This is a genomic window from Streptomyces dysideae, from assembly GCF_001514305.1.
Classification (GTDB): Bacteria; Actinomycetota; Actinomycetes; order Streptomycetales; family Streptomycetaceae; genus Streptomyces; species Streptomyces dysideae.
On sequence record NZ_KQ949089.1, the window covers coordinates 1 to 56,840 of the forward strand.

49 protein-coding genes, 1 tRNA gene and 3 pseudogenes (1 of these 53 running past the window's edge) are annotated in these 56,840 nt (G+C 70.1%); 27 read left to right on the plus strand and 26 right to left on the minus strand.

The window, feature by feature from the left end:
• Nucleotides 1–133: 133 nt before the first annotated feature.
• Entirely contained in the window at nt 134–319 is a 186-nt protein-coding gene (locus AQJ91_RS22890) for a DUF397 domain-containing protein (RefSeq protein ID WP_199848003.1), read from the minus strand.
• Nucleotides 320–330: 11 nt separating this feature from the next.
• Nucleotides 331–1,182 (minus strand): helix-turn-helix domain-containing protein, encoded by an 852-nt coding sequence (locus AQJ91_RS22895; RefSeq protein WP_067024898.1) that lies wholly within the window; start codon nt 1,180–1,182, stop codon nt 331–333.
• Between the two features lie 201 nt (nt 1,183–1,383).
• Between AQJ91_RS22895 and AQJ91_RS22900 the strand changes: the two genes are divergently transcribed.
• Nucleotides 1,384–1,818: an ATP-binding protein gene (locus AQJ91_RS22900; protein WP_067024901.1), complete on the plus strand. Its 435-nt coding sequence runs from the start codon at nt 1,384–1,386 to the stop codon at nt 1,816–1,818.
• Nucleotides 1,815–2,093 (plus strand): hypothetical protein, encoded by a 279-nt coding sequence (locus AQJ91_RS22905; RefSeq protein WP_159054626.1) that lies wholly within the window; start codon nt 1,815–1,817, stop codon nt 2,091–2,093. Before AQJ91_RS22900 ends, AQJ91_RS22905 begins: the two co-directional genes overlap by 4 nt.
• Before the next feature lie 77 nt (nt 2,094–2,170).
• On the opposite strand, the gene AQJ91_RS22910 is transcribed toward AQJ91_RS22905, so the two are convergent.
• The 3 genes from AQJ91_RS22910 to AQJ91_RS22920 all read right to left on the minus strand — a co-directional run bounded on the left by AQJ91_RS22910 (nt 2,171) and on the right by AQJ91_RS22920 (nt 5,935).
• Nucleotides 2,171–2,587: a hypothetical protein gene (locus tag AQJ91_RS22910; RefSeq protein ID WP_067024907.1), complete on the minus strand. Its 417-nt coding sequence runs from the start codon at nt 2,585–2,587 to the stop codon at nt 2,171–2,173.
• Nucleotides 2,588–2,842: 255 nt separating this feature from the next.
• A complete protein-coding gene (locus AQJ91_RS55870) occupies nt 2,843–3,148 on the minus strand; it encodes a hypothetical protein (RefSeq protein ID WP_234382775.1) in 306 nt (101 codons plus the stop codon).
• A gap of 180 nt (nt 3,149–3,328) precedes the next feature.
• Nucleotides 3,329–5,935: an AMP-binding protein gene (locus AQJ91_RS22920; RefSeq protein WP_067024910.1), complete on the minus strand. Its 2,607-nt coding sequence runs from the start codon at nt 5,933–5,935 to the stop codon at nt 3,329–3,331.
• 228 nt (nt 5,936–6,163) lie between these two features.
• Between AQJ91_RS22920 and AQJ91_RS22925 the strand changes: the two genes are divergently transcribed.
• The 3 genes from AQJ91_RS22925 to AQJ91_RS22935 are packed head-to-tail and all read left to right on the plus strand — an operon-like array spanning nt 6,164 to nt 9,917.
• Nucleotides 6,164–7,219, plus strand: a complete 1,056-nt coding sequence (locus AQJ91_RS22925) for an iron ABC transporter substrate-binding protein (protein ID WP_067024913.1) — start codon at nt 6,164–6,166, stop codon at nt 7,217–7,219.
• 14 nt (nt 7,220–7,233) lie between these two features.
• Entirely contained in the window at nt 7,234–8,874 is a 1,641-nt protein-coding gene (locus tag AQJ91_RS22930) for an ABC transporter permease (RefSeq protein WP_079085134.1), read from the plus strand.
• On the plus strand, nt 8,871–9,917 hold the full coding sequence (locus AQJ91_RS22935) for an ABC transporter ATP-binding protein (protein ID WP_067024916.1): 1,047 nt from the start codon (nt 8,871–8,873) through the stop codon (nt 9,915–9,917). Before AQJ91_RS22930 ends, AQJ91_RS22935 begins: the two co-directional genes overlap by 4 nt.
• Nucleotides 9,918–9,936: 19 nt before the next feature.
• Here AQJ91_RS22935 and AQJ91_RS22940 read toward each other — a convergent pair whose 3' ends face one another.
• Both AQJ91_RS22940 and AQJ91_RS22945 read right to left on the minus strand, forming a co-directional pair.
• Nucleotides 9,937–10,332 carry a nitroreductase family deazaflavin-dependent oxidoreductase gene (locus AQJ91_RS22940; RefSeq protein ID WP_067024919.1) on the minus strand — a complete coding sequence of 132 codons (396 nt, stop codon included), beginning with the start codon at nt 10,330–10,332 and terminating at the stop codon, nt 9,937–9,939.
• A gap of 126 nt (nt 10,333–10,458) precedes the next feature.
• The gene (locus AQJ91_RS22945) at nt 10,459–11,991 is read right to left on the minus strand and encodes a CehA/McbA family metallohydrolase (protein WP_079085154.1); all 1,533 of its coding nucleotides are present in this window, start codon (nt 11,989–11,991) and stop codon (nt 10,459–10,461) included.
• Between the two features lie 76 nt (nt 11,992–12,067).
• Here AQJ91_RS22945 and AQJ91_RS22950 point away from each other — a divergent pair, with 76 nt between their 5' ends.
• The 3 genes from AQJ91_RS22950 (at nt 12,068) to AQJ91_RS22960 (ending at nt 16,244) form a co-directional block, all read left to right on the plus strand.
• Nucleotides 12,068–12,934 (plus strand): LLM class F420-dependent oxidoreductase, encoded by an 867-nt coding sequence (locus tag AQJ91_RS22950; protein WP_067024925.1) that lies wholly within the window; start codon nt 12,068–12,070, stop codon nt 12,932–12,934.
• Nucleotides 12,935–13,003: 69 nt separating this feature from the next.
• Complete coding sequence (locus tag AQJ91_RS22955; protein ID WP_067024928.1) at nt 13,004–15,589, plus strand: bifunctional FO biosynthesis protein CofGH; 2,586 nt, start codon at nt 13,004–13,006, stop codon at nt 15,587–15,589.
• A gap of 79 nt (nt 15,590–15,668) precedes the next feature.
• Nucleotides 15,669–16,244: a L,D-transpeptidase gene (locus AQJ91_RS22960; RefSeq protein WP_067024931.1), complete on the plus strand. Its 576-nt coding sequence runs from the start codon at nt 15,669–15,671 to the stop codon at nt 16,242–16,244.
• Here AQJ91_RS22960 and AQJ91_RS22965 read toward each other — a convergent pair.
• A complete protein-coding gene (locus AQJ91_RS22965; protein ID WP_067024934.1) occupies nt 16,237–16,749 on the minus strand; it encodes a DUF2165 domain-containing protein in 513 nt (170 codons plus the stop codon). The genes AQJ91_RS22960 and AQJ91_RS22965 overlap by 8 nt on opposite strands.
• 138 nt (nt 16,750–16,887) lie before the next feature.
• Between AQJ91_RS22965 and AQJ91_RS22970 the strand changes: the two genes are divergently transcribed.
• The 4 genes from AQJ91_RS22970 to AQJ91_RS54505 all read left to right on the plus strand — a co-directional run bounded on the left by AQJ91_RS22970 (nt 16,888) and on the right by AQJ91_RS54505 (nt 17,995).
• Nucleotides 16,888–17,175 carry a hypothetical protein gene (locus tag AQJ91_RS22970; protein WP_234382778.1) on the plus strand — a complete coding sequence of 96 codons (288 nt, stop codon included), beginning with the start codon at nt 16,888–16,890 and terminating at the stop codon, nt 17,173–17,175.
• Between the two features lie 140 nt (nt 17,176–17,315).
• The gene (locus tag AQJ91_RS22975; RefSeq protein ID WP_234382780.1) at nt 17,316–17,588 is read left to right on the plus strand and encodes a hypothetical protein; all 273 of its coding nucleotides are present in this window, start codon (nt 17,316–17,318) and stop codon (nt 17,586–17,588) included.
• Nucleotides 17,585–17,731 (plus strand): hypothetical protein, encoded by a 147-nt coding sequence (locus AQJ91_RS54500; protein ID WP_199848004.1) that lies wholly within the window; start codon nt 17,585–17,587, stop codon nt 17,729–17,731. Before AQJ91_RS22975 ends, AQJ91_RS54500 begins: the two co-directional genes overlap by 4 nt.
• A 33-nt stretch (nt 17,732–17,764) precedes the next feature.
• Entirely contained in the window at nt 17,765–17,995 is a 231-nt protein-coding gene (locus tag AQJ91_RS54505; protein ID WP_199848011.1) for a PIN domain-containing protein, read from the plus strand.
• Nucleotides 17,996–18,654: 659 nt separating this feature from the next.
• Here AQJ91_RS54505 and AQJ91_RS22985 read toward each other — a convergent pair.
• Nucleotides 18,655–18,843 carry a DUF397 domain-containing protein gene (locus tag AQJ91_RS22985; protein ID WP_067024939.1) on the minus strand — a complete coding sequence of 63 codons (189 nt, stop codon included), beginning with the start codon at nt 18,841–18,843 and terminating at the stop codon, nt 18,655–18,657.
• A complete protein-coding gene (locus AQJ91_RS22990) occupies nt 18,840–19,652 on the minus strand; it encodes a helix-turn-helix domain-containing protein (protein WP_067024943.1) in 813 nt (270 codons plus the stop codon). The genes AQJ91_RS22985 and AQJ91_RS22990 overlap by 4 nt, the downstream gene beginning before the upstream one ends.
• Nucleotides 19,653–19,766: 114 nt before the next feature.
• On the opposite strand from AQJ91_RS22990, the gene AQJ91_RS22995 reads away from it, so the two are divergent.
• From AQJ91_RS22995 to AQJ91_RS23005, 3 genes are all read left to right on the plus strand, one after another.
• Nucleotides 19,767–20,198, plus strand: a complete 432-nt coding sequence (locus AQJ91_RS22995; protein WP_067025344.1) for an ATP-binding protein — start codon at nt 19,767–19,769, stop codon at nt 20,196–20,198.
• Between the two features lie 242 nt (nt 20,199–20,440).
• Nucleotides 20,441–21,280: a DNA-binding protein gene (locus tag AQJ91_RS23000; RefSeq protein WP_067024946.1), complete on the plus strand. Its 840-nt coding sequence runs from the start codon at nt 20,441–20,443 to the stop codon at nt 21,278–21,280.
• Nucleotides 21,281–21,472: 192 nt separating this feature from the next.
• On the plus strand, nt 21,473–22,588 hold the full coding sequence (locus AQJ91_RS23005) for an ADP-ribosylglycohydrolase family protein (RefSeq protein WP_067024949.1): 1,116 nt from the start codon (nt 21,473–21,475) through the stop codon (nt 22,586–22,588).
• A gap of 100 nt (nt 22,589–22,688) precedes the next feature.
• Here the strand turns inward: AQJ91_RS23005 and AQJ91_RS23010 are convergent, their stop codons facing one another.
• Together AQJ91_RS23010 and AQJ91_RS23015 are read right to left on the minus strand one after the other, a co-directional pair.
• A complete protein-coding gene (locus tag AQJ91_RS23010) occupies nt 22,689–24,257 on the minus strand; it encodes a sodium:solute symporter family protein (RefSeq protein WP_067024952.1) in 1,569 nt (522 codons plus the stop codon).
• Nucleotides 24,258–24,418: 161 nt separating this feature from the next.
• A complete protein-coding gene (locus AQJ91_RS23015) occupies nt 24,419–25,207 on the minus strand; it encodes an SDR family oxidoreductase (protein ID WP_067024955.1) in 789 nt (262 codons plus the stop codon).
• Nucleotides 25,208–25,557: 350 nt separating this feature from the next.
• On the opposite strand from AQJ91_RS23015, the gene AQJ91_RS23020 reads away from it, so the two are divergent.
• Nucleotides 25,558–26,424 carry a hypothetical protein gene (locus AQJ91_RS23020; RefSeq protein ID WP_067024958.1) on the plus strand — a complete coding sequence of 289 codons (867 nt, stop codon included), beginning with the start codon at nt 25,558–25,560 and terminating at the stop codon, nt 26,422–26,424.
• Nucleotides 26,425–26,535: 111 nt separating this feature from the next.
• On the opposite strand, the gene AQJ91_RS23025 is transcribed toward AQJ91_RS23020, so the two are convergent.
• Nucleotides 26,536–28,464 carry an MFS transporter gene (locus tag AQJ91_RS23025; protein WP_067024960.1) on the minus strand — a complete coding sequence of 643 codons (1,929 nt, stop codon included), beginning with the start codon at nt 28,462–28,464 and terminating at the stop codon, nt 26,536–26,538.
• A gap of 196 nt (nt 28,465–28,660) precedes the next feature.
• On the minus strand, nt 28,661–31,777 hold the full coding sequence (locus AQJ91_RS23030) for a hypothetical protein (protein ID WP_079085135.1): 3,117 nt from the start codon (nt 31,775–31,777) through the stop codon (nt 28,661–28,663).
• Nucleotides 31,778–32,000: 223 nt separating this feature from the next.
• Here AQJ91_RS23030 and AQJ91_RS23035 point away from each other — a divergent pair, with 223 nt between their 5' ends.
• From AQJ91_RS23035 to AQJ91_RS23045, 3 genes are all read left to right on the plus strand, one after another.
• The gene (locus AQJ91_RS23035; RefSeq protein WP_067024965.1) at nt 32,001–32,756 is read left to right on the plus strand and encodes a GOLPH3/VPS74 family protein; all 756 of its coding nucleotides are present in this window, start codon (nt 32,001–32,003) and stop codon (nt 32,754–32,756) included.
• A gap of 354 nt (nt 32,757–33,110) precedes the next feature.
• Nucleotides 33,111–33,968: a helix-turn-helix domain-containing protein gene (locus AQJ91_RS23040; protein ID WP_067024968.1), complete on the plus strand. Its 858-nt coding sequence runs from the start codon at nt 33,111–33,113 to the stop codon at nt 33,966–33,968.
• 232 nt (nt 33,969–34,200) lie between these two features.
• Nucleotides 34,201–34,392, plus strand: coding sequence for a DUF397 domain-containing protein (locus tag AQJ91_RS23045; RefSeq protein WP_067024971.1), 192 nt, complete (start codon nt 34,201–34,203; stop codon nt 34,390–34,392).
• Nucleotides 34,393–34,523: 131 nt separating this feature from the next.
• Here AQJ91_RS23045 and AQJ91_RS23050 read toward each other — a convergent pair whose 3' ends face one another.
• The 6 genes and pseudogenes from AQJ91_RS23050 to AQJ91_RS23070 form a co-directional block, all read right to left on the minus strand.
• Nucleotides 34,524–35,396, minus strand: coding sequence for a MerR family transcriptional regulator (locus AQJ91_RS23050; RefSeq protein WP_067024974.1), 873 nt, complete (start codon nt 35,394–35,396; stop codon nt 34,524–34,526).
• A 90-nt stretch (nt 35,397–35,486) separates the two neighbouring features.
• On the minus strand, nt 35,487–35,996 hold the full coding sequence (locus AQJ91_RS23055; RefSeq protein WP_067024977.1) for a glutathione peroxidase: 510 nt from the start codon (nt 35,994–35,996) through the stop codon (nt 35,487–35,489).
• A 220-nt stretch (nt 35,997–36,216) separates the two neighbouring features.
• Nucleotides 36,217–36,372: pseudogene (locus tag AQJ91_RS55875) on the minus strand (helix-turn-helix domain-containing protein); the annotation flags it as partial.
• 273 nt (nt 36,373–36,645) lie between these two features.
• A complete protein-coding gene (locus AQJ91_RS58330) occupies nt 36,646–36,933 on the minus strand; it encodes a hypothetical protein (protein WP_067024980.1) in 288 nt (95 codons plus the stop codon).
• Entirely contained in the window at nt 36,930–37,355 is a 426-nt protein-coding gene (locus tag AQJ91_RS23065; RefSeq protein WP_067025347.1) for a hypothetical protein, read from the minus strand. Before AQJ91_RS23065 ends, AQJ91_RS58330 begins: the two co-directional genes overlap by 4 nt.
• A complete protein-coding gene (locus AQJ91_RS23070) occupies nt 37,345–38,673 on the minus strand; it encodes a toll/interleukin-1 receptor domain-containing protein (RefSeq protein ID WP_159054628.1) in 1,329 nt (442 codons plus the stop codon). Before AQJ91_RS23070 ends, AQJ91_RS23065 begins: the two co-directional genes overlap by 11 nt.
• A 300-nt stretch (nt 38,674–38,973) precedes the next feature.
• Between AQJ91_RS23070 and AQJ91_RS23075 the strand changes: the two genes are divergently transcribed.
• Complete coding sequence (locus AQJ91_RS23075; RefSeq protein ID WP_067025350.1) at nt 38,974–40,194, plus strand: DegT/DnrJ/EryC1/StrS family aminotransferase; 1,221 nt, start codon at nt 38,974–38,976, stop codon at nt 40,192–40,194.
• A 327-nt stretch (nt 40,195–40,521) separates the two neighbouring features.
• Here AQJ91_RS23075 and AQJ91_RS23080 read toward each other — a convergent pair whose 3' ends face one another.
• Nucleotides 40,522–40,947: an SRPBCC family protein gene (locus AQJ91_RS23080; protein WP_067024985.1), complete on the minus strand. Its 426-nt coding sequence runs from the start codon at nt 40,945–40,947 to the stop codon at nt 40,522–40,524.
• Nucleotides 40,948–41,175: 228 nt separating this feature from the next.
• Here AQJ91_RS23080 and AQJ91_RS23085 point away from each other — a divergent pair, with 228 nt between their 5' ends.
• Entirely contained in the window at nt 41,176–42,282 is a 1,107-nt protein-coding gene (locus AQJ91_RS23085; RefSeq protein WP_067024988.1) for an NAD(P)/FAD-dependent oxidoreductase, read from the plus strand.
• 466 nt (nt 42,283–42,748) lie between these two features.
• On the opposite strand, the gene AQJ91_RS23090 is transcribed toward AQJ91_RS23085, so the two are convergent.
• Complete coding sequence (locus AQJ91_RS23090; RefSeq protein ID WP_067024991.1) at nt 42,749–45,703, minus strand: M36 family metallopeptidase; 2,955 nt, start codon at nt 45,701–45,703, stop codon at nt 42,749–42,751.
• Nucleotides 45,704–45,896: 193 nt separating this feature from the next.
• On the opposite strand from AQJ91_RS23090, the gene AQJ91_RS23095 reads away from it, so the two are divergent.
• The 3 genes and pseudogenes from AQJ91_RS23095 (at nt 45,897) to chvE (ending at nt 48,727) form a co-directional block, all read left to right on the plus strand.
• A complete protein-coding gene (locus AQJ91_RS23095) occupies nt 45,897–46,463 on the plus strand; it encodes a hypothetical protein (protein ID WP_067024994.1) in 567 nt (188 codons plus the stop codon).
• Between the two features lie 906 nt (nt 46,464–47,369).
• A pseudogene (locus AQJ91_RS55890) lies at nt 47,370–47,565 on the plus strand (hypothetical protein); the annotation flags it as partial.
• A gap of 79 nt (nt 47,566–47,644) precedes the next feature.
• Nucleotides 47,645–48,727: a multiple monosaccharide ABC transporter substrate-binding protein gene (chvE, locus tag AQJ91_RS23100; protein WP_067024998.1), complete on the plus strand. Its 1,083-nt coding sequence runs from the start codon at nt 47,645–47,647 to the stop codon at nt 48,725–48,727.
• A 70-nt stretch (nt 48,728–48,797) separates the two neighbouring features.
• On the opposite strand, the pseudogene AQJ91_RS55895 reads toward chvE, so the two are convergent.
• The 4 genes and pseudogenes from AQJ91_RS55895 to pepN all read right to left on the minus strand — a co-directional run.
• Nucleotides 48,798–49,004 (minus strand): annotated as a pseudogene (locus tag AQJ91_RS55895) (IS256 family transposase); the annotation flags it as partial.
• Between the two features lie 172 nt (nt 49,005–49,176).
• A tRNA-Cys gene (locus tag AQJ91_RS53705) sits at nt 49,177–49,258 on the minus strand.
• 70 nt (nt 49,259–49,328) lie between these two features.
• On the minus strand, nt 49,329–50,564 hold the full coding sequence (locus tag AQJ91_RS23105; protein WP_067025001.1) for an MFS transporter: 1,236 nt from the start codon (nt 50,562–50,564) through the stop codon (nt 49,329–49,331).
• Between the two features lie 502 nt (nt 50,565–51,066).
• A complete protein-coding gene (gene pepN, locus AQJ91_RS23110) occupies nt 51,067–53,601 on the minus strand; it encodes an aminopeptidase N (protein ID WP_067025004.1) in 2,535 nt (844 codons plus the stop codon).
• A 534-nt stretch (nt 53,602–54,135) separates the two neighbouring features.
• On the opposite strand from pepN, the gene AQJ91_RS23115 reads away from it, so the two are divergent.
• From AQJ91_RS23115 to AQJ91_RS23125, 3 genes are all read left to right on the plus strand, one after another.
• Nucleotides 54,136–55,329, plus strand: a complete 1,194-nt coding sequence (locus AQJ91_RS23115; protein ID WP_234382786.1) for an ATP-grasp domain-containing protein — start codon at nt 54,136–54,138, stop codon at nt 55,327–55,329.
• Nucleotides 55,330–55,582: 253 nt separating this feature from the next.
• Nucleotides 55,583–56,497, plus strand: a complete 915-nt coding sequence (locus tag AQJ91_RS23120) for a hypothetical protein (protein WP_067025009.1) — start codon at nt 55,583–55,585, stop codon at nt 56,495–56,497.
• A gap of 32 nt (nt 56,498–56,529) precedes the next feature.
• Nucleotides 56,530–56,840, plus strand: the 5' portion of a protein-coding gene (locus AQJ91_RS23125) for a VOC family protein (RefSeq protein WP_067025012.1). It continues 115 nt past the right edge of the window; 311 of the gene's 426 nt are visible here — the first part of the coding sequence; the start codon lies at nt 56,530–56,532; its stop codon lies off the right edge, out of view.

A 56,840-nucleotide genomic window follows, 5' to 3' on the forward strand; every position in this document is an offset into this window, starting at 1 on the left:
CCATGCAGCGCGTTGAGGGCCGCGTTGTCGAAGTCGCTTCGCCGCTCGTATGTGATCGGCGCGTCGTGATCGTAGGGGGTAGGGGAACCCAGAGCTCCTGAGATCGGCCTGAACGACCTTGAGGGGCGCCGGGTCAAGGCGTGTTGGGCGACTTCAGCGTGTCGAGCAGGGCGCCGAAGGCGGTGGGGCTGGTGGTGAGGACGGCTTGGGTCGGGTCGGCGCTCTCGGTGAGGTGGATGGCTTGGGAGGCGGCGGATATATGGACGCAGGCTTCGCCTTGGGCGCAGTAGGACGACTTCTGCCAGGTGATGTGGGGCATCTCGGGTTCCTTCACAGATTCTGCGTGAGGCTGTGGATGAGGTTCCGGGATTCGACAGGACTGAGGGCCGTGGCTTCCAGACGGTCCAGAAGCAGCCTGTACTGCGCCAGTTGAGCTTCGGAGTCGATGAAGACCGGGCCGTGGGACTGATCCAACTGTGCCGTGTCGAGTGCTGGGACTGAGCCTCTCACGAAGTAAACCGACTGGCCGGACCCTGGATAGGAGCCCGCGTCGAATGGAATCACGCGGACCGTCACGTGGTCGTGGTCGTTCACCTTGAGCAGGTGCTGCAGTTGGGCGCGAGTCACGTCCGGACCGCCGAACCTCATGAGGAGGGCCGCCTCATGGATCACCGCCCGGTAGGGGATCGGGTCCGTCTGGTACAGCACGGCCTGCCGCTTGATACGGAACGAGAGGCGGTGCTCGATCTCGGGCGGTGACATTTCGGGTACGGCCTGGCGGAAGATCTCACGTGCGTAGTCGACGGTTTGGAGCAGGCCGGGGACGTGCATGCTGTGTGCGGCGTGCAGATGGGTGCCGTGGTGCTCGATCTCGGCAAGGCCGAGGAGCCTGGGCGGGAGGATCTCGCGGTACTCCGCCCACCAACCCCGGCGGCGTTCTCCGGTCATCTCGACGAGTGCCTCGACCAAGGCGGGGTCCGTGCAGGAGTAGGTGCGGGCCATCACCCGCACCCGGTCCGCGCTCACGCCGAACCGGGCCACCTCGATGTTGCTCAACTGCCCAGAGCTGGTGCCCAGCAGGCTGGCCGCCTGTGTGGTGGTCATCCCGGCGCGCTCGCGTAGCTTGCGCAGCTCGGTGCCGAGCCGCGTGCGGCGGGCGGTGGGGGCAGCTCTGCCTGCCATGTCGGATTACTCCCCGAAATGAGCTGAGTTGGGGTGTCACTCACACGAGTGGAACTCTAAAGGAATCCGGTCGACCGGTGAAAACATTCCTTGCGTAACCCTATTCTGCCTGTCAGGCGCCCCGCCCGGAAGCGCACCGTGGGACGCCACGGCAGAGACACCAGGCATCCGTCCAACTCCCCTCTGTGACCGGCGACTTCCATGGCCACCGTATCCCCGTCCTGGAACTACACCCTGCACCTTCCCCGCGATCCGAGGGCCCCAGGCGTCGCCCGCACCACCCTCCGCGCAGTCCTGGCCGCCCACGACCTCACCCAACTCACCCCCACCGCCGAGCTGTTGGCCTCCGAACTCCTCACCAACGCCCACCAGCACACCACCGGCCCGTACGCCCTGCGCGTCCTCGACCTCGCCGGACGGCTGCGTGTGGGGGTGTGGGACGGTGACGTCCGGGTGCCGCCCGGCTTCAAGGGCGGCGCTCCCGACGACGTACCGGATGCCGAGGCCGAGCATGGGTGCGGCCTGCACCTGGTGCGGGGCTGCGCGGACGCGTGGGGCGTGTCGGTGCTGCGGGAGCTCGGGGCTTCCAGGGGCGGGAAGCTGCTGTGGGCGGAGTGCGGGGCGGTGGCGCCGTGAGTGGGGCGATGCCGCTGCCGGAGATCCGGACCGTGGACGACCTGCGCGGCGCGCTCAGCCGCTACGGCTTCCCGGGCGACCGGGAGCGTTTCGAGGAGGAGCTGGCGGCCGCCATAGGAGCGTCCCCGACCGACGACTTCGAAGGGGCCGCAGCCGTGGTCCGGGCCTACCGGCACCGGGTCCTGATCAGGAACTCTCCGGAGATCATGACGGCCCTCGAAGACGCACGCGCTGAGGAAGCCGAGCCGCCGTCAGGAAGGCGTTCGGTGATCTGACGTGAGACCGTCGGCTCGGCTTGCCCGAGGTGGAGCAAGCCGAGCCGAAGAAGCGCGGCCGACGAGCGCGGACGCGATCAGACGCGGCGGATCAGTTCCGGGTCGATGCGCCGCCCGACGAGCGGCAGTGTGCCGAGGGCGGACACGGCCGCCACCCCCGCTGCCGCGAGCGCGAGGACCGGGAGGCCGGCGAGGTCCCAGTAGATCTCGCTGCCGCCGGTGATCAGATAGCTGGACTCGGCGAGCTTGCCCGTCACGAGGGCCAGGACGAGGCCGACGCTCAGCGGCAGTACGACCTGGACGCACTGCACCGCCCGCATGGTGCGCGGCCGGGCGCCGATCAGGGTGATGGCGGTGGCCTGTGCGCGCCGCTCCACCGCGCGGTCGGTTGCCGAGACGACGAAGGCCGCGGTTCCGATGACAAGACCCACGATCATGCCGACGGTGAGCAGCGTTTCGAGGACGGCGATCTGCTCGAGGCCCTCGATGTTCACGCCGACCAGTTCGATCTCGGCGATCGGGGCGACGGCGGCGATGCCGTCGAGGACCTTGCGGACCTGGTCGGGGTCTGAGCTGCTGGTGAGGACGTACTGCCCGGTCTCGGGGCGCGCGTCTGCGGGGAGTTCGGACGGCGGGACGATCGCTTACCGCTGGTAGTGCTTGGTGGGCGAGCAGTTGTCGGGGTTGAACGAACCCTTGTCACGGCAGACGCGGATGTACGCGTCGTCGGTGTAGCGCTGCGCCGGCGCTCAGTTACGGTAGTTCAGGGGGACGCTCTTCTTCTGCTTGCCGTTGTAACGGCTCCAGTCGTAGCCCTCGACTCTCACCTGCATGTACACGATGTGACCGTCACCGGAGATCGTGTCCTTGAGGTTGCCCTTCCACTCGAAGGCACCGTCCGTGGTGCCCGCGGGCCACCACGTGCACTTGCCGCTGTTGAACTCGGCACCCGAGGTCGACATCTTCGGAATGGTGTGCCACGTAGCGGCGACTGCCGTGCCGGCCCCCATGGCGAAGAGGCCCACAGCCAGGGCACCCGCTGCCAGCTTGCGCATGTTTTCTCCCGTTTGTTTTCTGTTGTGAGGCTCTGGTGGTCATGTCAAAGCCGCCGTGGAATCAGCACCATGGCAAAGGGCGGGATGGGGATGATTAGTTCGATCTTGGCGCATCTGACCGGCCTGGTGGCGGGACCATCTTTGCGATGACCTTGCCTTAGCTGTGCCAGGCCATGACCTTTACAGCGCTGCGGACACCCGCCGCGTCAAACGGCTCGCAACCACGCCGTACGCCACCCCCACCACCAGCGACACCACCAGCGCCAGCACCGGCGAGTCGTCCCGCAGATACGGATAGACGTGGAAGTGCGTCAGGTAGATGTACAGCGAGCTGCCCGCCAGGACGCCAGCCAGGCGGTTGAGCGGGTCGATGCTCGGCAGGGTCGGGATCCACAGGAGCAGGATCAGGCCGCCGACGACGATCGAGGTGCGCAGGGGCTGGCCGCCGGGGAACAGGCCGGGCACGGTGGCCAGCAGAACTGCCGTCAGTAGCAGGCGCTGGGACGTCGTACGCGCCCGTGCCGCCGCCCAGCCCAGCGCGAACAGGAAGAAGACCACCGTCGGGCTCAGGTGGTAGCGGATGTGGGCGATGCCCCACGGGTCGTAGCGGCCGACCAGGCCCAGCCCCACCAGCGCCAGCGCGAAGCCGAACGGACTGCGGCGTTCCGCGCGGTCCAGCAGGGGGACGGCCAGCAGCAGCGCCAGCCCGGTCAGGAAGTAGACCAGCGCCTCGACGAACCAGTACCGCCACTCGGGATGGGAGTTGTCCTGCTCGAAGAGGCTGTTGGCGAGCACGAGGTTGGCGAGGTCGTACTCGCGGGTGAGGAGCAGCACGAAGGCCATCCACACCATGCTCGGTACGGCGATGCGCGCGATGCTGCGCCACAGCCGCCGCAGGCGCTCCCGGCGTTCGTGCGCGGAGAGGTGGAAGCGGGCGAAGTTGAAGCCGGCGACTCCGAGCAGGACATGGGCGCCGCCCTGGACGAACACGACGGGTATGTGCGAGGACACGATCAGGACGATCCCGACCGCCCGCAGGGCGATACCGGTCTCCAGCGTGCGCCGGAGTCCGCGGCCGCGGCGCGGGGGGTGTGCCGTGTCCTTGCCCTTGCCCTTGCCCTTGTCCTGGTTCGCAGCGCCTGCGCTCAGCTCCCTGATGGGCGTCGTGTGCCAGTCGGCGGGCAGTTCGCCCAGGGTCTGCTCCAGTTGCAGCGACATCTCCACGTACGAGAGTGAGTCGCCGCCCAGGCTCACGAAGCTGCTGTCCTCGGTGACATCGGCATCGGTCGGGTCGAGGATGCGGGCGTAGAGGTCGATCAGGGCGTCGGTGGTGGTGCCCCGGCGGGGCGTCGGGGCCGCCGGCTCAGAGGGAGGCTCGGAGGACTCGCAGTGCGACTCGTGCACCAGTCGGCGTACCGCCTCATAGTCCGGCTTGCCCGACGCGAGCCGGGGCAGCTCGGGCGCGATCCCTACCCGTATCGCGCGCGGCGGCAGGCCACAACCCTCCGCCACCTCACGCCGGATCCGTGCCGCGTCGGCCCCCTCCGCCGCCCCCAGCGCCAGCACCGCCAGCGCCTCGTCATCCCCCGTGCAGAAGGCCGTGACCCCCCGCTCCTCCAACAGCGCCTCCACCCGCTGTGGATCGATACGCAGCCCGAAGACCTTGGTGAACCGGCTGCTGCGACCCACGATCTCGTACAGCCCGTCGGGGGCCCGCCGGGCGATGTCCCCGGTGTGCAGCTCCGCGACGGTGCGGCCGAGGGAGAGGTCCGCGGGGCTTTCGGCGTAGCCCAGCATGACGTTCGGGCCGGAGTAGACCAGCTCGCCCGTGTCCGGTTCGTCGAGTCCTTCGAGTCCTTCCAGGGGGCGGAGGCGGAAGGAGCCGCCGGGGATCGGTACGCCTACGGCCTGTGGGCGTTCGGCGGCGAGGGCCGGGGAGAGGTACGCCATCCTGGCCGTCGCCTCGGTCTGCCCGTACATCACGAACAGGTCCCAGCCCGCGCGGCGGCCCAGCTCGGCGTACCGGGCGACCCGCTCGGGTGCCAGTCGGCCGCCGGCCTGCGTCACCACGCGTAGGTGCGGCAGCCGCATCCGGTCGAAGCCCACCCGGTCCAGCAGGTCGAAGGTGTACGGGACGCCGGCCAGGGCCGTGCCGCGGGCGGTGCGGAACAGGTCCCAGAAGGTGGTGTCGGAGACCGACAGGTCCGTGAGGATCAGGCCGGCGCCGCGCGTCAGATGGCTGTTGATGACGGACAGGCCGTAGCAGTAGTGCATCGGCAGGGTTGTGGCCGCGCGGTCGCCGTCCCGGATGTCCAGGTACGTGGCGATGGACTCGGCGTTGGACTGGAGGTTGGCGTGTGAGAGCCGCACCAGCTTGGGGGAGCCCGTCGAGCCGGACGTGGACAGCAGCAGGGCCAGGTCGGGGTGCAGGGTGTGGGTCGAGCCGGGGCGTCGCTCGTCGAGCAGCCAGGTCGTGGCATCCCCCTCGGTCTCGGTACGGGGGCGGACCACGACGTCCGGGTCGTACGCGGCGACCAGCGAGCGCAGCGTGGTGTCGTTGTCGCCGGGGACCAGGAGGAGGGGGTGGCCGGCGGCCAGGGCGGCGAGGTAGACGACGAGGGCGTCGAGCCGGTTGGCGCCGGCCAGGAGTACCAGGCGGCGGGTCGTGCCCAGGCGGGCGGCGGTCGCGGTCACGCGGGCGGCGAGGTCGCGGTAGGACAGCTCGCCGTCGGCGGTGCGTACGGCCACCCGGTCGCCGTACGCCGCGAGGTCGCGGGCGAACGGCACGGTGTGGCGGGCCGTCGTGGTGGACCGGCTGACCGGATGCGGGGCCCGTCTCCGACGGCCGCGGGGGGATGGAGACGTTCTTCTGGCGTCCGGAAGGGCGCCGGAGGGGGTTGTCACGGAGGTGCGCCCTTTCCGTGGCGGCTACGCCGGTAACACAGACATCTTGACGATAAGGTTAGCTTTACCTTATTCATAACATGCTCACAGGATCCGCAGGAAGGCACCACCATGCGACGCCCCATGGCCCGCCGTAGCACCGCGCTCGTCGCGGCCGCTCTGCTCCTCCCCGTCCTGGCCGCGTGCGGCTCCGACGACGACAGTGCCGCGTCGGATGACGGCGACGGCAACGGCAGATCCTCGTCCCTGGTCATCTACTCCGGCCGTAACGAGAAGCTCGTCAAGCCGATCCTGGACAAGCTGGAGAAGGCCGTCGGGGCGAAGGTCGACGTCCGCTACGGCGACAGCGCGGAGCTCGCCGCCCAGATCCTGGAGGAGGGCGACCGCACCAAGGCGGGGCTGTTCTTCTCCCAGGACGCCGGGGCGCTCGGGGCCCTGTCCAAGGAGGGCATGCTCGAGAAGCTGCCCCAGGGCACCCTCGACAAGGTCGACGCCGCCTACCGCGGTTCCGACGGCGACTGGACCGGCGTCTCCGGGCGCGTCCGCGTCATCGCGTACAACCCGGACAAGGTCAGCAAGGCCCCCGACAGCGTCCACGACGTGGTGAAGCCGGAGTGGAAGGACAAGGTCGGCTTCGCCCCGACCAACGCCTCCTTCCAGGCCTTCGTCACCGGCATGCGCGTCCTGGAGGGTGACGACGCCACCCGCGACTGGCTCAAGGCACTGAAGGACAACGGCGCCAAGACCTACGCCAACAACCTCGCCACGCTGGACGCCGTCGAGTCCGGGGAGGTCTCCCTCGGCCTGGTCAACCACTACTACTGGTACGAGCGGGTCGCCGAGAAGGGTGAGGACAAGGTCGGCGCCAAGCTGCACTTCCTGCCCGGCGGCGACCCCGGCGCGCTGATCAACACCGCCGGTGTCGGAGTGCTCGCGGACAGCGGGCAGAGCGCGACCGCCCGCAAGGCCGTCGACTACCTGCTCTCCAAGGAGGCCCAGACCTACTTCGCCGAGCAGACCAAGGAGTACCCGCTGGCCGCCGGCGTCACCAGCCCGGTCGAGGACCTGCCGCCGCTGGACTCCCTGGAAGCCCCCGACATCGACCTCGGCAAGCTCGAATCCCTCCAGGAGACGCTGGCCATGCTCCAGGACGTCGGACTGGTCTGAGGACCGTAAGCCGAATGACCGCACTCGATCCCGCGCCGCCGCCCCCGCCGCGCGGGTCCCACCAGGCCACGGACCCCGGGCAGCGCCCGGCCCCCGACGGCCGCCCGGCCGGGCACACCGCCCCGGCCGGGCGCCGGCGTGCCCGCGCCGGCCGCCGCGCCCCCTTGCTGCTCGTCGTCCCGGCCTGCGTCGCCGCCGCCTTCGCTCTGCTCCCGCTCGGCTACCTCGCCGTCCGCGCCCTCGAACGCGGCCCCGGCTACGCCTGGGACGTCGTCGCCGACGAACGCACCCTGCTCCTGCTCGGCCGCAGCCTCGGCCTCACCGCGGTCGTCGTGGCGGCCTGTCTGGTGCTGGGCGTCTCGCTGGCCTGGCTGACCGTGCGCACCGCCCTGCCCGGCGCCCGCGCCTGGGGCGTACTGGCCACGCTGCCGCTGGCCGTGCCCAGCTATGTCGCCGCCTTCACCTGGCTGGCCGCCGTCCCCGAGATCGCCGGGTTCACGGGGGCCGCGCTCGCGCTCACCCTCGTCAGCTTCCCCTACGTCCATCTGCCGGTGGCGGCCGCCCTGCGCGGCATCGACCCGGCCCAGGAAGAGGCCGCCCGCTCCCTCGGACACGGTCCGCTGCGCACCTTCCTCCGCGTCACCCTGCCGCAGCTGCGCCCGGCCGCCGCGGGCGGTGCGCTGCTCGTCGCGCTGTACGTGCTCTCCGACTTCGGCGCGGTCTCACTGATGCGGTACGACACCTTCACCCGGGCCATCCACACCTCGTACCGGGCGTCCTTCGACCGCACCCCGGCCGCCGCCCTCAGCGTCGTGCTGGTGGTGATGACGGTGGCGCTGGTCGCCGCCGAGGCCCGTACCCGCGGGCGCGCGGGCCACGCCAGGACGGGCGGCGGCACCGCACGCCCGGCCGTCCCGCTCCCGCTGGGCCGCTGGCGGATCCCCGCGCTGGCCTGGTGTGCGGGGGTGACGGCCGTCGCCGTGGTCTTCCCGCTCGGCTCCCTCGGCTACTGGCTGGCCGCCGGCACCTCCGCGACCTGGGACCTCGACGGCCTCGCCGGAGCCGCCTGGGCCACCCTCGGCGTCGCCGCCGCCGGAGCCGGCCTCACCACCCTGCTCGCCCTGCCCGTCGGTGTGATCGCCGCCCGCCACCGGGGCCGCGGCGCACGGCTCCTGGAACAGGCCGCCTACGCCGGACACGCGCTGCCCGGCATCACCGTCGCGCTCGCCCTCGTCTTCTTCGCGGTCCGCTACGCCTACCCGCTCTACCAGCAACTCCCCCTGCTGGTCTGCGCCTACGCCGTCCTCTTCCTGCCCGTCGCGGTCGCCGCCACCCGGGCCGCCGTACTCCAGGCGCCACCCGTACTGGAGGACGTCGCCCGCTCGCTGGGGCGGCGCCCGCTGCGGGTGCTGCGCGAGGTGACGGTGCCGCTGGCAGCCCCCGGCGTGGCGGCCGGGGCGGCACTCACCTTCGTCGTCTGCATGAAGGAACTCCCCGCCACCCTCCTGCTCCGCCCCACCGGTATGGACACCCTCGCCACCCGGCTGTGGACCGAGACCGGAGCCGGCTCCTTCGCGGCCGCCGCCCCCTACGCCGCCGCGCTCATCCTGCTCGCCGCCGTCCCCTCCTACCTCCTGGGCAGGCACCGCACATGAACGACCTCCGCATCGAGCGACTGACCAAGTCCTACGGCCCCGGGGCCCCCGTCCTCCAGGGCCTCGACCTCACGGTGCCGGGCGGCGCCCTGGCCGCCGTACTGGGCCCCTCCGGCTGCGGCAAGACCACCCTGCTGCGCATCGTCGCGGGCTTCCTGCGCGCCGACACCGGCACGGTCACGGTCGGCGGCCGCACCCTCGTCGGGCCCGGCGTCCAACTGCCCCCGGAGCGGCGCCGTGTCGGCATCGTGCCGCAGGAGGGCGCCCTCTTCCCGCACCTGAGCGTGGCCCGCAACGTCGCGTTCGGACTGACCGGCCTCGACCGGGCCGAACGGCGCCGCCGCACCGAGGAGATGCTCGAACTCGTCGGCCTCGCCGGCTACGGCGACCGCATGCCGCACGAGCTGTCCGGCGGCCAGCAGCAGCGCATCGCCCTGGCCCGGGCACTCGCCCCGCGCCCCGAACTCGTCCTGCTCGACGAGCCGTTCAACGCCCTCGACAGCGCCCTGCGCGCCGGGGTGCGGGCCGACGTACGGACCGCGCTGCGGGCGACCGGGGCCACGGCGGTGCTGGTCACCCACGACCAGCAGGAGGCCCTGTCCAGCGCCGACGTCGTGGCCGTCGTACGCGAAGGCCGGGTCGCTCAGTGCGCCACCCCGCAGGACCTCTACCGGCTCCCCGCCGACCCCTGGATCGCCGGCTTCGTCGGCGACGCCGTCCTGCTCCCCGGCACCGTCGGCAACGGCGGCGCCACGGCCACCACACCCCTCGGCCCCGTCACCCTCGCCGCCCCGCCCGGCGGACGGCGCACCGGCACGGTGGTGATACGCCCCGAGCAGCTGCGGCTCGCCGACACGGACACGGCGGACGCGGTACGGGGCACGGTGACCGATGTCTGCTTCTACGGCCACGACGCCATGGTCAGCGTCGCCGTGGACGGGATGGACGCGCCGGTGGACGTCCGGGTCGCGGGCCCGTTGCCCATCGGCCCGGGGGAGGAGACCGGCGTACGCGTGACCGGCGAGGCGACGCTGCACGCGTGAGGGTGGGGGGCGGGCCGCCTCACTCCACCAGATCCACCCGTATGGTGAGCAGATCCGTCCCCAACGCCCGCACCGCCAGGCTGTTGGCCCGGGGCAGACTCCGCAGCCGCGCCACCGGATCGTCGTCCGGCATCAGATGAGCCGTCCCCGTGTGCCACCGCCCCCGGATCCGCACCCGCACCCGCGGATCGGCCTTGATGTTGCGCACGTACTGCGACCGCTCCCCGAACTCCGAGACCAGCCAGAAGGAATCCCCGACCCGACGCCCGCCCACCGGCGTCTGCCGGGCCTGCCCGGAGACCCGGCCCGTGGTCTCCAGGACCGTCTGGAGGGGGAGACGACGGAGGAGCGGATTACCGACGCGCCGCTGGAATGTGGTGGCGGCACGGAACCTGAGGTCGGTGAGGCGGGACATCGGCGGTGGCGCTCCTTGTCATGACGTTCGGTGAGAGGTCTCAGCAATGCTCTTCGAGCTGTAGCACGTAACGCGAGCACGCCACACGGGAACTGCACGACCAGCCCCCACCGCCCCGCAGACGAATCACCGCCCCCCAGATCCCTCAGCCGGCCGCCCGAGAAACACCGGATTGGTGAACGCCGCCATGACTCCCGGCAAAGGCCCAGCGGCAGCGTCATGCCGCAACTCCGCCCGCACATACGCCGCATACGAGGCCGACGTACGCCACTCCACCACCCCCACCCCCGACACCGGCAACGGCGCACTGCTGAACAGCACCCCCTGATCGGTCACGAAGCGCACCACACACCGCGGCGCCCCCGCCGCCTCCAGCCGGACCGTCACCGGCGTATCGCGATCCGTCTCCAACCGCTCCCCGATACCCGCCCGTTCACCCGGACCCCCCGTCACCGTGAACCCCAGCGTGATCTTCGCGGACTCGGCGACATACGACCGCCCGGCCCGGATCCCCTCCAGAACGGCCTCCCGCCTCAGGCCGTCGGCGAGGACGACGGTCTGCGGGCGCCCGACGACGTCCGGGGCGCGATGGGCGTCGCTGTTCCCCATGGCCGGAATCCACTCACGCCCCGACTGCCCTGTCTGCCCCGCCCGCACCGACGCGACGAGCATGCTGTCCCAGTCGGCCAGCGTCATCTCGTCGTCGGGCGTGTAGGGCCCGTTCCACACCTCGACCGCGTCCGCTTCGCCGAACCCGAACTTCCAGTTGCAGCCGACGCAGGTGGCGTGCGGGTGGGCCGGTACGACCAGGCCGCCCGCCCGCCGGATCTGCCGGGCGAACCGGCCGAAGCGGTTGTCGCGGGCCCGGTACCGCCAGTCCACGAACGTCCCCGGCTCGGTGCCGAGTGCCACCACGTGCCCGTTCCGCGTCGTGACCTCCTCGCCCAGCATGATCAGCAGGTCGTCACCCGCCACGTCCGCCCAGTGCGCGTGCGCCGACGACGTGTTGTGCTCGGAGCTGTTGATGAAGTCCAGGCCGGCCGCCCGCGCCAGCGCCGCGATCCCGGCGGGCGTACGGCGGCCGTCCGAGTACCAGGAGTGGATGTGGCAGTCACCCCGGTACCAGTCCCGCCCCCGCCCCTTCGCCCGCTCCGGCGGATACACGGGGGGCACGACGGGCGCCGGTTCGCCGTAGGTCAGCGCGATCGTGATCTCGTACGCCAGGCCCTGCGGCGCCACCGTGTACGGCCCGAGCGCGATGTGCCACGTGCCCTCCCGCACCGGCCCGGGGAGGTACCCCGGCGTCGCGTCGTCCGCGCGGAGGAAGAACTCCGTGCGGGCCCCTCCCGACCAGCCCCGGAAGCCCGTCCCGCCGAGCTCGGTGCCCCGCTCGTCGAAGATGCCGACGTCCAGGGCGTTGCCCGGGGTGCCCGCCGGGACGGACGGCTTCTCGTAGGTGTACGAGACGCGCAACTCCCTTACACCGCTGGGGACTTCTACGGGCACGTACACGAAGTCGGGCGAGCCGGCGGGCAGCGTCCCGCGCACCGTCCTCGTCTCCTGGTCGTCCCGGCCCTCGGCGGCCGACGCGAAGCTCACGCTTCCCAACGTAGGCGCGACGGCGGCACCCGTCACGAGCAGAACGCGCCCGATGCCGATGCCGACTGGTCGGTATGGACAGGAGAGGCGCGGCCGGGTACAAGAAGAGGACCCGCCGCGTACCGAGAGGCACTCCATGCGTATCGCCGTCACGATCTTCCTCACCGACGAGACGATCACCCCGACCCGACTCGCCCGTGAGCTGGAGCAGCGCGGTTTCGCCGGGCTGTACCTCCCGGAGCACACCCACATCCCCGTCGAGCGGACCACCCCGTACCCGGCCGGCGGCGACCTGCCGCCCGAGTACGGCCGTACCCTCGACCCCTTCGTCGCCCTCGGCCAGGCCGCGGCCGTCACCGACCGCCTCGGCCTCGGCACCGGCATCACGCTGGTCGCCCAGCACGACCCGATCGACCTCGCCAAGCAGATCGCGACCGTGGACCACCTGTCCGGCGGACGGTTCACCCTCGGGCTGGGCTTCGGCTGGAACGTGGAGGAGGCCGCCGACCACGGCGTGCAGTGGCGTACCCGGCGCGAGCTCGTCCGCGACCGGATGGCCCTCATGCGCGCCCTCTGGGCCGACGAACCCACCGCCTACGACGGGGAGTTCGGCAGCGTGCGCGCCAGCTCCGCCCACCCCAAGCCCGTACAGAAGCCGCGCGGCCCGGTCGTCGGCCCCCGCACGCTCATCGGCGGAGCGGCTGGACCCAAGCTGTTCTCCCACATCTGCGAGTACGCCGACGGCTGGCTCCCGATCGGCGGGCGGGGACTCGGCGAGACCCTGCCGCTCCTCCGCGCCGCCTGGGTCGACGCGGGCCGCGACCCGGGCGCCCTCCAGGTCGTCCCGTACGCCGTCCACCCGACCCCGGGCAAGCTCGCGCACTACGCGGAGCTCGGCATCGAGGAGGTCGTCGTCCAGCTGCCGCCGGCGGGGGAGGCCGAGGTGCTGAGCGCCCTGGACGGATACGCGGCGTTTCTCCCCAACTCCGATGACACCGTGTAACGCCCGCCGCCCGGGGGCGATCCGAGCGGTGCCTGTCTGCTCTGATCACCCCGCTCGTATGCTCGAAGGATGACGACCTCCGCGACCTCCGGAACCGGCCCGACCGAGAACTCCATGCGTCGCGCCCTCAAACGCGCCAGGGACGGCGTCACCCTCGACGCCGGCGAGGCGGCCGTCCTTCTCCAGGCCCGCGGTGAGGCCCTCGACGACCTCACCGCGTCCGCCGCCCGGGTGCGCGACGCGGGCCTCGAGGCGGCGGGCCGTCCCGGCGTCATCACGTACTCCAAGAGCGTCTTCATCCCCCTCACCCGGCTGTGCCGGGACAAGTGCCACTACTGCACCTTCGTCACCGTCCCCGGCAAGCTGCGCCGGGCCGGCCACGGGATGTTCATGTCCCCCGACGAGGTCCTCGACATCGCCCGCAAGGGCGCCGCCCTCGGCTGCAAGGAAGCCCTGATCACCCTCGGCGACAAGCCCGAGGACCGCTGGCCGGAGGCGCGCGAGTGGCTCGACGCGCACGGCTACGACGACACCATCGCCTACGTCCGCGCCATCTCCATCCGCATCCTGGAGGAGACGGGGCTGCTGCCGCACCTCAACCCGGGGGTCATGTCCTGGACGGACTTCCAGCGCCTGAAGCCGGTCGCGCCGAGCATGGGCATGATGCTGGAGACGACGGCTGAGCGGCTGTGGTCGGAGCCGGGCGGCCCGCACCACGGCTCCCCGGACAAGGAACCGGCGGTGCGGCTGCGGGTGTTGGAGGACGCGGGGCGCTCGTCCGTCCCCTTCACCAGCGGTCTGCTGATCGGCATCGGCGAGACCTTCGAGGAGCGCGCCGAGTCCCTCTTCGCGCTGCGCCGGGTGTCCCGCTCGTACCACGGCATCCAGGAACTGATCATCCAGAACTTCCGCGCCAAGCCGGACACCGCGATGCGCGGCATGCCGGATGCGGAACTCGACGAGCTGGTCGCCACGGTGGCGGTGGCCCGCCACATCATGGGCCCGAGCGCCTGCCTCCAGGCCCCTCCCAACCTGGTCGACTCCGAGTACGAGCGCCTGATCGGCGCCGGTATCGACGACTGGGGCGGAGTGTCCCCGCTCACCATCGACCACGTGAACCCGGAACGCCCCTGGCCGCAGATCGAGGAGCTCACCGACAGGTCCGCCGCGGCCGGCTTCGAACTGCGGGAACGTCTCTGCGTGTACCCGGAGTTCGTACGGCGGGGCGAGCCCTGGCTGGACCCGCGGCTGCTGCCGCACGTACGGGCACTCGCCGACCCGGAGACGGGCCTGGCCCGCCCGGACGCGGTGGTCGAGGGCCACCCGTGGCAGGAGCCGGAGGAGGTGTTCGTCCCGTCCGGCCGTACGGATCTGCACGCGTCGATCGACACCGAGGGCCGTACGTCCGACCGCCGCGACGACTTCGACGAGGTGTACGGCGACTGGGGCGCCCTGCGCGAGGCAGCCGCCCCCGGCATGGTGCCGGAGCGCATCGACACGGACGTACGAGAGGCACTGCGGACCGCGGCCGACGACCCGACCCGGCTGACCGACGCCGAGGCGCTGGCCCTGCTGCACGCGGACGGCCCGGCGCTGGACGCCCTGACCCGGATCGCGGACGACGTCCGCAAGTCGGCGGTCGGCGACGACGTGACATACATCGTCACGCGGAACATCAACTTCACCAACGTCTGCTACACGGGCTGCCGCTTCTGCGCCTTCGCACAGCGCCGCACGGACGCCGACGCGTACACGCTCTCCCTGGACCAGGTCGCCGACCGGGCCCAACAGGCCTGGGACGTGGGCGCGGTGGAGGTCTGCATGCAGGGCGGCATCCATCCGGACCTGCCGGGGACGGCGTACTTCGACATCGCGCGCGCGGTGAAGTCCCGCGTCCCCGGCATGCACGTCCACGCGTTCTCGCCCATGGAGGTCGTGAACGGCGCGACCAGGACGGGTCTTTCGATCCGCGAGTGGCTCACGGCGGCGAAGGAGGCCGGGCTGGACTCCATCCCCGGCACGGCCGCCGAGATCCTCGACGACGAGGTCCGCTGGGTGCTGACCAAGGGCAAGCTGCCGACGGCGACCTGGATCGAGGTCGTCACGACGGCACACGAGCTGGGCATCCGGTCGAGCTCGACGATGATGTACGGCCACGTGGACCAGCCGCGCCACTGGCTGGGCCACCTGCGCACGCTCGCCGGCATCCAGCAACGCACCGGCGGCTTCACCGAGTTCGTCACGCTCCCCTTCATCCACACGAACGCGCCGGTGTACTTGGCGGGCATTTCGAGGCCGGGTCCGACGATGCGGGACAACCGCGCGGTGACGGCGATGGCGAGGTTGCTGCTGCACCCGCACATCCCCAACATCCAGACCAGCTGGGTGAAGCTCGGCACCGAGGGCGCGGCGGAGATGCTGCGCTCGGGCGCCAACGACCTCGGCGGCACGCTGATGGAGGAGACGATCTCGAGGATGGCGGGCTCGTCGTACGGCTCGTACAAGTCGGTCAGGGACCTGATCGCGGTGGCGGACGCGGCGGGCCGCCCGGCGAAGCCGCGCATGACGCTGTACGGCGAGGTGCCGGAGGAACGGCAGCGCGCGGCGTCCGCCTCGGACGGGCACCTGCCGGAGCTGCTGCCGGTGCTGGACTGAGGGCAGGGCTGGAGGCGGCTCGCAGTACGATGATCGGACCCCTGCTGGAGGGGTCCTGTCACTGAGGAGATGCGTGCCCGTGCCTGCCCGTCGGGTTCCCTCGTGGGCCTGGGTGACCGGCCTGACAGTGGGAGCGGTAGCGGTGGTCGCCTTCCTGACCGTGAAGGCGGACCAGGGCCCGCACCCCACCGCCACCACGGAGAGCCGCCCGAGCGCGTCGGCGACGCCGGGTACGAAGCCGTCCCCGGCGCCGGAGAAGACCGAGTCCACCGTGGTCCCGGACGACTCCGGCACCGGCCGCCGGATCGTCTACTCCGTCGGCGAGAAGCGGGTGTGGCTGGTGGACGCGAGTGACACACCGCGCCGCACCTTCGCCGTCTGGCCGGGCACGGTGAGCCCCGACCCCGGCACCTACACGGTCTCGACCCGCACCCGCGGTGCCATCACCGGCTCCGACGGGGTGCGGATCGAGCGCATCGTGTACTTCGCCGCGAAGTCCGGCGTCAACGTCGCCTTCTCCAACGCGGTGGACGGCTCCTCGCCTCCGCCGGCCGCGTCCGGCACCCAGACCGGCGGGGTGCGCATGCGCACGGCGGACGGGGCGGCCCTGTGGACGTTCGGTGAGGCGGGGACGACGGTAGTGGTGCTCAGCTAGCGGAGTCGGCCCTCTTGCCGCCGGTCGACTGGACGACGAGCAGCACGACCCCGCTGAGCAGGAACACCCGCAGGGCGGCGTCGAGCCCGTTCCAGGTGTCGGACTGCCACATGGCGAACCACTCCCCGCCGATCGCGATGAACCCGGCACCGAAGAGCAGCATGAGCATGAGCAGCCCGTACGTGGAGACACTCCGCGCCCGGCCGTGATCCCGCCGGATCCACAGCCAGGTCCCGTAGAGAAGCACGAGCGCGGCGAGCGTCTCCCAGCCGATGATCGCGATGTAGGCGGCGTCCTGCAGCCCCTCACTGGTGATGGCCCGCCACATCAGGTCGTCGTCCTTGAACGTGGTGTCCATGGCGAGGACATGTCTGACGAACTGCTGATTGGTCCCGAAGTCGGTGATGTTCCCGAAGGCCACGAGGGCGGTGTAGAGGGCGACGGTGCCGGTCAGGAGGGCGGCGGCAAGCGTTAAGGCGCGTGGGTTTGTGGACATGACAGCCATCTTCCCTGTGAAAGGGGATGCGGCTGGGCACTTTTGAGCCAGAACAGGTGCCGGTGGAGCAACGTCATCGCCACGCTTCGGGCTCACGGCGCGGTCACAGAGGTGGTCGACTCCACTACCCGGCTCTTCGTTGCGTTGATGAAGAGCGACCCGAAGGCTGTGACCATGCTGACGGGTGTGTTCCCCGAGGCGTTTCCGTGGGTGCGCTTCCTGCCGGAGGATGCGGTGAGGGAGTTCCTGGTGGAGTTCATGGACACTGCCAGGGCAGCCACCGATCTCGGCACGCTCGGACCGCTGGTCCCGTTGATCGCGGCCTGGAAGCCGACGGCAGAGATCTACGCCGACAAGGAGCTGTACGCCACCCTGATGAAGCCTGAGGGTGGCGACTACGGCCCTGTCGAGCCGCCGGAGGTTCCCGGCGAATGAGTCCGAAGAAGGGGGACCCGCTGGCGCCACCGGACCCCCGACCCAAGGTCCCCCCCAACCCCGCGAGCAAACGAGGCGGGCCCGGAATTGGAGGTCAAAGCGCCAGGGCAGTCAGAGCCAGACCGTGCCAGACTTGCCCCATGACGGCAGCACGCGACTTTGAAGATCTGCGGTACGCACTGGAGCACTTCAGTCCGCAGCAGGCGCGGCGACTGCGGCTGATCATCAGCCAGGACGAGGAGCTCGCCGAAGCCCTCCCCGACCGAGAGGCGGCGGGGGACGAGGAGGGCGATCTCCTCCCCGAGAGCTTCCTCGCGCTGTGTGGCAGCATCGAAGCGCCGACTGACTACGCCGAGAACCACGACGAGTACATCCGCGAGCGTACAGAGCGCAAGCGGAGTGCCGCCGAGTGATCACTACGGTCCTCGACACCGGTCCGCTGGTGGCGTTCTTCAACGTCATGGACAAGCACCACGCGCAGTGTGCCGCGTTCTTCTCCCAGCTCCGGGGCCGCAAGCTCCTGCCCGCGACGGTCTTGGCCGAAGTGAGCTGGTAGCTGGGGCACTGGCCGCACATCGAAGCCGTCTTCATTGAGCACGTAGCCAAAGGCTTCTTCGAGCTCGTCAACCTCACCCCGGACGACTTGTTGCGGGTCAGTGAGCTGATCACTCGGTACGCAGACTTCCCGCTCGGCGCGGTCGACGCATCGGTGATCGCCGTCGCGGAACGCTACGAGGTGGACCGGATCGCCACTCTCGACCGCCGCCACTTCACAGTCGTCAAGCCCGAGCACATCCCCACGCTCACCCTGCTGCCGTAGAACCCGGCTGACGGCAACGCTGACGGCAACACCCGCGAATTCCAGCGGACAAGCACGAACATTGATTTGCCGTCAACTCGCAGGCTGACCAGCGTAATTGCAGGTGACGGACCCCGGCGTCCACACGTACTGAGAATGTGGGGTGATATTGGGGACCATCTAGCGGTGCTGCGGCTTCGCATCCTTGCCTGTGCTTGACGTCGGCTCTGCCGGCCTCTGTCACCGCGTGGAGTAGATCGAACAGGTCTCTGGCTCGGACGCCCCCATGGTCCAGCAAGATCGGGTCTTCGAATTTGAGCGGTGCGCCCCTGTTGGTCGGCGTCCGCCCCCAGGGCCCTCGTAAGCCGGGGATGTGACACTCCCGCGGAAACTGTCACATCCTCGCGGCTTACCAGTCGGCGCCCGGCGTCCGCGCACCGCTCAACTTCGAAGACCCGCAAGATCGCGGTGCCCAGCATCCACGGCCGCGACCGAATGCGCTCGGCCCTCACAAGGGCACCCCGCGCTCTGGGCCTCTTCAGGCAGGGGTCCTCGTCCTTCGGTGGATCGTCGACGGGCGCGGCTGTCTCAAGTCGCCCGCGATATCGAGGTCTCCGTCCCCACGGTCTACCGTTATCCGCATGAGGGGCTCTACGAGTTAGAGATCTGCACGCCCTGAGTCAACGTCCCGCAGAGAACCCCACGAACTGACCCCACGCGCCTCCCGCGAAGGCGAGCCGCGCGCCGTCCCTGTCCTTGGAATCCCGTACGTGGACGGTGGCGTTGACCGTGGCTATCGCGACTTCGACGCAGTCGGAGTCGTCGTTGCCGCTGTAGCTGCTCTTGAACCAGTCCAGCGCGGAGGTCATGTCTCTTCTCCCAGTACTTTCTCGATGAAGGCCCGCGACTCCCGGGGCGAGAGCGCCTGCGCCCGGATCATTCCATAGCGCATTTCCAGGATCTGGACCTCCCGGGGGTCACTGATCACTCTCTCGTGCAGCTGGCTTGCTGAGTGCCCAAGTGCCTTGCCGTCCCGGAGCTTCAGCACGCGGAACGGCCCCATCAGGCCTGCGTGGTCCTCCCGGTCCGTTGGCATCACCTGGATCTCGACGTGCCGCAACTCGCTGATCTCCAGCAGGTGTTCGAGCTGCCGTCGCAGCACCATTCTGCCCCCGATGGGCCGCCGCAGCGTCGTCTCCTCCTGGACGAAGGTCACCAGTGTCCGGGGCACGCGGTCGAAGACGGCCTTCCGCGCCATGCGCGCTGCGACGTACCGGTCGATTTCCTCCTCCGTGTAAGCGGGCCGCCGCATCGCGTACAACGCCTGTGCGTACTCCGGCGTCTGCAGCAGCCCATGGATCTGGAGACTGGCGTAGGCGCCCAGTTCGACGGCCTCCTCCTCCAGCTTGGTCAGATCCCGCACCTTCTTCGGATACCGAGCCTCCTCCACGTCCTTCTTCATCGCGGCGATCTTCCCGCCCGCGCCGAGCACCTCATCGGCCTTGTCCAGGAAGTCCGGCTTGGGAATCCTGCGGCCCCGCTCCACCGACGAGACCATCTCCTCGCCGTACCCGATCGCGGCTCCGAACTCCGCCTGCCGCATCCCGGCGTCCTCCCGCCACGCCTTGATCTGACGGCCGACCGTTCTGACTACGGCCGCAGCCTCCTCGTCCTCCACCAGCCCACTCCTCCCGCGTACGAGCCGTACGACCCCGGACCGTACCCGGACAGTCGCGCTCCGTACCGACGCCAGCGCTGTTCAGGGTAGGCAGAAGTGACCACGCTGAGTGACGTGAACCAGGAAACCACTCAAGCCGCCACCGCAGTACGGCACTTCACCTTGCTGTTGTCCGCAACCCGCAGGGGCGCCCGACTCGCCCGGCTGCTCACGGAACGTCAACTCGCGGACTGGGGCGAGCCGTCCGATGTCGCCCAGCAGGTCGTGGCCGAACTCGCGGCGAACGCCGTCCTCCACGGCCGCGTACCGGGCCGGGACTTCAGGCTTTCGCTGAGGCTCGACGCGGCCCACACCCTCCGCGTCGAGGTGACCGACGCCAGGGGCGACCGGATGCCGCGCATCAAGGACTCGGCTCCGGAGTGCGCGGAATCGGGGCGAGGGCTGCGCCTCGTGGCGGCGTACGCCGACCGTTGGGGCGTGGACGAGGCGCCGGCCAACTGCAAGACGGTATGGGCTGAGTTGGCACCGGATCGCACGGACCAGTGACTCGGCCGCGCCCGACGCCAAAGACAAAGAACCGGGGAAAGAACCAAACCCACCCCACCCAGCCCGTCACGCACCGAACCCCTGTTCACTCGGTCGGGTGATCGCGTCCAATTCGGCTGGCGCGTCGGTGGATTGATCGGGCAGCGTCGGCTCCGACAGACAACCGCACACAGCAAACGGCCCCCGCCGGGACTGGCATCCCGAACGAGGGCCTCATCACCCAGGAAGACAGGACCTTCCCGATGACTGAGCAGCACTTTAGCGCGCACACGCGCTCCCGTTCCGGCCGTTCCTCCCTCGGAGTTGCCCACGTGGACCAACGCCACAACGAAGAGTTCACCGTGGTCGGAAACCATCTGGCCCAGCATCCCGATCTCTCGCTCACGGCCATCGGTCTGGCCGCGCACATCCAGTCGCTCCCGACCGGAACCCCCGTCGGCATCAAGGTCCTCGCGGCCAAGTTCCCCGAGGGCGAGACGCGGATCGCCGCCCTGCGCGAGCTGGAGAAGCACGGCTATCTGTCCCGCACCAAGGAGCGCCTGCCGTCGGGGCAGATCGTGACGCGCACGATCTCCTACAACAAGCCCCGGACGCGGAGGGGCCCCGCAGCCCCCGCGCCCCGCCGCGAACCGGCCCCGGACCCCAAGGAGCCGGAACAACCGGCGCACACAGCGCCCAATGCCGCGCTGCCCGTCCCGGACGCACCCGACCTGCCCGCCCACCGCACCGCCCGCAACGTACTGGCAGGTCTCCGCACCCTCGACCCCCGCCTCCACCTCGCCGAGCGCGACGTACGCCGCCTCGCGCCCGCCGTGGCCGCCTGGCTGGAACGGGGCGTCGCCCCCGAGGCCGTACAGCGAACGCTCGCGGCGGATCTCCCGTCGGAAGGCGTACGTCACCCGGCGGGCTTCCTGGCCCACCGCCTCACCGCCCTCCTCCCGCCACCCTTCGAGCCCTTCGGCCCCGACCCGGAGGCCGCCCGCCCCGACCCCCTCCAGAACTGCGACGGCTGCGACCGAGCCTTCCGGTCACCGCGCTCAGGCCGCTGCCGAGACTGCCGTACGGCCCGGTCGGCGGCGTAGAAGGCCCGGAAGTGATCCCCAAGACAAGCACCGCGCAGCGACGGCGATGTCGCTTTCGACGGGCGATAACTGACCACTCACGACCACATCGGTCACACCACGCATACCGTTCCGCACCCTGAGTCGACCATTCCCTGTCGATTACAGTGCTGGGCAGTCGTGCGTACGGGCGGTGCCGATGGGGAGGTCTTGGTGGGTGCGACAGCCGGGGCCGTCTGGGGCCGTGTCGAGCAGCAGGACTTTCGGAGCCGGGTGCGGGGGACGTTGCTCGGGGCCGCCGTGGGGGACGCCCTGGGGGCGCCCGTCGACGGGCTCGGGCTGGAGGAGATCCGGGAGCAGTACGGGGCCGAGGGGCTCGTCGATCTCGGGTTCGGGTACGGGCGGCGCGGTGCCGTCACGCATCTCACCCAGCTCACCCTCTTCTCCGTCGACGGGCTGATACGGGCCCAGGTGCGCCGGGACACGGGCGCCTGGCATCCGCCCACCGATCTGCATCGGGCGTATCTGCGCTGGGCCGCCACCCAGCGGGACTGGGGGCCCGACGAGCGGCGGAAGGATGACGGGTGGCTCGCCCGCGAGGAGTGGCTGTACGCCCGGCGTGACCCCGCCCGCTCCCTCCTCCTCGGCTTCGGCGACGAGACCATGGGGACGCTCGACTCACCCAAGAACCCGGCCGAGCTGGGCCCCGAGGCGACGGCCCGTTCCGCGCCCTTCGGGCTGCTCGTGGGGTGGGAGCCGCAGCTCGTCGTGCAGCTGGCTGTCGAATGCGCGGCGCAGACTCACGGGCATCCGATCGCCTATCTGTCGGCGGGGGCGTACGCCGTCATCGTGCACGGGCTCGCCCGCGGCGAGAGCCTCGACGCGGCCGTGCAGCACGCGCTCGCCCTGCTCGCCGCCCGGCCGGGGCATCAGCCCGTGTCGGACGCCCTGCAGCACGCGCTGGGGGCCGTACGGCAGGGCATGCCCACCCCGGCACGGGTCGAGGAGCTCGCCGCGGACGGGTCGGCGGACGGGTTGCTCGCGGCCGCCGTGTACTGCGCCCTGGTGGGGGAGGACGTCCGGCATGGGCTCTGCCTCGCCGTCAACCACGACGGCCCCTCCGCCGCGGCCGGCGCCCTGACCGGCGGTCTGCTCGGTGCCCTGCACGGCGAGACCGCCCTCCCGCCGGCCTGGCTGACCGAGCTCGAAGGCCGCCCCACGATGCTCGAACTCTCCGACGACTTCGCCATGGAGATGACCCAGGGCCCGGCGCTGCACGGACCCGCCGGGTCGGCGCCGGGGTGGCTGGCCCGGTATCCGCGGGGCTGAGCCCCCAACGGCGTACGAAGGCCGCCCTCGTCACGTACGAAGGGCGACCGCCGTCCCGCGGCGGTCGCCCTTCCCCCCGTACGCCCTCAGCCCGCTGTCCTCAGTCCTTCGCGCGCACCACCTCGTCCACGGGCCCGGCCGGCACCGGCACCGCCGCGGCCGCCGCCCCGTCCCCGTCGGTGTTGATCCGCTCGATGATCGCGAGCCGCTCCGGAGTGTCCTCGGGCTTCAGGAAGCCGATGAGGATGTACAGCACCAGCGACACCGCCAGCGGGATGGACACCTGGTACTGGAGCGGGACACCGCCCTCGACGTTCCAGTTGATCGGATAGTTGACCAGCCAGAAGGCGAACAGGCCCAGGGACCAGCTGGCGAGCGCCGCGGTCGGGCCCGAGCGGCGGAACGGGCGCAGCAGGCCCAGCATCATCGGGATGGCCATCGGGCCCATCAGACCGGCCACCCACTTGATCACGACCGTGATGATGTCGCCGAACGTGGGTGAGTTGACCTGGGTGGCCGCCGCCATCGACAGGCCGAGGAAGACGACGGTCGCGATCCGGGCGACGCGCAGCCCCTGCCCCTCGCTCCACGTCCGTGCCCTGCGCCACACCACCGGCGCGCAGTCCCGGGTGAAGACGGCGGCGATCGCGTTGGCGTCGGAGGAGCACATGGCCATCGTGTGCGAGAAGAAACCGACGATGACGAGGCCCAACAGCCCGTGCGGCAGGAGTTGTTCGGTCATCAGGCCGTACGAGTCCGAGCCGTCCGGCTTCTGCGACTCCACCAGCAGCGGCGACATCCACATCGGGAAGAAGAGGACGAGCGGCCACACCAGCCACAGGATCGCCGACAGCCGTGCCGACCGCTCGGCCTGGCGCGCGTTGGCCGTGGCCATGTAGCGCTGGGCCTGGTTGAGCATGCCGCCGTTGTACTCGAAGAGCTTGATGAAGACGAAGGCGAGCAGGAAGACCGTGCCGTACGGCCCGACCAGCGGTTTCTCGTGGCCCTGCAGCGCCGGCTCGTCCCAGGCGCCGAAGAAGCCGATGCCCATGTCGTTGAGTTCGAGGATCACGGCGACGAACATCGCGACGCCGGCGAGGAGTTGGATGACGAACTGGCCGAGCTCCGTCAGCGCGTCCGCCCACAGGCCGCCGATCGTGCAGTAGACCGCGGTGATGGTGCCGGTGATGAGGATGCCCTGGTTCAGGGAGATGCCGGTGAAGACGGACAGCAGCGTCGCGATCGCGGCCCACTTCGCGCCCACGTCGACGATCTTCAGCAGCATGCCGGACCAGGCCAGCGCCTGCTGGGTTTTCAGGTCGTAGCGGTTTTTCAGGTACTCCAGCGGGGAGGCCACATGGAGTCGTGAGCGAAGGCGGTTGATGCGCGGTGCGAACAGCTTCGACCCGATGGCGATACCGAGGGCGATCGGGAAGGACCAGGTCACGAAGGACGTGACGCCGTAGGTGTAGGCGATGCCCGCGTAGCCGGTGAACATCACCGCGCTGTAGCCCGACATGTGGTGGGAGATGCCGGACAGCCACCACGGCATCTTGCCGCCGGCGGTGAAGAAGTCGCTGACGTTGTCCACGCGCTTGTGCGACCACACGCCGATCGCGACCATCACGCCGAAGTAGCCGATGAGCACGGCCCAGTCGAGACTGTTCATGGGCCTCCTTCCAGGGTCCGCCGCCAGGGTCAGGCATGTGAACTCTGGGTTGGCGGGCATGCTCACGGCAAGCGAGTGGAAGGTCAAGAGACCGTAAAATTGTTCTGGGTGCTGGCCTGAGTTTACGTATATGAACGGCCAGTTGGCTGAAAACGATCAGGTCAGCGCATCAGCTCCCCGGCGTTCACCAGCAGCGACTGCCCGGTGATGGCCCGGGCCCGGTCCGAGGCCAGGAACACCGCCGCGTCGGCGACATCCCCGTCCGTGGCCAGTTCGGGCAGCGCCGTCCGCCCGGTCAGCCGCTCCAGTACGTCCTCCTCCGGCACCCCCTCGGTGCGCGCGGTGAACCGGACGTACGCCCGCACCGGCGGACCCCACATCCAGCCCGGCAGCACGGAGTTGACCCGGATCCGGTGCGGCCCGAGCTCCCGGGCCAGCGAGTACATGGCGCTGGTCAGCGCACCCTTGGAGGCCGCGTACGCCGCCTGCCGCACCTGCGAGGGGGCGGCCACGGCGGACTGCGTCCCGATGAACACCACGGAACCGCCGCCGCTCACCTTCAGTCCGGGCAGACAGGCCCGGGTCATCCGCAGCGACCCCAGCAGATTCACGTCGAGCACCGACTTCCAGCTCTCGAAGTCGGCGTCCTCCAGCCCGCCGAAGTAACCGTCCAGAGCGGCCACATGCACCACGGCATCGATCCGTCCGAACCGCTCCGCGGCCACCCCCGCCAGCTCCGCGCACCGCGCCTCGTCGGTGATGTCGGTGGCCAGATATGCGGTATGCGCCCCGTCGGGATCGATCTCGGCGGCAGCCTTGGCGAGGTTGGCCTCGGTGCGGGCCCCCAGTACGGCGTTCCCCCCGTCCCGTACGACGGCGGCCGCGACCTGATGCCCGAGCCCGGCGCCGACTCCCGACACGACAACGGTCTTCCCCGCGAGCAGTGACATTGGCGGCCTCCCGGCTCTGACCCATTCCCTGACGGGGCGTCAGGGTAGGGCCGCCCGAGGGAGAAGGCCAGCGGCTTGCGCGCGTGGCTCAGTTTGCGTGGACGGCACAGATGTGGGCCGGGTTGAACGGGGCCCGCCCTTTACCGGACGGCATGACATGAATGGCCGTGAAGATCTCGCCGATCGGTGCACGGCGCTGCTCGAAGCCACTGTCTCGCCAGTCGGCCGCGTAGCCACGCTGTCGACCATTTGTTCGGGCGAATCGTCGCACACTCATTCCCGTCGTTCGTTATCTGACGTATCGTCAGAATTGTTTTGGAGAAGGCTTTCGGGAGAGGCGGGGAGCGCGTATGCGGGACGCCGGACGCGAGACGAACCATCCGGACCTGTACGGCGAATTGGCCTCGGTCGGGCCCTACGGGGTGGAGGTCGGGCATGCGCTGATCACGATGGTCGAACCTCATCGGGGGTACGAGCGCGCCTACCACAGATGGTACGAGGACGATCACTTCATCGCGGGAGCGATGGCCATGCCATGGATGTACGCGGGGCGCCGCTGGGTGGCCACGCGCGACCTCCAGCTCCTGCGATACCCGAGTGATTCGGCCGTTGCCCAGCCGGTTACGGCCGGCTGTTACATCACGGTCTACTGGCTGACCTCCGGTCGCTACGAAGAGCACATGAGGTGGACCGTCGGGATCAACAAGCGACTCAACCGCGACGGACGTGTTTTCCAGCAGCGGACCCATGTCTTCACGGCCTTTCAGAGCCACCTGGCGACGGTCTACCGGGACGGAGCCGCGGGCCCCCGTGACTTCCACGCCCTCGACCACCCGTACGCGGGCCTCGTCGTGGAGGTCGTCGACGCGGAATCCGCCGAGCAGCGCGCCGAGTTGCTTGAATGGCTGCGCTCCCGCCACCTCCCGAAGCGCCTCGCGCCCAAGGGTAATGTCACAGCTCCGGCCGCCATGGTCACGATCTTCCGCCCGACTCCTCTCCCCGGCGACCGCATGTCGTACGTCAAGCAGGTCGAGGGCGTGGACACGCGGCTGACGTTGCTGTGGTTCCTGGAGACGGACCCGCGGGAGTGCTGGGAGAACTACTTCACCGGGCTGGACGAGGCGGTCGCCGAGTCGGGTCTGGGCAGGGTCGAGCTGGTGGCGCCGTTCATTCCGACGGTGCCGGGCACGGACAGGTACGTCGATCGATTGCGCTGACGGTCACTTCAAGGCGAGGGTCACTCTCCTCCCGACCGAGACGGGTGGTGGGTGGGTGTAGGCCGGGGGCCTGGGGGCGGAGCCCCCAGCGAGGCCGGCACCGACGCACGGTCACCGCAACTCCTCCGGGCACGGAGTGCCCCTCGGCACCGTGTAAGGCGCCGCCAGCCGATACGTGCCCGCCTCCGGGGCGATCAGCATCGTCCACTTGTCGCCGTCCGCGTCCTCCTCCGTCTCCATCAGGCAGCCGTTGACGTTGTCGTACGTCTTCGGCTCGTCGTCGGGGCGGTTCTTGGAGGCTTCCGTCTCCTGGGGTGGGTCGAGCTTCTTGCCCTCGGCGTCGACGATGCTCAGCCAGGGGGAGTAGGGGATGCGGATCAGGATGCGGCCCGGCTCGCTCACGCGCATCGTCATCTCGCCCTGCGCGGCACGCTCGACGACCGTGTTCGGTTCGGCGAGCGAGGCCGGGTCCATGACCTGGAACAGCTGCCAGTTGGCGTCGCCCCAGACCTGCTTCAGATACGGCATGCCGCGCCGCACCAGCTCCCGCTCACGCTCGGCGCCGTCACCGTCCGGCTTGTCCTTCGGTACGACCACGTAGTGCACGGCCCAGCGCTTGAGCCACTCGTGGTAGTTCGCCGAGTTGAGGGTGTCGTCGTAGAAGAGCGGGTTGCGCTCCATGTCGGCCTGGCGGTTCCAGCCGCGCGCGAGGTTCACGTACGGGGCGAGGGCGGAGGCCTCCCGGTGGGAGCGGGCGGGAACCACCTCGACGCGGCCCTTCTCGGCGCCGACCTCCTGGAGTTCGTTGACGAGGGGCGCCAGTTCGCGGGCCCAGGACGCGGCGGGCGCGGCGTGGATGGTGTCGTCGACCGTCTTGAAGCCGATCCAGCCGGCGAAGCCGAGCAGGGACAGCACCACCGTGTACCACTTGCGCGACTTCGGCACCGTGAACGGCAGCGCCGCCACCAGGGTCATCCCCGCGAACAGCATCGCCAGCCGCGTGATGTTGGAGCCGATCTGCGAGCTGACGATCCAGACGAGGAGCACCGAGAGGCCGTAGACCCCGGCCACCAGCCGGACCGTCTTCCACTCCCTGGGGACCAGCAGGAAGACGAGCACCGAGTACAGGAACGGCAGGATCACCGAGCCGACCGTCATCGGCTGCGTACCGGAGAAGGGGAACAGCCACGCCGACATGGCGACCACGGCGGTCGGCGCCAGGCCCAGCGCCCAGGCGCCCGGACGGCGCTTCTGCAGGAACAGCGCCACCGCCACGAACCCCACGAACAGGCCCGCCACCGGCGACGACATCGTCGCGAGCGCGGCCAGCGGCGCCGCGCACAGGGCCTTCGCCCAGCGTTTGTAGCGCCAGCGGTACGGCCAGCAGAAGACGACGGCGACCGCGCCGAGCGCGAACATCGTGCCGAGACCGAAGGTCACCCGCCCCGAAACCGCGTTGCACAGCAGCCCGAAGACGCCTGCTCCGGCCGCCCACAGAGGGTTCTTCACCATGGGGGTCCCCCCGCTCGAGCGAAGCCGAGAGTGGGGGAGGCTGCGGATCAGGATCATCGTCAGCAGGCCGGCCGAGATCGTGCCCGCGATCATCATCGTCGTACGGACACCGAGGACCGACATCAGATACGGCGACACCACGCTGTACGACACCGGGTGCATGCCGCCGTACCAGGCGAGGTTGTACGCCGAGTCCGGATGCCGGCCGACGAACTCCGCCCAGGCGTCCTGGGCCGCGAGGTCGCCGCCGCTGTTGGACAACGTGAAGAACCAGACGACGTGCAGGAGACCGGCGAGTGCCGTGACGGACAGCGCGGGGCGGCGCAGCAGACGCTCACGCAGGGCGAGGACGGCGGCGGCACGAGAGGTCCGTGAAGGCCTCTTCTCCGCACCACTGCCGCTCTCCGGGGTCTCCGGGCTCTCGCGGTTCTCGGGGTCCTTCGTGCGCGGCGCGGGTACGCGTATTCGCGGGCCGGCTCCCGGTCCCGGATCGGCGTCGTCGGCGCGTGTCGGCTCCGCAGTGGCCACCTTTAAGGCACTCCCCGTGGTGTCCCGTCTTCTGTTCTGGCCGCTGGTCCCGCCGCGTCCTGTTTCCCGCGTGTTGTCGGCCCTGTCTTTGTGGGTTTCCCGGCCCCGCCCGGTGAGCGGCGGCCTGCCCGTTTCGTGACGCTAGCACGCAGCCCGCCGACGGGCGCTGTCGGCGGGCTGCGGGTGGGGTCTCCGGTCAGCTGACGCGGGTCAACTTGTCCGTGAAGCCCGGCTCGGTCAGGTCGGTCTGCAGGGCGACCGGGACCTTGACCGCGCTGCTGCTCGTGCCGTCACCCACGGTGAGCGTGCCCACCTTGGTGCCGGCCTTCGCGGTGTGCGGTACGTCGTCGGCGGCGAAGGTCAGCTTCACCTTCAGGCCCGCCCAGCCGACCGCCGTGACGTCCTCGGTGGCGACGACCGGGGTGCGGCCACCGAGCCCGTCGTCGACATGGCCCACGATGTCGCCCTTCTTCAGGATCGTCGCGGACTCCAGCGCGTCCTGCGCGGCCCGCATCAGCTGGTCCCCGGCGGTCAGTGCGGCGCTGAGGATGGTGTTGTCCACGCCGCCCGCGGGCTGCCGGACCACGGCGCCGACGATAGTGCGGGTCTCGCCGCCGACCTCCTGCTTCGCGGCGAACACGAGGTTGCCGAGGGCGGAGGTGGTGGTGCCGGTCTTGATGCCGACGACGTTGTTCCTGCCGACCAGCTGGTTCCAGTTGGAGTGGTTGACGCCCTTGTAGTCGTCGTACGACATCATCGCGGCGACCTCGCGGAACGCGGGCTGCTCCATCGCGGCCTTCCCCAGCTTCACCTGGTCCACGGCCGTGCTGACGGTCGTGTTGTTCAGGCCGGAGGGGTCGGTGTACGTCGTGTTCGTCATGCCGAGGTCCTCGGCGGCGGCGTTCATCTTCTCCACGAACGCCTTCTCCGAACCGGCGTCCCAACGGGCGAGCAGGCGTGCCACGTTGTTCGCGGATGCGATGAGGATGCTTTCCAGGGCCTCGCGCTGGGAGATCTCGTCGTTCGCGGTGACGTCCACGGTCGACTCCTGGCCGGCGTCCGCCTGGTCCTCGGCCGTCTGGTCGATCTTGATGTTCGGGCCCTCGGCGCCGCTCTTCAGCGGGTGGTCGCGGAGGATGACGTACGCCGTCATGACCTTGGCGACGCTGGCGATCGGCACGGGCTTCTGGTCGCCGGACGAGCCGAACGTGCCGATGCCCTGAACGTCGAGGGCGGCCTGTCCTGCCGACGGCCACGGGATGTCGACCTTGCTGCCGTCGAAGGTGTACTCGGACTTGGCGGTGAGGTCGAGGGTGGGTTCCGGGAGCGGGCGGAGAGTCTGTACGACCGCGAAGACGATGGCGAGGAGCAGGACCAGAGGGGTCCAGATCTTGACGCGCCGGATCGCCGTCCGGACAGCGGTGTCCGGGGGCGGGGGTGTGTTGGTCAGTTCGGCGAGCAGGTCCAGCGGGGGCTTCGGGGGGAGCGGTTGCTGGGTGGTGCGCTCGGGGCCGACCTGGGGGACGGCGGCGGTGGCGTCCGGGGGGGTGGGCTTGGGCGGTTGGGTGGGGCGGGGCTCGTCGAGGGGCTTGAGCGCGACGAACTTGCTGGTGCGGTCGGGTTCGGCGGGGGGCTTGGGGGTGCCGCCCAGTTTGAGCATGGTGGTCGGCTGGTCGACCTGGGGTGGCTTGGGCGGGCGTACGGCCTTGAAGACGGTGGTCGGCTGATCGACTGCGGCCTCGGCCTTGCCTGCGGCCTTTTTGTTCCCACCCGCACCACCCGTGCGGCTCTCGTCGTCATCTGCGGGTGGCCCCTGAGGGGTGTCCTCGCCGTCGGCGGCTGCCGGGCCGTCCGTTGCCGGTTCGGTGGTTGCCTCGGGGGCGCCGTCGGAGTCCGAGGCGGTGGGGGAGTGCGGCTCGGTGGGGGCCTTCTCGGAACCGTAGGGCGCCGGGGTGTCCGCGTCGGCGCTCCGCTTGGCGTCGCTGCCCCAGGAGGTACCTGCGGCAGTGGTGCGGGTGCGTGCGGATTCCTCGGCCTTTTCGGCGACCTTGGCGTCGCTGCCCGGGGCGGTTCCTGCGGCAGGGGCGTCGGCCTCGTCGGCCCTCTCGGTGTCGTCGTCGCCCGCGGCCTTGTCCTCGTCCCCGGACGTCACCCACGCGGCCACGGCGGCCCGCAGCCGATTGTCGCCCGCCGCAGCACCCTCGGCACGATCGCCGGGCCCGTCGGTGTCGGCGGACGTGTCCTGGTTCCGTTCGCCGGACGCGCTCTCGTCGGTCGCACCGGAGCTGCCGGCATCCCGCTCGCCGGAAACGTCCGCATCCAGCCCGCCAGAGCCTTCGGCCACGCCGGAAGAGGAATCGTTCACGTCGGCGCCGTCAGAGTCCCGCGCCGCGTCGGCGGAATCGTTCCCGTCGGTGTCCCCGGAGTCGTCAGCCGCGCCGGAGGAGCTTTCCTCGGCCGGCCCTGTTTCGTCGGTGTCCCTGGAGTCGCTGGTCGTGGCGGAAGAGTCCTCCCTGGCCGACCCTGCCCCGTCGGCGTCCCCGGAGCTGTCGGTCGTGGCGGAGGAGCTTTCCTCGGCCGGTCCCGTTTCGTCGGTGTTCCCGGGGCCGCTGGTCGTGTCGGTGTCCCGGGAGTCGCTGGTCGTGCCTGCGGAGCTCTCCTCCGCCGCCTCCGCCTCGGAGTCGCCAGCTGCGCCGGCGGTGCTCTCCTCGGCCGCCTCCGTCCCGTCGGTGTCCCCGGAGTCGTCGTCCGCGTCAGCGGCGCTCTTTTCCTCCGCCTCGGACTCGCCGGTCACGTCGGCGGAGCGCTCCTCCGCCGACCCCGCCTCGGAGTCGCCGGCCGAGCCGGAAGAGTTTTCCCCGGCCGGCCCCTTCCCGCCCGACGCGCCCCCGGCCCCCTCACCGGAGTGAGCCGCTCCACGGCCGTCAGAGGCCCCAGCAGCGCCGGAAGCGCCCTCTCCGGCGGAATCCCTCACGCCGGCCTCCACAGCGCCGGAGCCGGCGTCCTCGGCGTTCTCGGTGGCTGTCTCCGGCGTCAGCTCCCGTACCGAGAACACCCGCGTCGCCGTATCCACGCCACCACGCACCGCCGAAGCGTCAGCGTCACCGCTCTCCGCGGAGCCCGCCCCCGCACCTTCGGCAGCCGTCGGCTGTGCGGCCTCTCGGGCCATCGCCAGCCTCGGGTCGCGCCGTTCGTCGGCGGAGCCGCTCCTGGCTTCGGGAACCGGACCCGCGCTCCCCGACGTCGGTTCTGCCGACGACTCGCGCTGCTTCGACCTGTCGGGGGACTCGCCCGCCACCGATGCCTCCTCCATGCGCCGCACGGCGAACCGTGCGTCTACCGAACCGTGAACCGTCGCCCGGAACGCCGCTCCCCCGCGCTGTCCGAACCATGTACCAGTGTCCTGTGTGTGGGCTTGACCCAAGCGGTAGACGAGAACGACATACCTACCGGTTCCCTCACAAACAGGTCACGCACCCTCGACAGACCAATGTGAGAGGGGTCACCCTGTCATTCATCCACGCGGGGAGGCATGGATGGGCAGGAGCCGCAGAACACTTCCGGAGGAGCTTCTGCTGCTGGCGTTGGACCCGGCCACGGGTACCACTGCACAGCCGCAGTCGCTCGACCTCGGTCTGGCCGGAGCACAGCTAGTAGAGCTGGCGCTGGCCGGACGGATAGCCCCAGACGGGGATCGTATCGCCGTGGTAGTACCACGGCCGACTGGAGATCCAACACTGGACTGCGCGTTGGAGTTGCTGCGAAGGCGTGGCGCTCCTGTGCGGGCGGTCAACTGGATTGGCGGGCCCCGCCTGGGGCTGCGTCAGACCTACCTCTCGCATCTGGAGCGGTGCGGCATGGTGCATGCCGTGGCCGGCCAGATGTGCGGGGTGTTGCCGACGACTCGCTATCAGGCGACGGACAACGAGATCAGCCGGGAGATCAGGGCCCGGCTGGACTCCGCGATCCGCACCGGCGTGCCGCCGGACCCGCGGACCGCCGCGCTCGCCGCCCTGGCGCACGCGGTCGGCCTCGGCAAGCACCTGTATCCGGGCAACGAGGGCCGTTCCTCTCGTTCCCGGCTGCGGGACCTGATCAGGCACGACCCCATGGGCGGCCTCGTGGCGCACGCCGTGATGGACGTTCAGAACGGCGTGGGCGCGCAGCCACGCCGCAGCCCGGCACCGGCCGGCCGTCAGGCCACCGCCGGAGGCAGGGCCGCACCGGAACCCGCCCGCGGCGTTCCGATGCAACCGCGCCACGGAAGCATGGCGCGCGTCGTGGCCCACTGAGCCGCAGTTCCACGACGACGGCACGACCCGAACGTGACGTTTCATCGCTTCACCGCTCGACCGTTTCAGCGCTCGACCGTTCCACCCGCTTCACCTGCACTGCCGCGCCGCAGTCCCCGAGACCCGGTACGGGAGCCGCTGGTCCCGCGCGGGGTGACGGGGCCGTACGTCCGGACGACGACCACGGTCCCGCCGCCCCGCGCGGCCGCATTTGCCGGGGGTGTCCCCGAACTGGCGCGTATGCAGCGCATATCCACCGTTTCCCAGCGGTAGTAAGCACCTTGGTGGCAGTCTGCTCAACAGCAGATACGCAAAGTGTTAATTCACAGGCACGCAGCCGGAGGTGCACGTCCCGTGGCGTCCAATGTCAATCCCACCGTCAGGCGACGCCGGCTGGGCCAGGAGTTGCGTCGGCTCCGCGAGCTCAAGGGCATGACGGCCGAGGAGGTGGCGGAACGGCTGCTCGTCTCGCAGTCGAAGATCAGCCGGCTGGAGAACGGGCGGCGCAGCATCAGCCAGCGCGATGTCCGCGATCTGTGCGGGGTGTACGAGGTCGAGGACCACCGGGTCATCGAGTCGCTCATGCAGATGGCCAAGGACTCGCGTCAGCAGGGGTGGTGGCACTCCTTCGGGGACATTCCGTACAGCGTCTACATCGGGCTCGAGACCGATGCCGCGAGTCTGCGGGTGTTCGCGCCGCAGGTGGTGCCGGGGCTGCTGCAGACACGTGCGTATGCCGAGGCCGTCATCCGGGGCGCGTTGCCCGAGACCGCCACGGCCGAGATCGAGAAGCGTGTGCAGGTGCGGCTGCGGAGGCAGGATCGTATCTCCGCCGAGGAGAGCCCGCTTCGGCTGTGGGCGGTGCTCGACGAGGCCGCCCTGCGGCGCGTCGTCGGGAACCGGCAGCTGATGCGCGAGCAGCTGGAGCATCTCGTCGAGGTGGCCTCGCTGCCCCATGTCACCGTGCAGGTCCTGCCGTTCGACGTCGGCGCGCATCCGGGTCTCAACGGCCAGTATTCGATCCTGGAGTTCCCCGACGCGGCGGACTCGAGTGTCGTCTATATCGAGGGTGTCACCAGTGATCTTTATCTGGAGAAAGCCGCCGATGTGCAGAATTACAGTGTGATGTACGAACATCTCCGGGCGCAGGCCATGAATGCGGAACAAACCCGGCAATTCATCTCGGACGTGGCGAAAGAGTACGCGCGCTGACGTCGTTCTGGTGAGCGGTGCCGGAAGGTACACCTTCGACGGGCTCCAAGGGAAGACCCACCTGGAATATGCCATCCAGTCGAGTGAATCGCTACTCCGTCCGCGGAGCTGGACGAGTAGCGTCGATCAAGCCAGCAGATGACAGCGCTGGCGCAAACCGTGTTGCGAAATCCGGCCGGGGGACTCGGTACCGGTGACGCGACTCAGCGACTGGCAAGCTACCGGAGCAAACATGGCAATTCTTCGCGGTGTCACGCAACAGTGGACAAAGTCTTCCTACTCCGTCGGGAACGGCGAATGCGTCGAGGTCAAGTCGCCGACCTCGGCCGCACTCGCCGTCCGGGACTCCAAGAATCCCCAGGGGCCCGCCCTGGCCTTCCCCGCCGACGCGTGGAACGTCTTCGTGGCATCGGTCAAGGTGTGAGGGGAGGATCTTCCTGATCCTCGCCCGACCACCAGGCAGAGCGCACAAGGGACAACTTCACAAGCACCAACGACAGAGCCCTCTCGACTAGCCCGCCGTCCTTGCCGAGGGGGCTCGGCTTGTGCGCACGGTCACTTCACCGGGAACGCCACGTCGCACACCGGGTCCTCCGGGCCCGCCGCCTCCCAGTCCGCGAAGTACACCTCACGGCACGGGCCCGCGTACTCCAGGCCCTCCGCGGCGATCCACTGCTCCACCGCCTCGAAGGCGGCCACGATCTGCGGATGCGCCACCTGCGCCTTGGTGATCCTGGTGTACGCGAACCGCTGGGCGGGCTCGACGCGCACCTTGGTGTCCCGCGCCCGCCCCTGCCGCTCCACCCACGCCCGCGCCGCCGCCTCGTCGGCCACCGGCACGCACGACTCCGCCGGGCCGTCGCTCTCCAGCGACACCTCGGAGTGGTACGCGACGAACGGCGCCGCCGTGATCCCGCCGCACTCCCGCGCCCCCGATGCCAGGCGGCCCAGCGACTCCCCGATCCAGGCGGGCAGTTCACCCGCCAGCACATGCCGCGTCTCGGTGATCACCACCTGCTCGGGCACATCCACCGTCTCGACCACGAACTTCCCGTACATCTCGGAGCTCCTCCCCGACAGCCGTCCACGGAGGTACTCGGCGAGCGTCCGCTGCCCGGCCAGCCGCGCCTCCACGTCCGTCCAGTACGCGGTGAGCCGGTCGGCGGCCGCGGCCCCGTCCGGCGCCTCGACGATCTCCGCGATCCGCGCGAGCGGCATGTCCAGTTGGCGCAGCATGGCCACCAGGCGGGCGCGTTCGGTCTGGGCGGCGCGGTAGTAGCGGTAGCCGCTGACCTCGTCGACGTACGCCGGCGCGAGCAGTCCGAGCCGGTCGTACAGGCGCAGTGCCTTGGCCGACAGGCGGGCCCGCGCGGCGAACGCGCCGATGGTGAGCAGGTCTTCCTCGTCCACCGTGTCATCCTCCGTCACCGGGCGGCATCTTTCCGCCCGGTGACAGGCACGCTCAGGCCTGACCCAGGGGCAAGGTCAACCCGTGCCGCTCCCGGATCGGTTCCCCCTTCAGGCGAGCGCGCTCTCCAGCGCCGCCACCAGCTCCGCCGCCTCCGGCTCGGTCTGCGGCGAGAAGCGGGCGACGATCTCGCCGTCGCGGCCGATCAGGAACTTCTCGAAGTTCCAGCGGATGTCCCCGGTGTGCCCCTCGGCGTCGGCGAAGCCGACCAGACGCTCGTACAGGGCGTGCCGGGCCTCCCCGTTCACGTCGACCTTCTCGGTCATCGGGAAGGTCACGCCGTACGTCGCCGAGCAGAACTCGGCGATCTCCTCGGAGCTGCCGGGCTCCTGCCCGAGGAACTGGTTGCAGGGCACGCCGAGCACGGTGAAACCCTGGTCGGCGTACTCCTCGTGCAGCCGCTCCAGGCCCGCGTACTGCGGGGTCAGACCACACTTGGAGGCCACGTTCACCACCAGCACGGCCTTGCCCGCGTACTGGGACAGGTCGGCGGAACCGCCCTGCAGCGCGGCTATCTCGACGTCGAGGGGAGAGATGCCGTTGTTCCTTGTAGTCGTCATAAGCGGATGCTAGTGCCCCAACAGGCAACATCCGCCCCGTCGCGACGCCCGGCACGCTCCCCCACTGCCTCAAGGGCGTGGGAGGTGCCCCCACTCGCCGCACCGGCCACAAACCCAGGTACGTCCAGTACGAGGGCTTGTACCCGGCACGCCGAGAGCACGCACCGGACACCGCGGGCACCGCACAGGACTTTCGAAACACCCCCTGGCTCCGGTAGCCGGCGCTCCCGGCGCCGGGCCCGGCCGCCGTCACGAGCGTCTCGCCCGCCGCCGTCCACGAGTACAGCACCGACCGCCCCGCCCGCCGCCGCTCCACCAGCCCCGCGTCCCGCAGCACCCGCAGATGCCGGCCCACCGAACCGAGGCAATCTGCTGTTCTTCCTGCACTCTGCCCTCCCGCTCGCCGCCGTCGCCGTCACGGTCGCCTCCGTGGGGTTCGGGGCGGGCCTGGTGCATCAGGAGCGGCTGATGGAGCTCACGCCGGATGAGCTGAGTGGGCATGCCCTGGGGTTGCACTCCGCCGGGATGATCACCATGCAGGGGGTTGGTGCGGTGGTGGCGGGGGCGGTGGCCCAAGTGACTTCGCCTGCTGAGGGGATGACGGTCATGGCGGGGGCGTCGCTGGCGGTGACGGGGGTGCTGGCCGGGCTCAGTCGCCGGGAGGCGGGGGAGGCCGCGCTCCCCGGCCGACGAACACCCCGGCCGACGAACACCCCGGCCGACGAACACCCCGGCCGACGAACACCCCGGACGCCGACCAGGGCAGCGACCCGGCCTCCGGCGGTGCCTGTACGGTCCGCGCCCAGTGCACCGCCTCGGCGGGCAGGACGACGACGTGGGCGTGGTCGCCGCTGACGGCGACCCCGATGGACGTACCCGCGGCGATCGACCGCTCGCCGGAGGAGGACGTACTGGTGGGTGACTGCCCGTCCGTCACGGCTTCCGGAGGTGACCGTCACCGGTGATCGCGATACCGATGTCGCGGCCGGCGGCCACCGACCGCTCGCCCGACGCGATGACCGTCACCCTGTTCCCGGCGTAGGCCGGCAGCAGCGCCTTCAACTCCTTCTCCAGCTCGGGGTCCTTGCTCGCGGCGGCGCGGATCGCCTGGCGTACGGCCCCGGCGGCGTCGGTGTTGCCCGGCGCCGCGACCGCGTCCTCGACGGCGTCCCGCAGCCGGTTACGCACCCGTTCACCACCGCGGGCGGCCGTGGTCTGCAGCAGCCGCAGCCCGATGTTCGCGGCGGTCCCCTTCGTGGCGACCTCGGCGTGGTTCAACACCTCGTCGCCATAAGACGTCAGAGCCTCCGTCAGAAACGGTCCGGCGTCCTGCACGAAGTCATCCCGGTCAGCCCCCATGCCCATTCCCCTCTCCCTCCGTGGAGCCCTGAGTGTCCCGCACCGCCGACGGCGGGATGTCGCCGTGCCGGGGTGGCCAGCCCGGAATCACGTACGCCACGCGGAAGTTGGCCACCAGCCATTCGGGGCCCACTCTCCTCAGCAGCAACGGGAATGTCCTCAGGGGCTGTTCGTCGGCGACGAGTATGCCGTCGTCGGCCGCTGCCATCAGGACGACTTCGTAATCCACCCCGATCCGGCGCGGCGTACTGGCGGCGCCCCAGGTGTCCGCGTCCCACTCGGCGTAGTGGCTGCGCAGGGCGGCCAGCTTGCCGCTCAGCAGATGCTCGGCGAGCGTATGCGTCGGCTCCGGCTGCGCCAGGGCGGCCGCGAGCACGTCCCGGCCGTGCCGACTCACCTCCGGATGCGCCTGGTTGGCGCTGATCCACTCCTGCGCGAGCGCCAGCCGGAGATTCCGGTCGAGCCGCTTCCATGCCTCCCGATCCTCGCCCCGGCCCAGGCACTCCAGCCAGGCGCGGGCGGCGGCGACGGGGCCCTGCTCGCCGTAGTGCGCGTCGAACTCCGGGAGCAGCGAGGCGAGTTGATCGGTGGCCGCCTGGTGCAGGTGGGCGTGGAGGGTCGTCTCCCGTACCCGGGTGAAGCAGGTGATCGCCTGCATCAGCTCCCCGCGCTGCCGGTGCAGGACGCCTGCGAAATGGACGGCACGGGCCCACTGGGGCCCGCGCAAATGGGGCAGGGCGTCTTCGATCGCCGCCAAGTCGCCATCCCCGATGGTCTCTCCGATCTCCAGGGCCGGAGTGATGCCGTCGAACCAGCCGACCGGGTCGGCACCGCGATGCACCCCGGCCAACGGCTCTCGGCGCAGCACCCGCAGAAGCTCCGCGATGTCCGCGTCCGCGGATTCGCCGATCACGAACCAGCTGGTCTGATCCAGCGGCGAGGGAATCAGTGGCCGGTCCTCGGCCCGCAGGACGACGGGCAGGAACCGGGCCTTCTCGCTCGTGGTGTAGTACAGCTCGGAGGCGATCAGCGTGCCCTCCCACCGCACCCCGAACCCCCGGTCCACCACCGACTCCCCGAGGAACCGCTTCCGGTAGACCTCCGTTACGACGAGCAGCACGAAGTCGGCCCGGTTCAGCTCCTGCCGCATCCAGCTCGGCCACGAGGCGGGCGGCTCGTGCTCCACGAACCGGTCGAACCCGACGTCAAGACCGGCCTTCTGCAACCGATGGGCCAGACGCAGGACCGCTTTCCTGTGGTCCTCACTGTCGTGCGAGTAGGAGATGAACACCCTGGGTGGTCTGGGGGCAGCTGTCACTGCGGCAGTGTGCCCGGCGGCGGGCACGGAGAGCAACGAGAGCGGCACGGCCGGCCACGGCGACTGTCCGGCGACTATCCGAAACGTACCGTTCCTTTGCTACCGACCCCCTTGACAGGCAGAGTGCTGTTTCGCCACGTTTGAGGCCGGTCGAGGGGATTGGCCGAAGGGGGCAGGAGGCGGACGCCGCGTCATGGGGGAGCAGGGGGGACGGTCGCCATGCGATCGATGACCATTGAGTGCCGGTGCGCGGGGGCGACCGCGCTGCCTTTTCAACAGACGCGGACGGGGTAGGTGACGATGCCGTACGGATCGCGGCTCGCCGCGACGATGACACGGCGGCTCGGACGCGAATGCCTCTACACACCCTCGGCGCGGCTGGCCCTGTATCTGGCGCTGCGGCGCTGGTGCCGGCCAGGTGCGCGGGTGCTGATGTCGCCGGTGAACGACGACGTGATCCTCTTCGTGGTGCTGGCGGCCGGGCTGCGCCCGGTGCAGGCGCCGGTGTCGGTCTGGGACGGCAACATCGACCCCGCCGCCGTACCGGAGTCGACCTGGCGGAGCGTGGACGCCGTGCTCACCACGAACCTCTACGGCATCCCCGACCGCGTAGTCGAACTACGGCGTCGTTGCGACCAGTTGGGGATCCCGCTGATCGAGGACGCGGCGCACGCCATCGGCACGCATGTGGACGGAAGGCCGATCGGGACGTTCGGGGAGGCGGCGGCGTTCAGCCTCTCCAAGCACGTGGCGGCGATGGCGGGCGGCTTCCTCACGGTCGAGGACGCACGCACCCGGCGCGAACTGGAACTCCTCCGCGACGACCTGCTGCTCCCGGGCCGCCTGAGCACGGACCTGGCAGCGGCCCTGCGCCCTCTGGCCCGCTCGGCGGTCCGCACGCTCCATCTCGTACGCCCGGCCTGGCGCACCATGCAACACCTGGGCCTCCTGGAACGCGACGGCTTCCGCATGCCCCTGCACGCCCCCCGGCTCTCCCTCAGCGCCCGCAAGGCCCCGAGCCTGCCCGCGTACGAACCGTGGATCCGCGTCGACATGCACGACTTCCGCTCCCGGCACGGCGCACTGGTCCGAGCCCAGGTGAAGCTCCGCATGGCGGGCCTGGACGGCAACCTCACCCGCCGCAGGGCAGGCGTCTCCCTCCTCTCCGGCACGGCCTGGGCCTCCCCCGCCCTGCGCGACCGCCCCACCCACCAAGGCCCCCTCCCCCTCTTCCGGGCCCCGCTCCTGGTCCAGTCCCGCGACTCCCTGGTGGAACGCCTGGTCACCCACTCAGTTGTCACCGGCTACCTCTACGACCCCCCGCTCGACGACTACGCGGGCGCGGAGTTCGTCGAACCGTCCCCCGACCCCTGGGCGGCCCGCTGGTTCGCCTCCCATGTACTCCCCGCGGACCCCCTCCTCGCCCACAAGATCACCAACGCCCTCACCAGAGAACAAGCCTCAACGGCCCATCCCCCGACCCCGACCACCACACCGGTCCCGGACGCGAACCGTTCCTGAGTTGATGCCGTGGAAGTCTGCTGTTCTTTGAGGGGGTTCAGCCAGTGCTGGGCACCCCACCTGCTCGAGTACGCCGGGTCGATGGCGATCACGGAGAGACCGGCGTGGTGGGCCATGCCGGCCAGCCGGTCACGGAACCTGGCCGTCGGGATCCCCGACACCAGGCGGCGGAAAGCCCCGCCGCGCCTGCCCTGGCCCAGCTTCTCCCGGCCGGTGGCGCGGGCGTCGGCGAAGTCCAGGTTCTCGATCACCAGCGCCGCGACTCATGCCGCTGCGCGAGGTGCAGGACCGGGCCTGCGGGGTGGGGTGCCTGACCCGTCGGCCGGCTCACCTGCCCTGTTCGACGTACTCCTTGAACTGTTCCAGATCGCTGCGGACCAGCCGTTCGATCGCGTTCGCCTGCGCGAAGCCCTTCGGCCCGCCGAACGTCTCCCTGATCGTGTCGGGGTCGTACTCGATCCGCGCCTGCACCCGGGTGCGGTTCCGGGCGAGCGGCTGCAGGGAGAAGGAGCCCGTCAGGTCGGGCGCCGTGGTGTGCCAGTGCATCAGGCGTTCCCCGCGGTCGGCCACCTCGGCCTCGAACTGCCGGGTCTGCCCGCCGGCCTCGACGTCCAGCTGCGCCCGGCCCGGGGCCTCCCGGCGGGCGTCGCGCACTCCTTCCATGAAGCGCGGATAGCTCTCCACCTGGTGGATGCCCTCCCAGGCCTGATCGATCGATACGTCGACGTCGACGTGTTCTTCGAGGGTGCTCACAGCCCACCTCCACGCTCAGCTCATGACACACGGCCTTCTGTATCCAGTGTGCGCCCGCTCCGGCGTCCGCACTCGCGCCCGCATCCCTGCCGTCACTTCACAGAACGCACATGAGAACCACACCGTAACTTTAGATTTCAAGCGTTACGCTCACCGGCAGTCGAGTGGCCGTGGGGGGCCCTGCGCCGCGGCGCTCGCACCCCCACAGGCAGGCACAGGAGGCTCGGCGTGAGTGACGGCGACATAGTGGTGATCGGCGGCGGTTACGCCGGCGTCCGTCTGGCGAAGCGGCTGGACGGGACGGCCCGGGTCACGCTGGTGGACCGCAAGGAGATCTTCTTCCACCGGATCGCCTCCCTGCGCGCCGGCGTGCGACGCGAATGGACGGCGACCCCCTTCATCCCGTACGACCGGCTGCTGCGCAACGGCCAGGTTGCCGTCGGCAAGGCGACCCGCGTCGACACCGCAGACCGCCAGGTGGTGCTGGCCACCGGCGAGCGACTCCCGTACGACGCGCTGGTGATCGCCACCGGCGCCGACTATCCCGAGCCGGCCCGCTTCACCGGCACCACCACCGAGGAGGCGGTGAAGACCTTCGCCACCCACCAGCGGAACATCGCCGGCGCCGAGCACGTCCTGGTCGTCGGCGGCGGCCCCTCCGGCGTCGAGCTCAGCGCCGAGATCCGCCTGGCCCGGCCGGAAGCCCGGGTCACCCTCGCCCACTCCGGGCCGGCGCTGCTGCACGCCACCGGCAGCACCCGCGCCGGGAAGAAGGCCCTCGCCTGGCTGGAGGCCCACGACGTGGAGGTGCGGCTCGACTCCTTCATGTCCCCGGGCAACGACTTCGGCACCTACCGCGACGCCCAGGGGAACGTGTTCGACGCGGACCTCTCCTTCTGGGCGACCGGCACCACCCCCAACACGCTCTGGCTGCGGCTGGCCGGGCACGGCGACTGGCTGAACGCGGACGGGCACATCAGGGTCGACCGGACGCTCCGGGTCGAGGGCCGGCCGGACGTGTTCGCGGTCGGCGACGTCAACGACGCCAGCGACCTCAAGATCACCCCCAGCGCGCTCGCCCAGGCCGACATCGCCGCCCACAACATCCGCGCCTACCTGCAGAGTTCCGGTAAGCACCGCAAGGAGCCCCGCCTCTACCGGCCGGTCCAGCGCACCCCGATCATCGTGCCGTTCGGCTCCTCCGACGGCGTGACCATGCTGCCCGTGCCTGGCGGCGAGACCGCGGTCCTGGGCGGCCGCACCAGCACCCTGGCCAAGGCGAAGACCCTCATGACCCCCTATATGAGGCGCCAGCTCGGATACACCGCGGCCTGAGGCGTTCGCAGGGGGACGGTCCGGCGGCGCGAGCGTTCTGCGCCGTTGAGGCTGAGGCGGGTGGTGCGCCGGTGCGTACTGCCATGGAACGTGACCGGAGCAGATCCCCCCGTCCGCCCCGTCGTCAACTCCTCGCCGCCGCGGGCGCCGTCCCCCTCGTGGGCGCGGCCGCCCCGGCGGTGGCCCGGCCCCGTACCGGCGCCCTCTCACTGTCGTTCACCCGCGCCACCGACGGTCGACGGCGCCTTCAGCCTCGTACGCCCGGACAGCCCCGAACACCCGGAGACGGTCCCCGGTCACGGTCCCGGACCGCCCCGAAGGCGAAACCCGCGAAGCCCCTCACCGTGGACGAGCTGCGGAGCATCATGCCCGGCAACCGCTGATCACCGGCACCGGGAAAGCCCGAGGGCGGCGCCCCGTAGCCGGAACGCCGCCCTCGGATCCTGATGTCACACCACCGCGCCGGTCAGCCCTGGTGAGGAACCCCGTGGATGACGAGCTCGGTCATGTCCATGTACTCGCAGCCCGACGGACCCGAGTCCTTCGCGCAGTCCACGCCGTTGTCGACGGCCTGGTTGCCGAGCATCGTCACGCGGACGTACCGGATGTTCTGCCCGGTGCCGGCCGCGAGGGGCACGGCGTTCTCCCGGCCGGTGTCGGCGGGCCCGAAGTGGCCCTCCGCGGCGGTGGCCCAGGTGGTCCCGTCGACGGAGGTCTCGATCCGGTAGTCGCCGAGCGACGCCGTCACGTCGTCCCCGCAGCCCGCCGTCGGGTCGACGCGCAGCTCGCCGACGTCCACGGCCGCGGGCAGCCGTACGGTGGCGTGGACCGGGTCGACTCCGCTGCCGTTGGAGCCGCCCTTGCCGTCCGAACCCCAGACCGTGCCCGTCATGTCGATCAGGCCGGCCGGACCGCAGCCGAAGTCGCCGTAGTCGGGGCCGCTGAAGTCCGCGATCCCGGCGCCGCCGGAGGAGGCCGCCCAGTTCCGGACCAGCTGCCAGTCGGCGCTGCCGGAGCCGACGTCGAGCGTGCGGATCCGCGGTTCGTAGCCGGCGCCGCTCGCGTACACCTTCCGGTACGTGCCCTCGGGGACGTCCCGGATCGCGTAGGTGCCGTCCGCCGCGGTCACGGCGGAGAAGTCGGCGCCGGGGAAGCCGGAGGCATGGCCGCTGATACTGACCGTGACCCCGCTCACCGGGGCGCCGGACGCCTCGTCGGTCACCTTGCCGGTGAGCGTGACCACCGGGGTGTCCGGGCCGGGCGGCAGGGAGAAGTCCTCGTCGGGCCGGGTGTCGTCACCCGTGAGGGCGGCGGCGAACCAGCCCATGCCCCGCTCGGCGAAGACCTGCCAGATGGTGTCGTGGGCCCGCCCGCCGTTGACCACGGTGTCGGCCTGCAGGATGGCGTTGCGCTGGTCGAGGAAGGTCGGGTTCGCGGGCGACAGCTCCATCGCCCGGGTCACCAGCGACTCGGTGAGCCTGCTGCCGAGTTCGGTACGCAGGTCCCACAGCGTCTCGCCCCAGATCTCGCCGTCGGCGTGCACCTCCGGACCGTCGGCGATCTTCCCGTAGTCGCCGTAGGTGTACCCGCCGGGGCCCGCTTCCTTCGTGCCGGGGCACTTGGCCGACGTGGAGCCGACCGCGCAGTCCAGCGCCTGGGAACGCGCCGGCAGTTCGTCGCTCCAGCCCGGCGGGTCGAGCGTCACCTCGCCGTCGGTGCGCGGGCTGTCCTTCAGTACGCCCTGGTTGTTGAGGAAGTCGAGGGCGTACCAGTCGCTCCACCCCTCGCCCATGGCCCAGGCCTGCTGGCTGTTGAGGGTCGAGACACCGTCCGCGTCGACGACGAGCCGGTTGGACAGACCGTGGGTGTACTCGTGGTAGACGGTGGCGGCGTCGTCACCGAAGTTGCCCTGCAGCACGTCGTAGCCGGGCCCGGAACCGGTCAGGTACAGCTGCATCGTGGGCGCCTGCCCGTCCGGCGGGGTGCCCATGTTGGCGTTGTTGAGGTGGTTCTCGTCGGGCAGCCCGTCCTTGAGGGCCGCGCCGTCGTTCGTCTGCGCCACGACGGCGTCGCCGTCCCGGCCGTCGAAGTTGCCCGCGGCCCGGGTGAAGCCGATCGGGCCGGCTTCCAGGTGGTCGTGGAAGGTGCCTAGGAAGTAGTAGACCTGCGCGGCGTTCTGCTCGCGGTTGGTCTGCCAGGAGTTCGGCGTCTTCTGGTCCCAGGAACAGGGCAGCGGTACGTCGCAGGCGTCACCGGTGAACGGCTTGAACGGGAAGGAGAACGTCCCGTCGGCCGCCGGGGTGATCTCCTCGCCCGCGTCCACCTCGTTGTTGTCGTTGACGTCGCTGTAGACGTGCGCGATGGGCCCGTTGAGCGTCTCGGCGCCCAAGGGGAGCCAACCCCGGGCGGTCAGATGACGGGTGTGCTGCTTGCCGCCCGCCGGGGCGCCCGGGTAGTTGTCCCAGGCGAGCACTTTGCCGGTGCGCAGGGTCGTGTCCTGCGAGGAGGACAGAAGCGGGCCGGGCGCGGCCGCCGACCCGGTGCCCGACGCGGCGGGGTACGTCCGGCCCGGGTCCCGGTCGGAGGAGAGACTCTGCCGGTACAGAACCCGCCCGGTCTGCGCGTCGACCACGTGCAGCCACATGCCGTGGCCGTCCGGATCGGTGACGGTCCGCCAGGCACGCACGGCGGCACCGCCCGGCGCCGTGTACACCACCTGCTTGGCAGTGTCCGCGCCGCCGCCGCTCTCGGCCCGGGCGCCCGCGATGTCCCGTACGGCGGTGCGCCGGGCCTGCGTCGCGGTGACCCGGCCGGGGGCCAGCGCCGACGGCAGGTTCCGCACCGGTGAGCCGACCACGTTGATCAGCCGCCCGTCGCGGGCGACGTTGGCCTTGACGCCGTTGCCGAACACCGGCACGCCGTCGACCGACTGAACGAACGAGAGATGCCGTATCTTGGCGACGTCGGTGTACTCCTTGCGCAAGGTCAGGCCGTCGACCTGTGCTGCGGTAAGCCCGAACACATCGGGATGGCTCCGCAGATACCGCCGAACGACACCGACCGGATCGGCATCACTGGCGGGCGTCAAGTAACCGTCGAGCCGGGCGACTTGACGTGCGGTGCCGGTGGCCGGGTCCAGCTCGAGCACGCCCTGCGGACCGAGCCGGTCCCGTAGCCGCTGCACGCCGGGCCGCTGTTCGGCCTGCGTCAGCCGGGCGTCGCGCCGCACCAGCGTCTGCTGCGAGGGCGCGGGTGGCAGGCCCTCGGCCACCGGGGACCCGGCGTCGGCCCCGGGGGGGTCGGCCGGGTCGCCCGGAGCCGCGTTGGCGGCCCCGGGCAGCAGAGCGACGGCCAGCGCAAGGCCGGCCGTCGCGGAGAGTATGGTCGCGCGCGTTCTGCGCGCAGGGGAGGCTTTCGCCATGGTACGCCTCGTGGGGGGTGAGGTTCCAACGACCGCGTGGAGCAGTCGAGTTGTGCACTCCACACCCTTTCAGCGCGTACCACGCCACAGGAAGCCTTAAAGTTCAAGTTTCACAGGGGTCACACAACTACCATTGGGTAACACGTGTGCGCACGCCGAGACGGGGGCCGCTCCTCCGCCTAGGGTTTCGATCATGTTCAAGTCAGGGGTGGGGTTCCTCGCACTGTTCGGGCTCGGCTGGTGGCTGCTCGGCACAAGCGCGTTCGACGGGTTGACGCGGCAGGTCCTGCTCGGAGCCGGCTGCGCCGTCACGGTGGGGCTGATGCTCACCGCGCGCCGTCTTCTTCCCGCGTCGGCAGGGGGACCGTTCCCCGCGGACCGACGCCGGCGGTTCAATCAGATCAACGGCCTCCAGTGGCTGTTGATCATCGCCATCGCCGCGATCTGTAGCCGCGCCGGAGTGCCGGTACTCGTCCCTCCGCTGATCGCGGTTGTCGTAGGGCTCCACTTCCTGCCGCTGGCGGCGGTGTTCGAACAGCCCCGGCTGCGCGTACCGGCGGCGCTGTTGATCGCGGCCGGGGCGGCGGGACTGACGGTGTGGCTGACGGGCGGCGAGGACAGCACGGTCCGACTTGTGGTGGGGCTCGCTTCCGCGCTCTCCCTGTGGGGGATGGCGGTCTGGACCGTCGCGGGGGTGGCGGTGGCGTCGCGCGGCGGGCGAGGGGGAGGGGGAGGGGGTCAAGGATCTGGCGGCGGGTGACGGCCGCCCGCGCGGACGAAGAGCTGCGGCATGTCGCACGCCAGCCCTTGCGGCAGTTCCCCGACAGGTGTCAAGCAGCCATCCATGCCGGGCAGGAAGTGCTGACGTCGCACGGTATCCGCAACCTCTGGGCAGGACTACGCTGTGGGGTGAGGCCCCAGTCCCCGGTATCGATGCTGTGTCCAGCTCTCGGGGAGGCCCGCCGTGTTCGTCCTGCTCCTCATCCTCGTCGTGGTCCTGTTCGGCTTCGGATTCCTCGATCCCATCTGGTGGGTGGCCGCTGCGGTGCTGGTCTACGGCGCCACCCGCTACGGCCGCGATCGCGGCGGAGGCCGGAGCCCTGGCGGCGGTTCCGATCTCGGGGACTACCGGGACTACCGGGACTACCGGGAGCGCCGGGATCGTCGGGAACGCTGGGACCGCCGCTACAGCCGTCAGCACCGGGCGCGCTGGCGGCGCGAGGACCGTCGGGACCGTGGCCCTCGGGCCCGCTGTTCTGTGGGAGGCCGAAAGCGATCTCCCACACCTTTCTGTAACCGTTCCAGTTCACCCAGTTGACACTCCACACACCCCCCCTTAGGGTCACGCCAACATTCCGAACATGTGGCGAGATTTCGAACCTTTGAGAGGCAAGTGCCCTGTGCATCCCCGGAATCAGCATGCACGGTGGCCGGAACGCCGTGGCGCAGCCCGACGTACGTGCAGGTGCACACCGGCAAAGGGATCACGAGAGTTGGCGAGCCCCGGATGCCGGGCCGCAGCAACGCACTGATCGGCGATCTGCGTGGCACCCAGGCGCCTGAGTGCCGATTCAAGCAACGTGCCGGGCCGACCTGACCTCCATCATTGGAGCGGAGGTCCGCCGGTTGTTCACTCGCCTCGAAACCTGTGCACCAAGGCCCCACCAATGCCCCCGACGACCTCGGCGGCCACGTGCGGATCCACGAGGGCGCCGAGCTGATCCGCCCCGGCGTACCGCTCTGTCTGAAGTTCGCTCTGTTCAGGGCGCCCGGGGACCTACTCGTACGGCACCCGTCTGCGGGACCTGACCCTGGACACCGCCCGGGAGCGGGTACGGCGCGTCCGACTCGCTCTCGACCTGCCTCGCTCCACCGCTTCCCCGTCGACGTCTGATACGCCGTCGTCCCCCTCAACGACGAGAAGAACAAGGAACGATCACCATGCTCAACCGAAGAGCCACGCTCGCCGCCCTCGCCGGAGCCGCTTCCCTCGCCCTCACCTTGTCCGCCTGCGGCCAGAAGAGCGAGGTCAGCTCCGAGGTCAGTACTGTCGGCATCGCCATGCCGACCCGGGCCTCCGAGCGCTGGCTCACCGACGGCAAGAGCCTCGTCGATGACCTGAACGGCAAAAAGTACAAGACCAAGCTGGTCTACGGCGAAGACGACCCGAAGACCCAGGTCTCACAGATCGAGAACCTGATCAAGCAGGGCGTCGATGCACTGATCATCGCGGCCATCGACGCCAAGTCACTGAACGGCGTGCTTCAACAGGCCGCCGACGCGGACATTCCGGTGATCTCCTACGACCGGCTCATCCTCGGCACCAAGAACGTCGACTACTACGTCTCCTTCGACAACGAGATGGTCGGCCGGCTCCAGGCCCGCCACATCATCGCCAAGCTCGGTCTGGATGACGGCAAGGGCCCGTTCAACATCGAGCTGTTCGCCGGCTCCCCCGACGACAACAACACCAAATACTTCTTCCAAGGTTCGATGGCGCTCCTGCAGCCCTTCCTGGACAGCAAGCAGTTGGTCGTCCCGTCCGGCGAGACCAAGCTCGACCAGATCACCACCCTGCGCTGGGACGGGCCCACCGCACAGAAGCGCATGAGCGGCATCCTCACCAAGTGGTACGCCGGCGAGGAGGTCGACGCGGTCCTGTCGCCGTACGACGGCATCTCCAGGGGCGTCCTGTCCGCGCTGACGTCGGACGGTTACGGCTCCGACAGCAAGCCCCTCCCGGTCATCACTGGTCAGGACGCCGAACTGGAATCGGTGAAGTCAATCATCGCGGGTCAGCAGTCGCAGACCGTCTACAAGGACGTCCGCCGGCTCGCCGGCGCCGCCGCAGAAATGGTCGACGACATACTCGACGGCAGGCAGCCGTGGATAGACAACGAAGGGGATTACAACAACGGCGTCAAGGTGGTGCCCGCCGTCTTGCTGCAGCCGGCGGGCGTCGACAAGTCCAACTACGAGGTTCTGGTCGTGGACGACTACTTCACCGAAGACGAGCTCAAGTAGCAGCACAGCCTCTGCGTGATACGCCCGTGCTCGTCACGGCACCGCCGCCCTCCTCCTTGGTTTTGAGTGGTCAGTCGTTGCTCGGGGTCAGGCGCCCCCCGAAGGCGATCTGGAACGCGTTCAGGGGTGCCTCCCAGCGCATGGTCCCACCTCTTGCGGCCCTTCCCCGTCGGGTCCAGGCTCATCAGCGCCATGTGGACACACTTGAGGGCGGCGGCCCCGTTGGGAAGTGTCCGCGGGCGCGGGCGGCCTTGCGGATGCGGGCGTTGACGCTCTCGCCTCCGCGACCGCCCGCTCCCCACCGGCTTTCTGAAACCCGTACTTGGTGGGTGATCCGTCCGCGCCGGTGTAGCCGAAGGACTCGTCCGCGTCCGAAGGGCACTCCAGGATTTCGGAGCGGGAGCTCGGAACTCGACGTATCGATCACGCGTCAGCGGCTTAATGCGTTGGGCCCCCGGCAGGATTCGAACCTGCGGCAAGCATCGATGGCTTGCGAGTCGCGGCATCCGCCACGGCCTGGCCCGCAGGGGCATCGAGCCGTCCTGGCACCTGGTCCGCCACCGCTGGAGCACTGTACCTCCGGATTCACGGATTCACGGATTCACGGATTCACGGAGGCGCTGGGGTCGCGGCTCGGCTCCGGTTTGGCGGGCGCTGCCTGTCCGGCTTGCCCCGCGCCGCGGCGGAGGAGGGCCAACGAGGCGAGGACGGCGAGCAGTTCAACGGCCGCGGCCGCCCAGCCGACCGCCGCGGCGCCCCCTTCGGCGAGCGCCGCGGCGCCGAGGAAGCCTCCGGCGGAGATGCCGATGTAGATGGCACTGCTGTTCAGGGAGAGGACGACTCCCGCCGATTCCGGGGCCAGCTGTACGAGGCGGTGCGACTGGATGGGGGCGAATGCCCAGCCGAAGACGCCCCAGGTGATCAGGCCGACGATGGCCAAGCCGGCTCCGGTAGCGCCGTGCACGCCGAGTGAGCCCAGAAGGCCGAAGAGGGCGAGTGAGGCCAGGAGGCCGGTCGTGGTGACCACGGTGAGCCGCGGCGCGGGGAAGCGGTCGGCGGCCCGGCCGCCCAGGTTGTTGCCGGTGACGGCCGCCAGGCCATAGACGGCCAGCCAGATGCTCAGCGTAGTGCCCTGTACGTCCCCCACCTCGTCGAGTACGGGGCTGAGGTAGGTCAGCAGGGTGAACGCGCCGGCGATCCACAGGGTTGTGACGCACAGTGCACTGGCCACTCCTGGGGTGCGGGAGGCGGCCATGCGGGTGCGCAGGTCTGCGGGCGGGTTCGGCGGCAGCGGCGGCAGCAGCAGCACCAGTCCGAGGCAGGCCAGGGCGCCGAGAGCCGCCACCGCCAGGAAGGTCGTGCGCCAGCCGAACGCGTTGCCGATCAGCGTGCCCAGCGGCACGCCGACGGCGGTGGAGACGGCGATGCCCGCGCTGACCGTGCTCAGCGCCCGACCCCGCTGCTCGGCGGCGACCAACGAGGGCACGACCGCCACCGCTCCCGGGGAGAAGACCGCCGCGGCCAAGCCCGCCAGTACCCGGATGACGATCATCGTCCCGTAGGAGTCGACCAGCGCGGCGGCCACATTGGCGAGGGTGAACACGGTCAGGCTGGAGATGAGAACAAGGCGCCGGGGCAGGCTGCCGAGTATCACGGCGAGCAGTGGCGCGCCGATGGCATAGGCCAGCGCGAACGCGCTCACCAGGTGGCCGGTGTCGCTGTTCGACACGCCGAGGTCGCGGCCCATTTCGGGCAGGAGACCGGCGATGACGTAGCCGTCGGTGCCTATGGCGAACAATCCGACCGCGAGAAGGATGAGCCAGGCGCGGGTGGACATGGGCGAGGGCCTCCAGGGGCGGCTTCGAGATATGTACGGAGAGGAGGGCAGGGCGCCGGCGCCGCCGCTGAGCGGGCTCCGGGGAGCCTTCCCGGTTCCCGCCAGACGACTTGTCAAGGGCTCACGCGCAGCCGTCGGGGAGGGGCGTGGCACGGGGGCAGGTCGGCAGGGGGATGAGAAGAACGACACCGAGGCGACGACGAGATGCGGCGTCAGTGGGCCGATCCCGGACGGGCCCCGTGGAGCCGGCGCCTGCTTCGCTCGGGATCACGGTGTGTGGTCCTCACTCACTCGGTTGTTTCCCAGCCCGGGCAGGGGACCCGGCCCGGCCGCCATGCCGTGGGTAGATACGTGCACAGCTCCACGGCATCAGCTTTTCGGGGCGGATAGGCTCCGGCAAGGAGCAGAACCGTCAGGCCCCGCCGAATTCCTGCCGCTTTCGTCCTGCCGGTTTCGGACGAGCGCCGATGTGGGTCCGCAACGCCCTGGACCAGGACGGGAGTTACGGACGGCTGATCGTCGCAGCGGTGCGGCCGTCGCGCACCGCCGTCGCCCGTGCCAGGTCGTCGGTCAGGTCGGCCACGGGGCGGCGCAGCGCCGTCGGCAGATCCTGCCGCGACAGCAACTCACGGGCGGCGGCGAGGGTTTCGGCAGTAGCACTGTGACGCGGATACAGCGCCTTGACCAGCAGGTCCAGCAGGAGGTCCCCGTGGTGCGCCAGGCGCGGGGCCTCGGTGAAGAACCTGTCGACGTATGCGGCGGTCAGTTCGGCCTGTTCCGGCTGCCAGAAGCCGGAGGCCAGGGCCAGCAGGCCGTAGTTCGACAGGCTGTCGGAGTGGAACAGCGCCTCCCACGCAGCCGCCTTGGCGGCCGAGTCGGGCAGAGCGGAGCGGCACTTCATCGCGGCGTCGTCCGCCTCGGGCCCGGGATCCTCGGTACGGGCCCGGTCCACCTCCTCCGCGCTGAGCGCGCCCAACACCGTCAGCCGCAGCCGGATCCGCCAGCGGAGGTCGCTGTCGAGTACCAGCCCGGCCGGCAGCGACGACCCCTGACCGTCCGCGGCAGAGCGCAGCCAGCCCGTGAGTTCGTCCGCATCGTGCGAGAAGTCGATGAGGGCGCGCAGCAAGGTCAGCGCGGTCTGGTCGCCCGGCTGCGTGCCGCCCAGCCGTTCACGCAGGGCGGCGGCCACTTCGCCCATGGCGGTCGGCCGGTCGGCGGGCGGCAGGAACCGGTCGGCCACCTCGAACCGCGCCTGCTCCAGCACTTCGGTCAGGATCGACAACTCCGGCTCGTCGGCCAGCATTTCGGCGACCAGGGCGAGGTGGGAGGCCGCCGTGTAGCTGCCGTCCTGAACGGACAGCAGCAGCTGGCACCACACCATCGCCCGGTTGATCGGTGTCAGTCCGGGCAGCAGCCGGGGGAGTACGGCGAGGGACCTGTCGTCGAACCGGATCTTCGCATAGGTCAGGTCCCCGTCGTTGAGCAGTACGAGGGCCGGTTCGGGCAGGTTGGCGAGCTCCGGCAGTTCGGTGCGCGGGCTGCTGATGTGTGCGCGCTTCAACGTCCGCACGCCGTCGTGGCCGTACAGGCCGATGTCGAGGGTGTGCGAACGCAGGATCGGGTGGCTCTCGGGGGCGGACTGCTCCACGGCCGCGGAGACGATGCGGCCGCCGTGCGTCACGAACTCCGCCCGGAGGGTGTTCAGGTTCGCCGACTTCAGCCACGCGTCCGACCAGGCCCCGATGTCCCAGCCGGTGGATGCGTCGAGGACGGAGCCCAGCGCAGCGAGGAAGTCGGTGTAGGAGGCGGTGGAGTGGGCGTGCCGCTCCATGAAGGTGCGCAGACCCGCGCGGAGTGCGTCGTCGCCGATCGCTGCGGCGAGTTGCCGCAGCGCCGAGTGCCCTTTGAAGTAGGAGATCCGGTCGAGGTCCAATAGTGCGGACGCCATGTCCTCGGCTTCCAGGCTGACCGGGTGCGTGGAGGGGCGCTGGTCGGCGAGATAGGCCTGGCCTTTGCGACGAGCGGCGAACGTGGTGGGCGGCCCGGTGAAGCGGGTGACCTCGCTGGTGATGCGGTGGGCCAAGTAGTCGGCGAACGCCTGGCCCAGCCACAGGTCGTCCCACCAGGCGCTGGTCACCAGGCCCGCCATCCACATGAGGGAGATGCCGTGGGCGAGCACCACGGCCCGGGTCTCCCGCTCGCTGTCGGTGGCTGCCGAGCTGAACACGTACTGCTCGCGCAGCAGCACCAGCCCTGGATGGTCCAAGGACAGGACGCTGAACTCCGGGACGAACATCTGGTCGAACTTGGGCGAGGGGTAGGGCACGCCGAAGAGCCGGGCGCACTCGTCGAGACACTGGCGGGTGACGTCGAACAGCTCATCGACGTCACCCTTGAGCGCGTCGGCGAGCGAGGCCCGGCAGTGCAGACCGAGCCGGACCGCTCCGTGCCGGGAGTGGAACGACTCGTACGGGCCGGCGGCCAGGGTCGTCAGATAGGTGGCCTGCGGCTCGGTCGGGCCGATGCGCCAGCGACCGGAGCCCGTCGTGACCGCCTCGCCTGTGGAGAACACCCGCCAGTGGGCCGGCACGGTGACGTCGAAGGTGAACGGCGCCTTCAGGTCCGGCTGGTCGAAACAGGCGAAGATCCGCGGGGCCTGGTCCACGTAGGGAAAGCCGTACACGTAGACGTTGTCGTCGGCCGGGTCGACGTAGCGGTGCAGGCCCTCGTTGTTCTTCGAGTAACTCATGTCCGCCACGACGGTCAGGTCGTTGTCGGGGCCGAGGTCCGTCAGGGGCAGCCGTCCGTCGGCGAGCAGGGCGGTGTCCACCGCACGGCCGTTCAGCTCCGCGGAGAGCAGGGCCGCCGGTTGGACGTCGAGGAAGGTGCTCTCGCCGGGGCGGTCCGAACGGAAGCGGATGGTGGTGACGGAGCAGAAGACGTCGTCTCCGCCGGTGAGATCGAGGGCCACCTGGTACGCGTCCACGGTGACCTTCGAGGCGCGGTCGACCGCCTCGACCTTGGTGAGGCTCGGCATAATGACCTCTTTCGCGGCATCGGTGGTGCGGCGGACTGAAGAACCCTCAAAGGGAAAACGGGAGCCCTTCCGGGCGATCGGTGATCTCGTCGCAAGAAGCGACTTCGAGGTTATAGCACCTCCCCAATTGCGGTGCACTGGCATGGCGGAAACTTTACGGACCGAAAAATCCTTTAATGATTTGGTGGATCTCTGTCAACAGGGCAAATCGGGTCCATCTCCACTGTTTTCGATGGGTGCCGCGTTCCTTGTTCAAGCGAGGAAAATTCGCAGCTGAACGTCCTTCGCGTGCTCCGCGAGCCGCCTTGCGATCGGGGCGGTGACCAGCTGTTGTCCCCGAGGGGGGTGGATGTTGCACTGTTTAACGTCCTGGACGCACCGTAAGGCCGGTGGGTATGCTCGATCGCCGTAAGTGATTTCTGCGGTCATTGATTCGGTCCGCTAATGACGTGGGTGCAGTGAGGTGCTGACCTAATGAATGAAGAAAAAGGCTGGACCAGTGAAAAGCCCTTAATGATTGTGGTTGCATCAGGAATGCAGCCCTATCGCGAGTATCTTCTCCGCTCCATCGGACCGCAGTTCCGGGTCCATCTTCTGCACACCGAAGAGCCCGGGTGGGAGAAGCCCTGGCTCGACGGCTGGACGGTCGTCCCCGACACCTGCGACGGCCCTGCGATGGCCAAGGTCGCCGAAGAGCTGCATGCCCGCACGCCGGTCAGCGGTGTGCTCTGCTGGGACGAGGTGCGTATCCACGCGACCGCGTACGTCGCGGAGGCGCTGGGACTGCCGGGCGGCGACCCCTCGGTCCTCTGGCGCCTGCGTGACAAGGGCCAGTGCAGGGCGGCGCTGGCAGCTGCGGGCGTGCCGCAGCCGGCCTCCCTCCCCGTCTCCGACCTCCGGGGGGCGTTGGACGCCGCCGAGCGGCTGGGCTACCCGGTGATCCTCAAGCCGCGCGGAATGGGCGCGAGCCTTGGAGTGATCAGGGCGGACGATCCGGACGCGTTGCGCGACGGCTTCGCCTTCACCAGTTCCATCGAGATACCGCCTTCCGTGGTCTACAACTCCCCGGAGCCGTACCTCGTCGAGGAGTGTGTGACAGGCGAGGAGATCAGCGTCGACGCGGTGGTGCGCGACGGCGTGGTCAGCCCGGTGTACGTGGCGCGCAAGGTGGTCGGCTACCCGCCGTACGCCGAGGAGGTCGGACACTTCGTCGACGCGTCCGACCCTCTCCTGGCGGACCCCGAGCTCCGCCGGGTGCTGTCCGACACTCACGCCGCGCTGGGCGTCCAGGACGGCTGGACGCACAGCGAGTTCATGCTCACCGCTACCGGGCCGAAGGTGATCGAGGTCAACGGCAGGCTGGGCGGAGACCTGATACCCCGCCTCGGGCAGTTGGCCACCGGCGTCGACCCGGGGCTGGCCGCCGCCTCGGTGGCGTGTGGGCGAGAGCCCGAACTGCGGACGAGTCGCGACCAGGTCGCCGGAGTCCGCTTCCTGTACGTGGACGAGGACGACACCGCGATCGCCTCCGCCGGCTTCCCGAACCGGCTTCCCGCCGCGGTCGACGAGGCGGTGACGCTCGTGGCCCCCGGAGCCGTCGTCTCCCCGCCGCCGAAGGGCACGGTCTGGGGCCGGATCGCCTATGTCACCGCCACGGGCGCCTCCAGGGAGAGCTGTCGGGCGGCACTGGACGCCGCGGAGGCCGCCTTCGCCTACAGCGCACGCTGATGGCTCGCAAGGAAACATGCGGCCTTCGGCCGCCGGACTCCGCAGTCCGGCCACAACGCCACGCGCGTAGAAGACGAGTGAGGACGAAACTCGCCAGGACGGGGAGAACTTGATGGAATCGGCAGCTCGGGTTTTACTGGCCGACTTATTTCCCGGCGCCTCGGTGCGGTTCAACGCCGAAGACGAAGCGCACATCAGGCGACTCGCGGAAACGGATGACGAACTTCCGCCGATCGTCGTTCATCGACAGACCATGAGGATCGTGGACGGGCTGCACCGTTACCGCGCGGCGATCATCAGAAAGCAGCAGTCGATTCATGTCCAGTTCTTCGACGGTTCGGAGGAAGACGCCTATATCTATGGCGTGCAGGTCAACGTCAGGCACGGCCTGCCTCTCACCCTCGCGGAACGGAAGGCGGCGGCCGAACGCGTCATTCGTATGAGACCCGAACTGTCCAATCGCGCACTCGCGGGAATCACCGGGCTGTCCGCCAAGACGGTGGGTTCCATCCGTCAGCGTTCAGTTGAGGAAGAATCCCAGTTGAACGCTCGCGTGGGGCTGGACGGCCGGGTGCGGCCCGTGAATATCGAGGAGGGGCGCCGCCTCGCCCTGGAGCTCATCTGTCGGGATCCCCATGCTTCGGTCAGGGAGATCGCGCGTGCCGCCGGGGTCTCCGTGGGTACGGCCCACAACCTCCGTACACGGCTGAACAGCGCTGAGACCACAGAGGCCGACCGCGCTCGCGACTCGGCGCCGCACTCCGGGACCGTGCGGCCGGTGGATGTCGGCGCCGAGGAGCCGGCGGCCGACGACGAGACAGCGCCGACCGATGCCGCGGTGACCCCCGTCCTGGCCCACCGGACTCGCCGGGGCATGGCCCGGCGGGAGGCGTCGCCGGACGTGTCCCCCCGGCTCTTCACCCGTCTGGAGGGCCTCAGGCGCGACCCGTCGCTGCGCATGACGGAACGGGGCCGGGCCGTACTGATGTGGTTGGGCCGTCGGCTGACGACCTACGGCGAAGGGGCGCGGGAGCTCGACAACCTTCCGCCCCACCTGGTGCCGGTCATCGCCGACCTGGCGCTGGAGTGCGCGGACGAGTGGCGGCGGCTGGCGGAAGAGTTACACAACCGCACCCGGCAGACATCCCGTGAGGGTTCGAGCGCCTGATGGATCAAGCCTGAGGGATCGAGGAAGACACGATGATCATCGGTCTTGACCACGTCGGTCTGGCGACCGCGGATCCGGCGGGAGCCGGATCGCTGCTCGCCCTGTTGGGCCTCTCCCTGGAGGACCAGGGCACGGCCGCGGACTACGGCGTGGAGTGTGAGTTCTGGACGCCTGCGAAGGGCGGGCCCACCGTCGAGCTGGTCTCCCCACGCGACGATGACACAGCCGTCAACGGGCGGCTCGCCCGGAAGGAGCAGGGCCTCTACCACGTGGCCTTCGAGGTGGACCATCTCGAAGGCGAACTCGACAGACTGGGCCGCGAAGGGTTCGTGCTGGTCGACCA

Excerpts from the sequence above, each read along its gene's own strand:
- AQJ91_RS23035 (WP_067024965.1), top strand. The coding sequence starts at position 32,001 with ATGGGCAGGAGCCGCAGAACACTTCCGGAGGAGCTTCTGCTGCTGGCG.
- AQJ91_RS23055 (WP_067024977.1), bottom strand. The coding sequence starts at position 35,996 with ATGACGACTACAAGGAACAACGGCATCTCTCCCCTCGACGTCGAGATA.
- AQJ91_RS22985 (WP_067024939.1), bottom strand. The coding sequence starts at position 18,843 with ATGACCTCCGCGCTGGACTGGTTCAAGAGCAGCTACAGCGGCAACGAC.
- AQJ91_RS23030 (WP_079085135.1), bottom strand. The coding sequence starts at position 31,777 with ATGGAGGAGGCATCGGTGGCGGGCGAGTCCCCCGACAGGTCGAAGCAG.
- AQJ91_RS22895 (WP_067024898.1), bottom strand. The coding sequence starts at position 1,182 with ATGGCAGGCAGAGCTGCCCCCACCGCCCGCCGCACGCGGCTCGGCACC.
- AQJ91_RS23010 (WP_067024952.1), bottom strand. The coding sequence starts at position 24,257 with ATGAACAGTCTCGACTGGGCCGTGCTCATCGGCTACTTCGGCGTGATG.
- AQJ91_RS23020 (WP_067024958.1), top strand. The coding sequence starts at position 25,558 with ATGCGGGACGCCGGACGCGAGACGAACCATCCGGACCTGTACGGCGAA.
- AQJ91_RS23115 (WP_234382786.1), top strand. The coding sequence starts at position 54,136 with ATGCAGCCCTATCGCGAGTATCTTCTCCGCTCCATCGGACCGCAGTTC.
- AQJ91_RS22930 (WP_079085134.1), top strand. The coding sequence starts at position 7,234 with ATGACCGCACTCGATCCCGCGCCGCCGCCCCCGCCGCGCGGGTCCCAC.
- AQJ91_RS22950 (WP_067024925.1), top strand. The coding sequence starts at position 12,068 with ATGCGTATCGCCGTCACGATCTTCCTCACCGACGAGACGATCACCCCG.
- AQJ91_RS22975 (WP_234382780.1), top strand. The coding sequence starts at position 17,316 with ATGACGGCAGCACGCGACTTTGAAGATCTGCGGTACGCACTGGAGCAC.
- AQJ91_RS22970 (WP_234382778.1), top strand. The coding sequence starts at position 16,888 with ATGAAGAGCGACCCGAAGGCTGTGACCATGCTGACGGGTGTGTTCCCC.
- AQJ91_RS22955 (WP_067024928.1), top strand. The coding sequence starts at position 13,004 with ATGACGACCTCCGCGACCTCCGGAACCGGCCCGACCGAGAACTCCATG.
- AQJ91_RS23065 (WP_067025347.1), bottom strand. The coding sequence starts at position 37,355 with ATGGGGGCTGACCGGGATGACTTCGTGCAGGACGCCGGACCGTTTCTG.
- AQJ91_RS23045 (WP_067024971.1), top strand. The coding sequence starts at position 34,201 with ATGGCAATTCTTCGCGGTGTCACGCAACAGTGGACAAAGTCTTCCTAC.
- AQJ91_RS23120 (WP_067025009.1), top strand. The coding sequence starts at position 55,583 with ATGAGGATCGTGGACGGGCTGCACCGTTACCGCGCGGCGATCATCAGA.
- chvE (WP_067024998.1), top strand. The coding sequence starts at position 47,645 with ATGCTCAACCGAAGAGCCACGCTCGCCGCCCTCGCCGGAGCCGCTTCC.
- AQJ91_RS23090 (WP_067024991.1), bottom strand. The coding sequence starts at position 45,703 with ATGGCGAAAGCCTCCCCTGCGCGCAGAACGCGCGCGACCATACTCTCC.
- AQJ91_RS55870 (WP_234382775.1), bottom strand. The coding sequence starts at position 3,148 with ATGCGCAAGCTGGCAGCGGGTGCCCTGGCTGTGGGCCTCTTCGCCATG.
- AQJ91_RS22925 (WP_067024913.1), top strand. The coding sequence starts at position 6,164 with ATGCGACGCCCCATGGCCCGCCGTAGCACCGCGCTCGTCGCGGCCGCT.
- pepN (WP_067025004.1), bottom strand. The coding sequence starts at position 53,601 with ATGCCGAGCCTCACCAAGGTCGAGGCGGTCGACCGCGCCTCGAAGGTC.
- AQJ91_RS22900 (WP_067024901.1), top strand. The coding sequence starts at position 1,384 with ATGGCCACCGTATCCCCGTCCTGGAACTACACCCTGCACCTTCCCCGC.
- AQJ91_RS22940 (WP_067024919.1), bottom strand. The coding sequence starts at position 10,332 with ATGTCCCGCCTCACCGACCTCAGGTTCCGTGCCGCCACCACATTCCAG.
- AQJ91_RS23075 (WP_067025350.1), top strand. The coding sequence starts at position 38,974 with ATGCCGTACGGATCGCGGCTCGCCGCGACGATGACACGGCGGCTCGGA.
- AQJ91_RS23015 (WP_067024955.1), bottom strand. The coding sequence starts at position 25,207 with ATGTCACTGCTCGCGGGGAAGACCGTTGTCGTGTCGGGAGTCGGCGCC.
- AQJ91_RS22935 (WP_067024916.1), top strand. The coding sequence starts at position 8,871 with ATGAACGACCTCCGCATCGAGCGACTGACCAAGTCCTACGGCCCCGGG.
- AQJ91_RS22890 (WP_199848003.1), bottom strand. The coding sequence starts at position 319 with ATGCCCCACATCACCTGGCAGAAGTCGTCCTACTGCGCCCAAGGCGAA.
- AQJ91_RS23095 (WP_067024994.1), top strand. The coding sequence starts at position 45,897 with ATGTTCAAGTCAGGGGTGGGGTTCCTCGCACTGTTCGGGCTCGGCTGG.
- AQJ91_RS23105 (WP_067025001.1), bottom strand. The coding sequence starts at position 50,564 with ATGTCCACCCGCGCCTGGCTCATCCTTCTCGCGGTCGGATTGTTCGCC.
- AQJ91_RS23000 (WP_067024946.1), top strand. The coding sequence starts at position 20,441 with ATGACTGAGCAGCACTTTAGCGCGCACACGCGCTCCCGTTCCGGCCGT.
- AQJ91_RS22965 (WP_067024934.1), bottom strand. The coding sequence starts at position 16,749 with ATGGCTGTCATGTCCACAAACCCACGCGCCTTAACGCTTGCCGCCGCC.